The organism is Novosphingobium sp., assembly GCF_036820275.1.
Taxonomy (GTDB): domain Bacteria; phylum Pseudomonadota; class Alphaproteobacteria; order Sphingomonadales; family Sphingomonadaceae; genus Novosphingobium.
On the sequence record NZ_DAISLT010000036.1, the window covers coordinates 1 to 57,671 of the forward strand.

A 57,671-nucleotide genomic window follows, 5' to 3' on the forward strand; every position below is an offset into this window, starting at 1 on the left:
CCGTCAACGCCGATACCATCAATCCCGACCTGCTCGCCTTCGTGCAGGGTTGAGCAATGAGCGCCGGGGCCTCTGGCCGCATGTCCCGGCGCTGCATTTGGCAGTCTGACGTCGGACCCACCGATGCCGGGATACTCTCGTCGGCGATGCCGATGCCCGCTACAGTCCCGGTATGAATGATACGATGCCTATGCTGACGACGCTGGAACATCTGCGCATTTTCGTTGCCGTCGCCGAACGTGAGCACGTGACGAAGGCTGCGGAAGCTCTTCACGTCACCCAATCGGCCGCCAGCGGTGCTATCGCCATGATCGAGGCGCGTCACGACATCAAGCTGTTCAACCGCGTCGGGCGCCGGATCGAATTGACCGAAGCCGGCCGCGTGTTCCTGACGGAAGCGCGCGCCGTATTGGCACGGGCAGCCGATGCCGAACGAACCCTGGCGGAATTTCACGGCCTCCAACGCGGTTCGCTGCGCCTCGTCGCCAGCCAGACGATTGCCAGCTATTGGCTCCCGCCCACTCTGGCCCGCTTCCACACCAGATACCCGAAAGTTGAAGTATCCGTTGCGCTCGCCAACACCGAAAGCGCTGCCGACACCGTTCTTTCAGGAGCGGCCGAACTGGGCTTCATCGAGGGGGAAATGGATGATCCCGCACTCGCGCACTGGCAGGTCGCAACGGACGCGATGGTGTTGGTAAGTCGGCATGGCGAAGCTCCTCCGGTAACGCTGGCAACGCTGCGGGAAGCGCGCTGGATCATGCGCGAAAGAGGCTCGGGCACGCGGTCCACATTCGAGCATGCGATGCGCGGAATGGAAATCGATCCGGACCTGCTCGACATCGCCCTCACCTTGCCCTCCAACGAAGCCGTCCTGGCCGCAGTCCGCGAAGGCGTGGGCTGTGCGGCCTTGTCCCAGCGCGTCGTCGAGGCCGCAGTGGCAGCCCGGATGGTGCGAATTCTGCCGATTTCACTACCGGATCGCCCATTTTACGCCATTCGGCAAATCGAACGCTACCAAAGCCGCGCCGCGGATGCGTTTCTGGAAACCATCAAGCCGGCGACCGAACCGGGTGCCTGAAAATCAATCTCCTACCGAGATTGGAACCATACGAATTCACCGTTAGAACCCAATGCGCCAAGGGCTCATCTGCCTCTCCATAAAGGAGACGCTCCATGTTGCCCCTGACACTTCCCCGCCCTCAGCCTTCCGTTTCGACCGCGTTGGCCCGCGTAGCGCCAGGACTCGGCCTGTGTCTCGCCGTGACCGGGGCTGCCTATGCGCTACAGGCCGTCGAATTGCATCTTTTCGGCCGCGCATGGCTTGAAGCGCTGGTTCTGGCAATCCTGACGGGGACCCTGGTACGATCTGTCTGGACACCTTCGCACCACTGGCACCCGGGGATCGGTTTCTGTGCCAAATTCCTGCTTGAAGTGGCCGTCGTATTGCTCGGCGCCTCGGTCAGCGCAGCGACTATTCTGGCGGCGGGTCCGTGGATGCTGCTCGGCATTGCCTGCATCGTGATCCTGGCCATTGCGATCAGCTATGGCATCGGTCGCAGTCTACGGCTCCCTCAGCGAATGGCGCTGCTCATCGCCTGCGGCAATTCCATTTGCGGCAATTCCGCAATCGCGGCCGTAGCACCCGTGATCGGCGCAGATGGGGACGATGTAGCGGCCTCGATCGGATTTACCGCCGTGCTCGGCGTTGCCGTCGTACTCGGCCTGCCGCTGCTCGCCGCAGTGCTCCAACTCACGCCGCTCCAGTCGGGTGCCCTTGCCGGGTTGACGGTCTACGCCGTGCCGCAGGTCCTGGCCGCCGCGGCGCCGATGGGACATGTCGCAGTGCAGCTCGGTACGCTGGTCAAGCTGGTGCGCGTGCTGATGCTGGGGCCGGTCTGCCTGCTGCTTTCGCTGCTCGCACCGCGCCTGCGAGAAGAAACCGACGAAGCCGAACCGGGTGTCACCACCGGCGATCGCCCTGCTCTCGGCCACCTGCCTGTCCATCACCTCGTGCCGTGGTTCATTCTTGGTTTCCTCGCGCTGATCACATTGCGCTCGCTGGACCTGGTGCCCCACGGACTGGTCGTTCCGGCCGGAACTCTTGCGAGCACACTGACGGTTGTTTCCATGGCGGCGCTCGGCCTTGGTGTCGATATTCGCTCGGTCGCCGGGGCCGGTATCCGGGTTACCAGCGCGGTTGTCCTGTCTCTCGCCGGGCTGACCTGCATCAGCCTTGCGCTGATCCATTTTCTCCATCTCTCCTGAGTCAGGCGTTCGGGCGTGACGGGATCCGGTTGTTCCCTCACGCCGCGCATGTTCAGCCGATCATACGCGGGCATGATCGACAGGACGCTGCGCTTTCGCTCTTAGGTTTCCATCTGCGCTGACCGTCCGGCGCGCTCGAAATCCCACGCGGGCCGTGGCCTCGGGAAACGGAAAAAGCCATGTCCAACTCCATTGCCCCGACTGCCGAATCCTCCTCCCGTCGCTGGACCGCCGTCTGCGCCATTGCCCTTGGCACTTTCGTCATGGTGACGAGCGAGTTCCTGCCGGTAGGCCTGCTCGGATCGCTCGCCCGAGACCTTGGCGCTTCTGAAGGCCGGACCGGGCTTCTGCTATCCGTACCCGGCCTCGTAGCCGCAATCAGCGCGCCTGCCTTCGCCATCTTTGCGGGTCGCCTCGACAGGCGAATGGTGCTGTCAGGCCTGACCCTCAGCATTGCGCTCTCGGATCTGGTCGTGGCCCATGCGGTTCACTTGTGGATGGCCCTTGCCGGACGCGTGCTGCTGGGTCTGGCGCTCGGCGGAGTATGGACTTTCGCCGCAGCAATCGGGCGCAGACTGGTGTCGCAGGACGATGGCAACCGCGCCGCCGCCATCATCATGGGCGGCATATCCATCGGCACGGTGCTCGGTGTACCGCTCGGCACTCTGGCCGGCGGGCTCGTGGGCTGGCGTGCCGCTTTCGACGGCGTGGCCCTTCTCGCCCTGATCGCATTTGCGCTGCAGGCAATGATCATCCCGCCGCTCGAAGCCAGCGAGCGCCTGAATGTGAAGGCCATGACGGCGGTGCTGCGCGTCCCGGCTATCCGCATCGGCTTTCTCGCGACGGCACTCGTCGTTGCCGGGCACTTCAGTGCCTATGCCTATCTGGAACCGTTTCTGGCGGCACGAGGGGTCTCCGGCGCAGTCATGGCGTGGTTACTGGCAGGCTATGGGCTGGCCGGATTGATCGGCGTCTGGCTGGGGACATGGGCCAGCAGCCTTAGCCCCCGCCGGGCGCTTGCAGGCGCCATGCTGGTCATCGGCCTGGCGATCGGCACCACTCTGTTGACCGGATCACAACCTGCCATGGCAGCTACCACCATTCTTGCCTGGGGAGCGGCCTTTGGCGCGCTGCCGCTCTGCCTGCAGGTCTGGACGCTTCGCGCTGCACCGCGGAATTTCGAGGCAAGCTCCGCGCTGACCAATACGGTTTTCCAGTCTTCCGTGGCAATCGGCGCTCTTGTCGGAGGGTTGATCGTCGATCACGGCGGCGTCGGGAAAGCGTGGATGATCGGCAGTGCACTCGCCCTCACAGGCGCCCTTGTTGCATCACGCAAACCGGCCAGCGATCCCAACTAGGTAACCGCTTCAACAGTCCCAATCATGCCCGCAAGCGCCCCGATCATACCTGCGTATGAGTGCATGACACCTGGAGTTCGATCGGCAGACCTGCGCGTCTGATCGTCCCGGTAATACCGATATCCTAGCTGGAGGAACGATCACTTCCGCCGAAAAGGACGAACTGCATGACATCCGGTCATTCCCGCCGCCAGGCCTTTGCCGAACTCGGCAAAGGTGCAGCGCTCGCTGCCGTCGCGGCGACGACAGCCCCGGCCATTGCCGAAGCGCAAGGACTGCATCTCGCTCCGGCCTCACCCGAGATCACGCCCTTCCGCGTAGACGTGCCGCAAGTGGCGATCGACGACCTCAAGCTGCGCCTGCGCCTGACCCGCCTGCCCGAACGCGAGACTGTCGGCGCCTGGTCGCAGGGCGTACCGCTTGCCAGGGCCCAGGCGCTGGCCGCCTACTGGCGTGACCATTACGACTGGCGCCGGTTCGAACGCAGGATCAATTCCTACCCGCAATTCCGTACCGAGATCGACGGACTGGGCATCCATTTCATCCACGTCCGCTCTCGCCATCCCGGCGCCTTGCCGATCATCCTCACGCATGGCTGGCCCGGTTCCGTCGTGGAATTCCTCGACGTCATCGGCCCGCTCACCGATCCCACCGCGCATGGTGGCAAGGCGGAGGATGCCTTCGACGTAGTGATCCCCTCGCAGCCCGGTTTCGGGTTCTCGGACAAGCCTTCGACGACGGGTTGGGACGTCGTCCGCACGGCCAAGGCCTGGGGCACGCTGATGCAAAGGCTCGGCTACGATCGCTGGGTCGCACAGGGCGGGGATTGGGGCGCAGGCGTTACCCACGCGCTCGGCCATGTCCGGCCTGCCGGTCTGATCGCTGCACATGTGAACTGGCCGCTGGTCATCCCGGCCCAGCCTCCGGCCCCGCTCACGCCCGACGAACAGGCTTGCATGGCGGCCATCGCCGCGTTCCTGAACGATCAATTCGGCTACTTCAAGGAACAGGGCACGCGGCCCCAGACCGTCGGCTATGCGCTCGCGGACTCGCCCATCGGCCAGGCCAGCTGGATCTACGAGAAGTTCCAGGCCTGGACGGACAATCGCGGCAACCCCGAAGATGCCCTGAGCCTCGACCAGATGCTCGACGACATATCGCTCTACTGGTTCACGAACAGCGCCGCGTCCTCGGCCCGGATCTACTGGGAGAACACGAGGAACGGCGGCGGCTTCGATGCCGGCACGATCGAACTGCCGATGGCCGCGACGATCTTCCCGCGGGAGATCTACCGCGCGCCCAAGGCCTGGGCCGAGGCCCGCTGGCCGAACATGTTTTATTGGAACGAGGTCGATCGCGGCGGACACTTTGCCGCCTTCGAACAGCCCCAGCTTTTCTCCGAAGAGATGCGCCGCGCCTTCCGCACGATGCGCCAGGCCTGACGCTTTAACACTCCCCATCAATAGACAGGACACCTGACCATGTCCCAACGTCTTGGCGACAAAATCGCCCTCATCACCGGAGCCACCAGCGGAATCGGCCTTGCCTCGGCAACGGTCTTCGCGGCCGAAGGCGCTGCCCCGGACGCAAAGGAAACAGTGACGGGTGCCGACGGAACCGTCACGATGCTCGTGCGCAATCAGGGTCTCAATGTCATCCACGCCGTCTACGACGGACCGAGCGACAATCCAGCCAGGTACCGCAACGTGGAGCACACCGCGACGCTCAGCTTCACACCAGAACACAAGCCGGAGTTACAGCCCCGCGGCACCTCAACCAATCGACTGAAATCGAGCACCCGACAGACTGTGTCGGGTGCTCGTCAGATCAGAAGGTGTAGCGCGCTCCGATCTTCACCGTGCGCGGCTCCACTACGCGGCTGAGGCGACCACCTCATAGCCGTGCCGCTTGCTGGCACCGCTTGGCTCGACGGCGTTGGAATAGCCCACGAAGCGCAGTTCGCTGCCAACATCGAGCCACCAAGTACGTGCCGGTCAGTGAAAACTGGCCCAGTTGCAGGCGACCGCCCAGCTCCTTGCCGGTGCCGCGCGGCGGCGGCGCCTGCGTACGTCGGGTTGGTATCGCGGCGCACCCGCGCTTGACTTGGCGGCGCGGGGGCGCAAGTGGGCGCTCTGATGATGGCGGAACCCTCGCTGGCGGATATCGAGCTCAACCCGCCGGGGCGGCACGGCGCTCGCGAAGAAGCAGCAGCGCTCCGGCAGCGATCAGGGATCCCGATCCCATCAGCACCGCAACGAAGGAAAGATCGAACCCGGCGGTGAACAGGAAGCCCGCGACGATCGGGCCCAGGGCGGCGCCGCCGCGACCGATGCCGATCACGAAGCCTGTCCCGCCTGCACGCACGGAAGTCGGGAAGACCTTGGCGAACAGCGCATAGAGCCCGACCACCCCCGCATTGGTGCAGAACCCGGCGGCGCCGGCGATCAGCGTAAGGCCGCCCAGCGTCTCCTGTCCCTGCCCGAACAGGGCAACCAGAACGGTAGAGGCTGCCATGGCCACGATCACCAGCTTGCGTACCGCAACCCGGTAGGTCAGCAGGCTGAGGAAGGTAGCGCCCGCCAGGCCACCGACATTGGCCCAGACCAGCACGTCGCCCGCTTTCGAGGCGGCATGGCCCATGTCGACGACGATCTTAGGGATCCATTTCAAGATGAAATAGAAGGTCATGATGTGGCAGAAGTAGGCCAGCGTCAGCAGCACCGTGCTGCGGGCAAGGCCAGGCGCGAAAAGATCGCCGATGGACGGCTTCGCGGCGCGCTGCGGTGCAGGCGGAAGTGCGGAAACGGTTTCATGGCCAAGTCGGCGCAGGGTGGCGTTGATCTTCTCCATGGCGCCGGGACCGCGCTTCTGAACGAGGAAGCCGATCGATTCCGGCAGGAGAAACCAAGCTATCGGCAGGAACAGCGCGGTTGCCGCAGCGCCGAAAGTGAAGACGTCGCGCCAGTGGCCGCTGGCTAGCAGCCCCGTCGCAATCGAACCGCCGACGATAGCGCCCATCGGGTAGCCCGCCGCCATGATCGCCACCGCCAAATTGCGGTGCCGGTCGTTGGAATATTCCGCCACCAGCGCATTGGTGCAGGCGAGCATGCCGCCGATGCCGAGGCCGGTCACCAGCCTGATGATCGAAAGATTGACGACCGAACCGGCCGTGGTTGCCAGTGCCATGCCGCCTGCCATGATGACGAGGCAGGCCAGGACCGTGGGGCGTCGTCCGATCCGGTCGGCCAGGCCCCCCAGCACGACCGAGCCGAGCGCCATTCCGATCAGTTCCATCGAAAGCACCAGCCCCAGCGCGGCGCGGTCGATCCCCCATTCCTCGGCAATGCCCGGAGAGGCGAAGCTTATGGCCAGCACGTCGAACCCGTCGAGGGCATTGAGCAGAACGCAGAGCGTGACCGCGGCGATCTGCAAGGGGCGCATCGCGCTCTGAGAAAGGATGGATTGGGGGTCTCTGGTCATCGTGCTTCCCGGCCTTGCGACGGTGGATGGTGGACGGCGCGGTCGATCCGGCCGTAAGTTCTTTCGAGAAGGCTCGCGGCCGCCATTACGACCGGTACGGGCAGGGCCAGGCAGAGCAGCGCAGTGCCGCTTTCGATGTCGCGCATCGTCAGGTAGCCGATCAGCAGCGGGCCGCAGGCAGCGCCCAGGCGGCCCAGTCCCAGTGCCCAGCCCAGTCCGGTCGTTTGCACGGCGGGCGGATAGAACAGCGATGCGGCGGCGATCATGCCCTTCTGTCCGCCGCCGATGCCGATCCCGGCCAGCATCGCGGCGCCGTGGAGCGGCAGGCCGCCCCGTGCGGCAAAGGTGCCGAGCAGGACGATCCCGGTCAATCCGATCCCGCTCATGGCCACAAGCGCGCGAAACGGCCCCATGCGGTCGGCCAGCCAGATCATCGGCAAGGCGCCCAGAGCGGTTCCCAGCGTGAACAGGCTTGTCGCCGTGACGGCGGTGGAGAAGGGCAGGCCTTCGCGCGCGGTGAGCAGCGGGAGCCAGGATTGCAGCGCGTAGAACAACCCCAGCCCGATCGAGAACATGATCCAGAACAGAAGCGTGCCGGTCCTCAGACGAGGGGCGAAAAGCGCGGCGAGCGGGCGCTCGGCCTGTTCTTTCTCGCGCGGCTGTCTGTTGCCCGGCAGGACCGCGCCGAGCAGCACCACCGTCAGCAGGGCGAGCGGAACGGCAGCGGCCCATGGCGCGCGCCAGCCTGCCAGGGGCACAAGCCAGCCGCTCGTCAGGCCGGCCGCCAAAAATCCCAGCGAGAAGGCGACATAGATTCCCACCACTTGCGCCCCGCGCCAGCGCACCTGGCCCTGCCGACTGGCGATCGAGACGGCGCTCGGCAATGCCGCGCCGATGGCGATCCCGGTCAGCACCCGGCCGAGCGCCAGTATTTCGATCCCCGGCGAAACCATGCAGAGTAGCGTCGACAGCGCCAGGCCCAGCATGGCGCCGCGCAGTACCGGCCGCTCGCCCAATCGGTCGGCAATAGGCGCGACGACGAGATATCCCAGCAGCAGTCCGAAGATCGCCGAAGAGAGCAGCGGGCCGATCATGCCCTCCGCGAGCTTCCAGTCCCGCACCAGTCCGGGCATCGAAAAACTCAGCGACTGAAAGGCATAGCCGCTGACGAACAGCGTCATGGCGCAGCACAGGATCACCTGGACTTCGCGCTGCCTGCTCCCGACCTCCCGCACAGGTTCTCCCGCGCCCCGCCTGCCCGACGCGGGGGTTCCCCTCCAGGTTCCGGGCGAACCGGCAATCAGGAAGGGGGAGCCGTCCACGGGTCAGAACCGCAGGGTCATCATTGTCTGAACGAACAGGTTATCGCCATAACCCGCGCGGGTTAAGACCTTTCCGGCATCCACGTAGTTCGCGATGCCGGAAAGGCTGACGTGCGGGTTCAGCGTCCAGTTCGCGCGGAGACGGGCTATGTTGGCGACATGCCTCCCCGCCACGTTCTGGGTTCCGGCATAGGCCTGCGAATTGCCGCGATAGACGGCGTCGCTCTGGTCGGGCCGCCAGTAGAACCCGGCCTCCCCGATGAGCTGGAGCTTTTTCGTCACCGGCACGTGCAGTGTCGGTGCGATGCCCAGCATGTTTATCGCGCCAAGGTAATTGTCGTCGCTGTAGATGATCGTGGCGTTGTAGAGGAAGTCGAACGCACCGACCTTTCCAGCGGTGTCGAACGTGCCGCCGCCCGAGGCATAGTCGGCATGTAAACCCAGCCTTGGCGCGGTTGCCCCCTTGCCCAGCGCGATCGACTGGTTGGTGCTGACGCCCCAGGCATCGACGGGGCGGACGCCGAAGCGACCGTCCTGCTTCAGCGCTGTCCAGTCGAAAGCCACCGGCCCCAGGTGCCCCCAGACCCGCGCGCCGTAAGTCTCGCGACGATCCTTGCCGGAAAGGCGGCCCAGCGCGCGGTCGTCATCCTCGAAGTGGTAGTAGAACGGGTCGACGTATACTGCGGACTTGCTCCGGGGACTGCCGCCCGCAACGAGAAAGCTGGAGTAGACGCCGCTCAGGGTTTCGCCATTGCCGATCCCGTCGTCCAGCAGGCCGGTACCTTGCTCGGTGGGTTCGAAATGGAAAGCGGTGAAGCGGAAGCGCCGCCAGTCCATCGACAGCCGCGCGCCGTTCATCGAGACGCGGATATTGGGGTTCTCTCGCGGGCTGACGATGAAGCGCGGGCCGTCGAAGAATTCCTGTCGTCCCACGGTCACACGGGCCACGCCCGAGCCGACCGGCGCCCGCAGCTCGGCGAACAGCTGCTGGACGATCAGGTCGTTCTTCTGGATCGGGATGTGGCGGTTTTCGTTCTTGCCGAAGATCTGCCCGGAGGCGAGTTCGCCGTAGACGCGAAAGGCGCGGCCGACCCGCAGATCCGCGCCGATCGTCGTACGTGAAAGCACTTCGATGCGGTCGGTCGTGTCGGAAAGCAGCGGCCGGGTGGAAAGGCTGACGCTGCTGCGCTGGTCGCCGTTGAGGGTCAGCGAAACATTGCCGTCTTCCGTCAGCGGCATGAACTTGAGCGGCGAGGCCCAGTCCCGCTTTACCTTGGGATTGCCGAGGAAGCGCCAGTCTTCGCCGCCGCGCAGCATCATGTAATTGGGGCCGGTGCGCGGCCCCTGTCCGTCCGCTTCGGTCTGGTAAGGGGATTTCAGGGTGGGGGCGGGCTGCGGCGCCGGGGCGGCCGTCTGCGCGGAATCCGGCTGCACGTCATTGTCCGCGGCTGCGAAAGCGCAGCCCGGCATGAGCAGTCCGATCGTAACGCATCCGGCAAGGCCCCGATCGCGCAGCGGAAAGATCCGGTTGCGCATCGTTGTCCTCTCGCCACTTACCCTAGCGGGATTTCCATGAGATCGCGGCCGACCACGATCTCGCCCTTGTAGTGCTTGGCCACTTCGTCGCGCCACATGGCGTCGGTGATCCATTCCATGTCGCCGGGCACGAAATGGCTGAGCACCAGTTTTTTCACGCCTGCGCGCGCAGCGATCTGCCCGACCTGTTCGGCCGTGGTGTGGCTTTCGATCAGGTGGTTGCGGAAAGTGGGCGTGCCGTTCGCGCGCTTCACCAGTTCATCGACGCCCGGCACGTAGAGAACTTCGTGAACCAGAACGTCGGCACCGCGCGCGAAATCGGCAAGGGCGGGATTGTAGGCGGTATCGCCCGAGTAGACGACGCTGCCGTAAGGCGTCTCGAAACGGTAGGCGAGATTGTCGAGCGGCGGGTGCGGGGTGGTGAAGGCCGAGACCCTGACGTTCCCTTCCGCCATGACCGGTCCCTGCTTGGGCGCGAAATCGTGCGCGCGAAGGAGCGTGGCGGGATCGACGCGGCCTTCGTCGGCCATGCGTGTGGCGATGTCCATCCGGTTGAGCCGCCAGTAGTCGGAGGCCATGGCCTCGATCCCGACGGGGCCATAGGCATCGACTGGCTTCCTCAGCGCGCCCGCCGCCCACATGTTGTAGACGAGGTTGCCGAACTCCAGCTGATGGTCCGAATGCATGTGCGAAATGAAGATCGCGCGGATATCCGCCAGATTCAGCCCGGCTTTCACGATCTGCGCCGTCACGCCCATGCCGGTGTCGATGACATAGACTTTGCCGTCCACCACCAGCGCATTGGCGGGGTTCGAACGGGTTCCGCCCACGCGCGGGCCACCTTTGGTGCCGAGCAGCACCAGCCTGGCGCCCTTGGCAGGCGCGGTCTTCGCGCCCGGCGCCTGCGCCAGCAGCGACGATGCCGATCCGGCCAGAAGGGAGCCGGCGGCGGCGACCATTGCCGTCTGCAACAGGCCCCGGCGATTGAACTTGGCGATATGCGACCCGGAAAACATCAACCTCTCCACCTTCGAATAGTCAGCCCTGAACGGGCTTGTTGGCCATCGCCTATCATCGGCTGCAAAGGTTGGTCAATACGAATAAGAGTCGCATTCTGTTTTCATGATGAATTTGCGTCATGGACAAGCCGTTTGCGATCGGCGATGCCGCTGCGATGACCGACGCGGCACTTCCCATCGACATCGAGGATGATCTGGCCAGAGTGGGGGTGACTCCCGCCCTCCAGTCCCGCAGCCGCACCTTGCGCGACCGGCTGATCCGCGAAGCATTGGCCATTGCCCGCAAGCAGCCGTTCGACGATGTCAGCATCATCGACATCTGCGCGGCAGCGGGCTGTTCCACCGGCGCTTTCTATTCCCGGTTTCCCGACAAGATCACGCTGTTCAAGGCGGTGATGGTCTTCGCGGCCGCCGAATCCGGCCCATTGCTGGAAAGCATCGTCCGCGAGGCGCCGTTCGGAGAAATCGTGCCCAGGCTCGTCGCGGCGCAAGTGGAGCGATATTTGCGCCACGCCATGTTCTTCCGTTCCGCCTTCAAGGTCAGCCTCGATTCCGAACAGGCCTGGGAGCCGTTCCGGCGCAATGCCCATAACCTTGCCGGCGTCTATATCGAACGCGTCCTGGCAGTGCCGGGTGTCGATCCGAACGAGGTGCGGATCGACCGAATCCGCTTCGCCTTTCAGGTCATGTACGGTGTGCTCAACAATACGCTGAGCAACCGTCCGGGCCCCTTCGTCCTGGAGAGCGACGAATTCCCCGCGCTGCTGGAGGAGGCGATGATGGCCACCATGGACCTGCCGCCCCCTCGCGATATTACCTGAAAATCAGGCCTGTGTCGGCGCAGGAAGCCCGAGCCAGGAACACTAGCAGGCGTCTCGCCGTGGCGAGCAAGCTGCCCGTCATCGCGACGGCGCCGTAGCCCAGCCCGGCCTTCACGACGAACTCCACGCATTGAGCGGGCTGGCCTCCTCTTATGTCCGTCGGCCGGGAAGAACCGAGGACGCTCGATGCCCGCCAAATGCATTTGCCGCTAGTGCCGCCGATCTTCCAGGATGTGCAGACTTCCCGCCGGCGATCTCCTCATCGCTTGCCTGCGCTACTCGATCTCTGACGCAGGCTTCAGAAACGGACGGGAAAAGCGCGGCGATGGTCAGGTAGCTTTTCTTCCCGAGCGGCGATTACCGGCCAGGCCGCTACCGAGCGCAGCACTCGGCCTCATGAACGGCCCAGAGGGGGGGAAGCGGACATAAAGGAGGGATCAGTTCAGCCCTTCCGACCGCTCATAATGAACGGTCATGAACAAAGCGATCGCCGTCACGCCGAGCCAAGTCACGCCAGCGAGCAGACGTTCGCCGTGCCATGACACGTACAAAAAGAAGATTAGCAGCAGAGCCGATCCAAGAGCCAGTCGATAAAAGGAACGGCGTGGTCGCTGCAACCGTGTTTCGATCAGCCAGAACATCGCGGTAGAAACGACTAAAATTATTCCGGCAATCACAGAGCGGATCGAAAACCCAGCAATCGCAAAGAACATCGCCGTCAACCAGAGCTTTGGCGCCCATCTCCGCCAACTTGTTTGCGAACCCTTCATCGGGTTCTGATCTCACCAATTTCCGATGTCCGCAATGTCGGCGTGTCCGGAACGGCCCCTTCTGATTAAAATCGTGCAATCCTGCCATTCCAGTTTCGGGAGCGCGGCTGCGCCAGCCTATGACTGGGGGCGGCTCCAGAAAGGCCGGTTCCGGGGGGAATCGTGAAAATGCGCCATGTGTCTGGTTTTTGTTTTTGTCGTGATCTGCCGTTCCGGCAGCCTGAGGGGAACGGCGTAAGTTGGTCGGCAATCGCCCGCACGCCTAAACCTGTCAAACCTGTGGCAGATACCGCCCCATGCGGATCTTGAGCAGTTCGACGAGATCTGGGTCCATGAAGGAATAGTCGTCTGGGATATCTAGGCAGATCACTCGCTGACCACGCAGGGCGGCACGAAAGCGCTGTTGCAGCTTGGAACGATGCCGTTTTTCCATAACGACTATAATATCTGCCCATGACACCAGTTCGGCTGTAAGTGGGTTTTCGGCATGGTGATTAGTCCCGGCCGAGGAGACCTCAAGCCCCGGATAGTCGGCAAAGATGTGCTCCGCCGTCGGGCTGCGAAGCCGGTTCTGACTGCAAACGAAAAGAATGTTTTTCAAGCCTGGCCCCGTGGGAAGATGCTGCGAAACTAGGTTGGTCTTGCGCCCATCGTCAATCCGCACTAAAGGGGCAAGAGCCAATATCGGCCTGTTTTTGAACGAGGAAAGGAGAAGACCATGCGCGCAGCATTTGACCGCGACGAAAACAACTTCTCATTTCCCTGTGTTCAGGAACAGATTGCATGGGCAATTGCCACAAGGGCGACACTTCTCGCCTGATTGCTTTTCGCGGCTTTCGCACCGCTGATTTTTCCAGAGTTTCCGCCGTTTTCGCCCCTCTCTTCGGGGAGGCTTGTCATGCGTGATGACATGTTCAAGGTAATCGTCGAACGCCCCCGCTGGGGCGCGAGCCACGCCGCTTCTCCCAAATTGAAAAGGATGCCTAACGCCGACGCACGCCATATCGGGCTCAAGCGCCATGCCCGCATCGGTGCGCCCTACACCAAGTCATTGAACGAGAACCTTGCCCCCTTGGTTCGCTACCTGCGGTGCCAGCGCGGACGCCGGTGGGACGACGTCTTTAGTGAGATCTGCGCCAAGCTTGACACGGGCAGCACGGTCAAGATGCACGTGCGCGAACATATCGAGGATTTCGTGCTGACCCGCATTTCGATCGGGCGTTATGGCGAATGGATGTTCGAAGGCCAGGTTCTCGGGCGTCGGGGCCAGTGGTTCCGACGTCGTGAGCTGTTCGTCGATCCGCGTGACGGGGTTCTCAAGGACATGGCCGGGCTTGAAGCGATGCTGGCCTCAGGAATGATCAATGATCAGGGAGGCACACAATGACTCCGATCTCCTTTATCGCTAACGATCCATCGCGGTTCGATCCCCTGTCACTCGACCAACTCCAGGCAACGGCAGAGTACGAAGGCATGGCCCGCGTTGTCGGCCTACCCGATCTCCACGCCGGCAACGGTATTGCCGTAGGGGCGGCCTTCTGGTCACGGAATCGCATCTGGCCCCATCTGGTGGGTAGCGACATCGGCTGCGGCATGGCCTTGTGGGAGACCACTTCGCCATTGCGCAAGTTCCGGCTCGGCAGCGCGGAGCGCAAACTGCAAGGGCTGGACGCGCCTTGGTCGGGCGATGGCGAAGCCGCTCTGAAAGAGGCTGGATTGCCACCCGAATTGACCAGCCCCACGCTGGGCACCATTGGCGGAGGCAACCATTTCGTCGAATTCCAGCGGATCGAGGCGGTTGAAGACGAGACGCGTTTCGCGGCTCTTGGCCTTCGGCACGACAGGGTCTGGATGATGGTGCACAGCGGTTCGCGAGGCCTTGGGCAAGCCGTCCTGCAAGCCCATCGACAGCCGGAAATCAGCCATGGAATACCTGCAAACAGTCCGGAAGCCGTGGCCTATCTTGCCGAACATGATGTCGCGCTGGGCTGGGCGATTGTGAACCGTCAGATCATTGCCCGACGCTTTTGCGAAAGTCTTGGCATCGACGGCCGTCCGGTGCTGGACATTTGCCATAACAGCGTGACGCCGCATCAAGGCGGGTGGCTGCACCGCAAGGGGGCTGCGCCTGCCGATCGGGGTCTGGTCACCATCCCCGGCTCGCGAGGGGATTTCAGCTACCTGGTGGAACCCATAGTGGACGACGCCGACAAAGCCCTCCATTCGCTGGCCCATGGCGCGGGCCGCAAGTGGAGCCGCAAGGATGCCCATGCCCGCCTTTCGCGCCGCTTCAACGTTGCGGACATGCAACGCACAGCCCTTGGCAGTCATGTGATCTGCGAGGATCGCAGGTTGATCTTCGAAGAGGCTCCCGATGCCTACAAGGACATCGGCATGGTCATCGCCGATCTGGAGGGAGCCGGCCTGATCCGCGTCATCGCCAAGCTTCGCCCCCTTCTCAGTTACAAGACGAGGGCGGCATGAGCGAAGTGATCCTGCACATCACGGCGGGCAAAGGCCCGAGGGAATGCCAATGGGTAGTGGCACAACTGGCGCGCGCTTTCGCACAGGAGGCCAAGGGAGTGGGCCTTGAATGCGAAGTGCTCGATGGTTTGGAGGATTTGCCGTCCTCGATCCTCCTTCGCGTCCGGGGCGAGACAGCATCTGCCTTTGCTGCTAAGCGCATAGGTTCCAACCAGTGGATCGGGACCAGTCCCTTCCGCCCCCGCCACAAGCGGCGGAACTGGTTTGTTGGCGTAACGCTTGCGCCCGAGCCTGACGCGATCATCGACCTGAAGGATGAGGACATCGATTATCAGGCGATGCGCGCCAGCGGACCAGGCGGCCAGCATGTCAACAAGACGGACAGTGCGGTCCGGGCCACGCACCGGCCGACCGGCTTGGTAGCCACGGCTCAGGAGCAACGATCCCAACACGCCAACCGAAGGCTGGCGCGGATGAAGTTGGGGATCATGCTGGAAGAACGGCGCGGGCAAGCCAATGACGGCGCCAAAAGGTCGCAATGGCAGGCCCATCAGGATCTCGAACGCGGCAACGCGGTCAGGGTCTATTTTGGCGATCGATTTGTGTTGAAAGAATGAGAACCACTGGGGGCGGACGGCCTTTCCGTCCACCCCCAGCGATTTGTCTGACCTCGGGCGCGCGCCAAGCGCTGTCTGAAACTTGTCTCTCTAGCAAACGGAGTGTTCAGGATGGAGGACCGCTATTAGGCTCAGGCTGTCGGAATAGTGGAACGTCCGCACCTCGGGATTGGGAAGCGTCAGTTGAATGTCCGCTCTGGGGCGCCTACGGCCCGGCAGGTTTTCGGCGTGAAAGGTAGGAAGCAGATCGTCCGGAATAGGCATAAGCCGCCCATGATCTGTTGATGCGGGACCGCCGAGGTGACTGGCCGAAAGACCGCCCAGACTGGGGTGGGGCGCGATGGTACGTAAGCTCGCCTTCCTGCCGCGACGGCAATCTACCATCGCGTGTGTCCACGCGATCGCGCGCGTGTCGTCGTCCACCCCTATTTGAAAAGCGCCGCGAAGGCTTTGGCACTGAGGAAGGTCAAAGGCCTTGATTTATAACAATCACCACCTTAGGCGGCTATTGCAAATGCATCTCATTATAATTAATATTTGAAGGGGCTCTCGTGAAAAACAGATTTCTGGCAGGGGCGCTGTCCAGCGCTGCGATGGGCTTTATCCTGATCCCGAGCGTGGCAAGCGCAGAGGCGGCGGCTGCATATGATGAAGCCCCCGGCCCGGCAGCAACCGAGGATGATGGGATCATTGTAACCGCCCGCCCCTACCCCACCGAAATCGCGAACGGCTCCAAGCTCGACCTGCCGATCGTGAAGACGCCGCAGGCCATCAATACCGTCTCGGCCGAGGAGATCGCGGCTCGAGGCGTTCAGAGTATTGCACAGGCAATCCAGAACACGCCCGGCATCGTCACCCAATATGGCGATACGGACGTACGCTACGACTGGATTTCCATCCGCGGCTTCAATCCGGGGCGCTACCTTGATGGCCTGCGCCTCCCGTTCGGTGCGCGTGGCTACTCGCAGATGCGCATCGAGCCTTACGGGCTGGAACGCATCGAAGTTCTTAAAGGTCCTGCATCGGCCCTCTACGGCCAGAGTGCCCCGGGCGGTCTGCTCAACATGGTCAGCAAGCGGCCCACTGACACACCCCTCCACGAAATCCTGCTCCAGGTGGCGAGCTATGACCGGTATCAGGCAGGGCTCGATTTCGGCGGGCCGATCGATGACGGGGGCCGTCTCAGCTATCGCCTGACGGCGCTGGGACGGACCAGCAATACCTCGACGGATTACCTCGACGAAAAGCGCGTATTCGTCGCGCCTTCGCTGCGGTTCCAGCCCGATGAGGCCACATCGATCACGCTGCTGGGTGAGTATCAGAAGATTACATCGAACGGCGGTGGGGCGCCGGCTGCCCTGCCCACCGTGGGCACCCTCTATCCCAACGTGAATGGTAAAATTCCGCGCAGCGTCTTCATCGGCGATCCCGACTACGATCATTTCTCAAACGAGCAATGGTCCGTAGGCGCCGAAGTCGAGCGCAAGTTCGATGACAATTTCGGCTTCCAGCAGAACGTGCGCTACTCCAGCGTCACCACCGATTCCCAGCGGGTTCAGGCAATCGCGCTGGCAGCGGATGGCCGCACGTTGTCCCGCTATGCCTGGGCGTTCCCGGAAACCAGCCGGGTGTTCTCATCGGACACTCGCCTGACAGCCAAGTTCGGGTCAGGTGCGGTAACACACGACTTCCTGCTCGGGCTTGATTACCAGTTCGAGCGTGCTCGATACGAGGAAAGTGCCCTCAGCCTGGCGCCCTCGATCGACATCTTCAACCCTGTCTACACTGGCGGCATCGTTCGCCCCGCGACGGCCACGATCATTGCCCAGAAGCGTGATCAGTTGGGCCTCTATGGCCAGTATCTGATGACCTGGGACCGGCTCTCGCTGCTCGCCAGCGGTCGCTTTGACATGGCGGATTCGACAACCCTGACAACGGCCGTCGCAGCCAACACCCGAACCAGGGTGCGCCAGAGCGACAACAAGTTCACAGGTCGTGTCGGCCTCACCTACATGCTGACCGATCAGTTGTCCGCCTACGCCGCCTACGGCACCTCGTTCCAGCCCACATCGGGTACGGACCGCCTTGGACAGACTTTCGTGCCCACAACCGGAAAGCAATGGGAGGCCGGGGCAAAGTACCAGCTCCTTGACGGGCTCGGTCTGATCACGCTGGCACTCTACGACTTGCGTCAGACAAACGTCACGACCCCGGACCCTGTCGATTTCCGGTTCAACACCCAGACCGGCGAAGCGCGCGTTCGCGGCATCGAGCTGGAAGCAAAGCTCACGCCCGTAACAGGCCTCAACCTCATCGGCTCCTACGCCTACAGTCAATCCGAGGTTCTCAAAGCGAACCAGAACGCTGCTGGCGTCAGTCTTCTGGGCAACGAGCTTCCATTCGTGTCCAACCATCAGGCGTCCGCGCGCGCGGACTACACCGTGCAATCCGGGTCGCTGCAAGGCGTAGGCCTCGGTTTCGGGGGTACGTACTTCGGTCGCCTGTATGGCGATGCCGCGAACCTTTACCGGATTCCGGGCGCAACGATATTCGATGCCGCCCTGCGCTATGACCTCAGTATGCTTTCAACTTCGCTTCACGGCATCAATGTCGCGGTGAACGTGAGCAACCTTTTCGACAACCGATATCTCAAGACCTGCATCGCCGCGACAGGGTGCTACTTTGGTGCGCGCAGGACGATCCTTGGCAGCGTGCGTTACAACTTCTGATCGGTTTCGGCTGATCGGCCACGGCACAATCAGTTCCATCCAGATATCCGCCGCGCAGCATCGTTTCGCGGCGGATTGGGGGCAGATCATGGTCTCGGTCACAATTCTTCAAAATTTCACGCGACCGCCTATCCGAAACACACGACCCGAGCTGGAGTATTGAGTTACTACGGGTTGATCGGAGTAGGCATAACGCTCGCTGGGCTGGTTCGTCAGGTTCAGAGCTTCCGCCGAGATGGAGAAGCGCTCGGTAATCTGGAAGCTGGTGGAAGCATCGACGTTCAGGGTCGAGCGGCTCGACTGGAAGTCGTTGATCAGTGGGCTGCCGCAGTAGGACACCGAGGCATTTGGATTGGTCGGCACCGGCGAGGTGGAAATCCCTGGCGAGCACGAACCGGATGCGATCGGATAAGTCGTGCTGTAGCCCGCCCGATAGGCCGCCGAGACGCGCCCGCGAAAGCGCTTGCCCTCGTAATAGAGCGTGGCGTTAAGCGCCTTGGGGGACACTCCCAGGAACGGTGCTTTCGCGGTGGTCTGCGGTGCCGTCGCGCTGCCCGGATCGAGAATGTATTCGAGCTGGGACTTGATATAGGTGCCGTTGATGAGGATGCCGAAGTTCTTGAACAGGCCCGGCAGGAAGGTCAGATCCATCTGGAAGTTGACCTCGATCCCTCGGACATATCCGCCCGGCGCATCGCGGTACTGGCGCGCCAGGAACGGATAGTTGCTGTCGATATAGGCGATCTGGGACGGGTTGGTGTATTGCGCGCGGATCGCCGCGATCGTCTCGGCATCCGCGAACTGGGACAGCGGCGCTTCGTAAAGCACGGTCTGCGGAAAGCTCGCGATCTGCTTGTTGAACAGGGCAACGGAAATCAGGCCGCCGGGTGCGAAGTACCACTCCGCGCTGAAATCCAGGTTGGTTGCCTGGAAGGGCGATAGCTGCGGATTGCCGATCGTCAGCGAGCCGCCTGTGGTATCCCCGGTATTGGGCACGCTGATCGACGAGATCGAAGGCGAAAGATTGCCCAGCAGCGGCCTTGCAATGACTTTGGCCGCCGCGAAACGGACCAGGAAGTCGTCGACGGGCTCATAGACCAGATTGAGCGAGGGAAGGAAATCGGTGTAGCGATTGCGCCCCTTGATCGGGCGTCCCGCCTGCGTTTCGCCTACGGACGTCAGGTCCGTTCCCGCCACGCGTACCCCCGCGTTGCCGCGAAACGCCCGTCCGAACAGAAGCGTGTCGAAGTCGGCCTGGACATAGCCGGTCAGGTTCTTTTCCGTCACACCGAAACTGGTGGTGCGATTGCGCTTGTTCGAGACGCGCCAGTCGCCCCATTCGTTCACGCAGTTGCAGCGGAAGTCGTAAAGCTTTTCGAAGGCCGCGATATCCGGCACCACGAAGCTGGAGACCGACCCTTCCGGCACATTCAGTCCCTGCCCGAAGTCGATCGTCTTCGCCACATCGGCGACGTTCACACCCGCTTCCCGCAAAGTGGGGTTGAGCAGGTCGTTCACGCGCTCGTACTGGACAGTGGAGAACGTATACTTGCGCCAGGCCAGCCCCGCCTTGAGCGTGAACTCGCTGTTCATTGCCCACTCCGCATCCACTTTGCCGGTGGTGTAGGTGTTGTCGGTCTTGCGAACATAGCGACGGATCGCGGAGAAGCCCTTGACCGTGTCCCAGTTGCTGGCGTCTGCCGGATCGAATCCGAAGTCGATGGAAGGCATCGAACCGCCACCGCGTTCGTCGAACACGAACTGTCCGGGACTGTTCATGCGGTTGAATTCGACCAGCAGTCCTTCGGAGTCGTTACTGGATTCCGAACGTCCGAAAACACCGTGTACTTTCAGCGTGTCGGTAAACTCATGGTCGAGCCGGATCGACCCCTGCTTGAACGCGGTGGTATAAGTGCTCATGTCCTGAGCCGAGCGGAAGTCGACGTTTTCCAGCACGAGATAGTCTGCAACGCCGTTCGTCACGTTTGCATCCATCACCCGCACCGCCGGGCGGCCGATCAGGTTGCCGCGATAGGCCAGCCGGTTCGATGAAGGAATGTACCCCACGGAATTGGGGTTGTTGTAATAGTCGTAGGGATCGAGATTATTTGGATTGGTACTGAAGATATTGGCATTGGCCGGGCTCGTCGCTCCTGGAACGATCGCGCCCGTTCCCAGTACCGCATCGACCAAATTGCCGTTGGCATCGAGCGCGGTCGAGAACGCCGGGGTCGTGCCGTAGAGCTGCTGCCCGCAGTCCATCGGCGCAGTCAGGTCATCGCCTGCCGCCGGAGCGCAGAGACCTGGGTAAAGATTGCGCGCAGCGGTGGGCGTCAGGTTGTTGCCGGCCGTGTTGTAGGCGGCATTCGTATTGTTCCGGTTCAGACCGACCGGGCCGATCTGGTTGTAGACGCTGGTATTCTTGAAACGTGAATAGACGCCGTCGATCGTCAGCAGGGTTCGGTCGCTCATCTGCCATTGATAGGCCGCGGTCAGGCCGATACGCTGATTGCGAACATTCTGCTGCTCGATGCTCGGCAGGGCTGGAATGCGAACGCGGGAATCGTCGTAGCGGCCCGGCGTGTTGTAGGGCGCACCGGGAAACAGCTTCGCATAAGCCTCGGGATCCGATCCGGTGAGCTGCGCGATCGCATCGGGATTGGTGATGGCACTTCCCAGATCGGTGCCGACGGGCGCAGCAAAGCCGGCACGCTGCGGGCTTTCGTTGCCGGCCCAGTCCGAACCGCGATAGAGGTAGTCTGAAGAACCGGCACTGCGCCGGTACTGGTCGATCTCGTTCGAGGACTTGCTAAAGGCGCCCGAGATCAGGATACCCATCGTGTTGTCGGCAAAGCGCGTGGAAGCAAGACCGGCGATACGGGGAGAGAACTTCTTCGAGTTCTCCTGATAACTCGCCTCGCTCGACAGGGCCAGGGTCGGTTTATTGTAGTCGAAGGGCTTGCCGGTCTCGAGGTCGATCGTGGCGCCCAGCGAGCCTTCGTCAGTCTCCGCGGCCGAAGTCTTGCGCACCTTGAGCGAACTGAACAGTTCCGAAGCGAACGTGTTGTAGTCGAAAGCGCGGCTGCGGTTGGGGCTCGTGCCGGAATCGTTCGATCCGGCCGTGGCCAAGGCTTCCAGCCCGTTCAGCCGGGTGCGGTTGAAGTCCCCGCCCAGACCGCGCACCGAAATCTGCCGCCCTTCGCCATTGTCCCTGTCGATCGAGACGCCCGGCAGACGCTGCAGCGATTCTGCCAGGTTCGAATCCGGGAAGTCGGCGATGTCCTCGGCATTGATCGCATCCACCTGCACGTTCTCGGTACGCTTCTCGTCCAGCGAGTTGCGCAAGGATGCACGAAAGCCTGTAACGATGATCTCGGCGGCAGAGACACCGGTGTCATTTGCGCTCGCAGAAGAGGAAGCCTCGGCCAGCGACGTCGCCTCCGCTTGGGATTGCGCCCAGGCCGGCCCGGCCATTCCGGCCAGTGCCATGCCGCTCAAGGAAACAGTAAGACGCAGATTGGTTCTGGTGTTCGACCGATTGTCCGCCACGGTTCTCTCCCTCTGTCCTGCGGACACATCCCTGCGCCGCACCCGCACCGATGGAGGTAAGCCGTTACGCGTCAGCGCTCGCGCATTTGAATCAGCGCGTATCGCCTCGAGCTGTCGGCCTGACGACCTCCCCCGACCTGCCGATCCCATGTCGGCATAGTCAAGCTGACATTATTTCACGAGTTTTATATTTGCAAGCTACATTTGCATAGAAAAATAGCCGCAACCCGTTCGGACATGTAAAAAGATCTGCAACTGCACCAGTCGCAGATCTTGATACTGTTCGAGCATTGCCCCAGCAGTCAGGCTTCAGGCAATGGCCCCATCCAGCCCAAACCCTCGGAAATATCCTGAGCCGCCTGCCCCAGCATCTGGCGAGTCCGATCGAGGTCCGTCTTCTGGGAGCCGTCGATGGTGACCAGAAATGGGATCGTCAGCGCCGCGCTGACGTGGCCGTCGAAACCGAAGACCGGGAAGCTGATATCCGTGACGCCGGCAGTGCGGGCGCTCGGCTGCATTTCATAACCTTGCATGCGTACCACGTTGAGGCGCTTGTCGAGGGCCTTCAACGGGCCGCCGCCCACTTGCGGCAATTCAGCGAGCAACGTGGCTCGGCGCTCGGCGGCAGTGAAGGCCAGCAGCACGTGGCCGGAGCAGCTGGTGAGGATATCCACCACCGTCCCCAGCCGAATGCCGAAGCCTACCGGCCCGATATTCTCCTGCCGGTGGATCACCGTGGCATTCCCGCCGGTCCGCACGACGAGATGGCAGGACTGGTTGGTGTCGATCGAAAGCTGGTGCATGATCGGCGCGGCAACAGTGCTCAGCGTATGGGCTGGCGTTGCCCGGAAGGCGACATCGAGGACCCGATAGGAGACCGTGTAGCGGTCGTTCGCCGGGTTCTTGTGCAGCCAGCCCAAGCGTTCCATCACGATGATGATGCGGAACACTTCGCTGATCGAGCGCTTCAGGCGCTGGGCGATCTCACTGATGGTAAGACCGCTGGGATCCTTCGCGAAAAGCTCGAGAATCGCGATGCCCTTTTCGAGCGCAGGAGCGGAATAGGGGCGCTTGCCTGGGGCTTCGGCGCCTTCCTCGTTTTCATCGGATGGGCCCATCGAACGGCCATAAACCACGTCGGATACCTCTGCAACCAAGCTGCTGCCACACCACAGCGCCCAAGATAGCTTTCATATATGATACCTGCTTGCAAATAACCAGCCCCATGATAGCCTGCTTGGACAACCCCAAAGAACAGGGGTCAAAGAGAGGGGAGCAGGGGGAATGGATTCATCGTTCGCGAGCACCCGGCGCGCGCTGATCGCCTCGGCCGCCGTTGCGGCGCTGCCCTGGCGGGTTTCTGCCGAAGCCCGGCCACGCTGGGATGCCAGAGTCAGCACGAGCGGCCGCCCCGGCACCCTGCGGACCATCGGAGAAGCGATCGCGCTGCTCCGTTCCCGCGAGCGGCCGCGCATCCTGCTGGAACCGGGCATCTTCACCGAGAAAGTACTTGTCGACCTTGCCGGTGCGGAAATCGTCGGCTCCGGCCCGGAAAGTGTGGTGACGTTCGCGGCCGCGGCCGGATTGAGCGACCGGGCCGGGCGGAAATGGGGCACCTCGGGTTCGGCGACGATGACCGTGACCGCACCCGGAGTCTCGCTCTCGCGCCTAACCGTCCGCAACGGGTTCGACTACATCGAGGACCGGCGAACCGGCGCCAGCGGCGGATCGCAAGCGGTTGCGCTGTCCCTGGCACGTGGTTCCGACCGCATCCGCGTGACCGACTGCGCGATCGAGGGCTATCAGGATACGCTCTATGTGCAGGAGGGCTGCCGCGCGCTGTTCCGGGGCACGATGGTCAGCGGAAATGTCGATTTCATTTTCGGCGGCGCCCTCGCCCGCTTCGACCGCTGCGAGATCCGCTCGCGCTTCGTACCGGGCATGGACGTGCAAGGCTATGTCGCGGCGCCGAGCACCCGCATGTCGCAGCCGGCGGGACTGGTCTTCCACGCCTGCCGCCTGAGCCGCGAGGAAGGCCTTCCGGACGGAACCGTCTATCTCGGCCGTCCCTGGCGCGCGGGCAACAACATGGATCTGACCGGTGCCACCGCCTACATCGATTGCTGGATGGACAGACATATCGCTCCGGCAGGCTGGACTTCGATGGGGTTCACCGATCCCTCAGGCCAGCGCCGCCAACTGATGCCGCAGGAGGCCCGGCTCTTCGAATTCGCCAGCAAGGGACCGGGAGCAGCGGCAAGTTCCGGCACCCGCCGTTTTCTGACGGACGGACAGGCCCGCACGATGCTCTCGCCCGCCACTTTCGGCGATTGGCAACCCTGACAGACCGGAGACCGCTAAAAATGCGCCAGCTTGCATGCCGTGCTATGCCGCTCTTCCTTGCACTTGCCGCTGCTCCCCTTGCCCTCTCGCCCGCCCGCTCTGCGGAATCCGCACCCGAAGCGCCTGCCAGGATCAGGCCTGCGAAGATCATCCTCGTCGGAGATTCGACCACGGCCGTCGTCGGCGGTTGGGGGCCGAGCTTCTGCGCCTACCACGTCACCTCCTTCGCCGCCTGCCTGAACCTTGCCCGCGGCGGTCGCAGTTCCGGCAGCTACCGCGCGGAAGGCTCCTGGGACGTCGTGCAATCCGAGATGCGCACCCAAGGCTATGCCGATACCTGGGTGCTGATCCAGTTCGGACACAACGACCAGCCCGGAAAGCCCGGTCGCTCGACCGATCTTGCCACCGAGTTTCCCCGAAACATCGCCCGCTACGTCGATGAAGTCCGGGCCGCAGGCGCTCATCCGGTGCTGCTGACCCCGCTGACCCGGCGCAGCTTCGTGAAGGGACGACTGGAACACGATCTCGAACCATGGTCCGAGGCGATCCGCAAGGTCGCGCGGGAGAAGCAGGTGCCGCTGGTGGACCTCAATGCCCTGAGCAGCGCGGCAGTCCAGCAGATGGGCGAAGAGGCGGCGGATCGTTTCGCCCAACTGCCCAAGGGCGCGGCGCCGGTCGAGTCTCCACCCGCTTCGACCGAAGTGAACGATCGTCCGATGGGCCGTATCCGCCTCTCGTTCGACCGGACCCATCTCGGCCGCGAAGGCGCCGACTACTTTGCAACCATGGTCACGGCCGGACTCGCACAGTCCGTGCCGGACATGCGGTCGGTCCTGATTCCATGAAGGGGCCTTCGCTCAGCCGCCGCACGTTGCTGGGCACCGGAATGGTCGGGGCGGCGGGCCTCTCGTTCGTCCCCTCCACCCACGCGGCGCCGGTCCTGGCCGAAGTGCCGGACCATGGCTGGAAACTCTGGCCCGACCGTGCCGCCGAATGGGCAAACGACCGCATTTTCCTGCCCGACGACGTGGACCTCACGGCCCTGCCCGTCCACCCGCCCAGCGGCGGCTGGGCCGCGCTCTGGCGGGTCGATGCCCGCACGGTGACGCTGCCCACCACGGTCGAGGAGCATTTCTGGGGCGCCTTCGGCTCGCGCCCCTACAACGGCGACGAATATCGCTATGCGGCCGACGATCCGGTGCCCCGGAATGGCGCCTGCCCCGGCGTCTCCTGGTGGTATCGCGAGATCGCCATTCCTGCCGAAGCCCGCGGGAAGCGGGTATTGCTGCATATTCGCGGTGCGCGGCTGCGCGCCGAAATCTTCCTCAACGAAATGCTGGTCGGCTATTCGATCCTTTCGGAACTGCCGATTCACTGCGACCTGACCGAGGCCATGCGCCCCGGTGGCGCGAACCGGCTGGCGATCCGCATCACCAATCCCGGCGGCCGTTACGACTGGCGGGATTCCACCACGATGACCTGGGGGGCGGTGCGTCTCTTCGCCTCGCATGGATTCGGCGGTCTCGATCGCGGGATGACGCTCACCATGCATCCCAGAGACGCCCATCTGCGTGACGCCTGGGTGCTCAACACGCCCGATCCCCGCGTCGTAACCGCGCACATGGAAATCGCTTTCGCCAAGCCGCCGCCCCGCATCGAAGCCCTGCAAAGCAAGGTCCAGACCACGCTGCTGGGACCGGACGGCACCGAGATCGCCGTACGGCCCATCCTCGAACGCCTGACTTTGGATGGAAACGTCGCGACCGCCGTGCTGCGCATCGCGGTCCCCGGCGCCGCACTCTGGAGCCTGGAAGCTCCGCATCTCCACCGGATGCGGCTGACCTGGGGAGAGGACAGCCGCACGGTCGAATTCGGCTTCCGGTGGATCGGCATCGAGGGTGTCGGAACCGACGCCCTGCTGCGCCTGAATGGCCGACGCATCAGGCTCCATTCGGCGATTTCCTGGGGCTACTGGGGACATAACGGCCTTTGGCCCGATCCCGAGCTGGCCGCGCGCGAAGTCGATGCGGCCAAGGCACTCGGGCTCAATTGCCTTCACTTCCACCGAAATGTCGGCAAGGAGGAAGTCCTGGCCGCACAGGATCGTCTCGGACTGCTGCGGGTCATGGAGCCGGGCGGCGGTCGTCACGCGATCGCCCGCGACCTCAAGGCGGGCGAAAGCCTGCCCTCCGCCGAAGCCTTCAGCCGCGACTACATGGTCGCCAAATGCGTGGCCATGGCGCGTACTTTCCGGTCCCATCCCAGCCTGGTCCACTACACCTTGCAGAACGAGATCGGCGCCAACCTCGACAATCCCGATGTCCAGCGCGTCCTGTCCGCGATTCATGAGGTCGATCCTAGCCGCGCGGTTATCCTCAACGACGGCTTCGTCCAGCGCGGCGCGGCCCAGGCGATGTACCTGCCCTACGATGAGCATTACTACCGCTCCGACGTCGAGCAGTGGGGCGGCTGGTGGGTCAATCACCAGGGCGCTGGCGACCAGTGGTACGACCGGTTCTACCGCTCCCCTCAGGACTATATCCACCGCCAGACCGGCAAGCCCTTCATCGTCGAGTTCGGCGAGATGCAGGGCTGCGCCGTGGCCGACAATCACGCCGGCATGGTGCGGGAACTGGAGGCCCGCGGGAAGGGTTCCTACGACCTCGCCGACCATCGGGAAATCCTTTCCGCGACCGGTGCCTTCCTGGACCGCTGGGGATTTCGCAAGGCTTTCCCGACCGACGAGAGCCTGTTCCTTTCGATCGGGCACAAGTGCTACGAAGCCTGGGAGAATTACCTCGAAAACATCCGCATCGGCGACGAAGTGGATATCGCGGCGATCAGCGGTTGGGAAAGCACCGCCATCGAGAACCATTCCGGCATCGTCGACAACTTGCGCCGCTTCAAGGCCGATCCGGCGATCGTGCGGCGCAGCCTCCAGCCGGTGCGCCCTTGCGCGAAGCAGCGGCGCCTCGTTCACGATCTGGGCGAAGGGCCACAGCTTGATCTCTGGTTGTTCAACGACAGCGGGCAGCCCGCGCCCGGCGAACTCGTCCTCTCCCTGACCGCGCCCGATGGCACGGAACGGACTCTCGGGTGCTACCCGGCTCCGGCGCAAAGCCCCGATACCCTGCGCTATCTCATTGCCGAGAATGTCGCCGTGCCGCCCTTCGAGGTTCCCGGACGCTGGCTGATACACTTCGCCCATTCGGCCCATCCCGAGGCGACTTTCACGCGCGAGCACTGGGTGGTGGCGCCCGCTCCCGCTTTGCGCCGCCGTCCGCGCGTGGCCCTGTCGGGCGTGGCGATCTCCCTGCGGCGCACATTGACAGCCATGACCGACGTCAGCTTCGAGGATTTCCGCCCCGGACAGCGCTACGACGGGATTGTCGCATCGGGTCTTCAGGCCGAAGAGATCGCGCGCCGCCAGATCGGCGAGGAAACCGGACTGGAAGCCCAGCCGGATGGCAAGGGCAAGCCCGAGGGCGTGGTTCCCGGCGCGCTGCCGCCCGAAGTGCTGGCCGCCGTGCGCAAGGGCACACCGCTCTTCGCGCTGGTGCCGGAAGACGGTTTGGCCGAAGGCGTCGCCCGCCAGCTTTCCGCGCTGGGCCTGTTCGCTTTTGCCGGACAGGTAGGCAACCTCAGAGCGCCGTGGATGGGCAACTGGAACTACCTGCGCACGCACCCGCTGTTCGACGGCATTCCTGCCGACAGAGCCACCAGCGTGCTGCACCAGATCGAAGGCCAGCCCTCGAACGGGCTGATCGTCGATGGCGAGGGCGTGGCGATCATCGCCGGATACAGCCGCGACCATGACCGGCGCAACGGCGCCGCGTCGTTCACCGCGACGAAGGAGGGCATGCGCGTCCTCGTGCATCGCCTGCCCGACATGGTCGCTCCCTTGCAGCGCCGTCTTCTCGCCAACGCCGTGCGCTGGCTCGTTTCCGGAGAAACCGCATGAAGCCCATCGAACGTCGGATCGCGATCTTGCTTGCGGGGAGCCTGCTGGCCTCCATGGGGGCCCCCGCTCCGGTCCAGGCCAAAGTGATCGGCACGATGACACCTGCACAGCCCATTACCGCCGAGCGCATCGCCGCCCTGCCCGCGCCCGAGCAGGCGGCGTGGCGCACATATCTCGCCCGCTCCCAGGCCGCGATGGCGCAGGACAAGGCCGTGCTCGCCGCCGAGCGGCGCGGCCTGGCCGCAGTGCCGGAAGGCCCGGCAGAAGGACGAGCAAATTCCATGCCGCTCGATCGTCCATCCGAATGGTACGCCGGCAGGGAGGCCCGCGCGATTGCCGACAATATCGTCAGCTTCCAGACACCCGCCGGAGGCTGGGGCAAGAACCAGGACCGAACCGCGCCCACCCGTCTGCGCGGCCAGTCCTTCGTGCCGATCGAACACCTTCCCCCCATGGCCGAGGGCGACATCCAGTCGAGCGACAAGGCCTGGCGCTATGTCGGGACCATCGACAACGACGCCACGACCACGGAGCTGCGCTTCCTGGCAAAGGTACAGCACGGTCTACCGGGCAAGGACGGTGCCCGCTATCGCGATGCCTTCGTTCGGGGGGTGGATTATCTGCTTGAGGCCCAGTTCCCCAACGGCGGCTGGCCGCAGGTCTATCCGCTGCAGGGCGGTTATCACGATGCCCTGACCTTCAACGACAATGCGATCTCGCAAGTCGCAGTGTTTCTTCAGGAGGTAGGCGAACGGGGCGGCTCCTACGCTTTCGTCGCCCCGGCACAGGCCGCGCGCGCGCAACGCGCCGCCGGGCGGGCGACCGCCGTGATCCTGCGCAGCCAGGTCAGCGTTCAGGGGACGCCCACGATCTGGGCGCAGCAATACGATCCGCTGACCCTTGAACCGGCCGGCGCCCGAAATTTCGAACCGACCGCGCTTTCCACCGCCGAGACGGTCGACCTGCTTGTCTATCTTCAAAGCCACGTCGCCCCATCGCCCGCAGTGGACGCGGCGGTGCACGACGCGACGCGGTGGCTGACGGCTCATGCGCTGATGGACCTGGAATGGAACCGCAAGGGTACGGCGCCAAATGGCCCCCAACTCGTCTCCCGGCCCGGCGCCGGTCCGATCTGGGCCCGGTACTACGATATCGCCACCGGCAAGCCGATCTTCGGCGATCGCGACCGTTCGATCCACGACGACCCCAACGAGATCAGCCTGGAACGCCGAGCCGGCTATTCGTGGTTCAACACCGCCCCCTTGCGCTTCACGAAAGATGCCGCGCGCTGACCGGATCTTTCCCTGACAAAAAAAGTCGGTCGCGGAGGGGATCGCGCGACCGACAGTGGGAGGATTTCGAGGTCCGGAAACCCCTGACTGGAAAACGCTCTAGAATTTCACGCGAACGCCGCCGGTAAAGCGCCGGCCGAAGTCGTATTCGCTGAGAAGAACGCCCTGCAAGGTTTCGCGCTTGAGCGTTGCCCCGGTGACGTTGCTGGCATTGAACGTCAGGGAAAGCAGCGCGTTCACATCGTAGTTCGCTGAAATATCGAGCTGGCCATAGGGCTTCTGGCGGTCGCCGTCTCCGAAAGTGCCAGACAGATTGTTGATCGCGGTGCTGCGGTAGGAATAGTTCGCGCGAATGCCGAAGCCTGCCTTCTCGTAATAGGCGCCCAGATTGTAGCTGCGCTTGGAAACGCCGGGGATCGGCACTTTCGGGCCTCCCGCCGTGGTGGCGACATCACTCACATCGAGCAGCGTCAGGTTGGAGGTGACACCGAACCCGTCGAAGGGGGAAGGCAGCATGTCGAGCGGCACCTGGGCGTTCAGTTCCAGGCCCTTGATCTTGCCGCCCTCACCGTTGTCCGGGCGGAAGGTGCGGAAGTCCAGCGTGACGGTGCCGGTCAGAGTAGACCGGATCGTGCGAGTCTCGACCGAAGTGGTATCGACGATGAAGTTCTTCACGTCCTTGTAGAATACCGCCGCCGAAAGCAGGCCGGCCTTGCCGAAGTAGTATTCGAGCGAGAGATCCGCCTGGTCTGCAAGATAGGGTTTCAGGAAGGGGTTCTGCGTGGTGATCGTGCGCACGTTGGCGTTGATGGCCACCGACGGCGCCAGACGGTTGAGGTCGGGCCGTGTCATGGCACGGGCCAGGCCCGCGCGAATGACGATATTGTCGCTCGCCGCAAAGCGCAGGTTCAGGCTGGGCAGCCAGTTCGAATAGGAATTCCTGAACGCGATCGGCCCGCTGTCCGGCACGATCAGGGTGATACTGTCGCTTTGCAGCTCCGCATTGGCGATGTCCGCTCCGAAGCCGTCCGAAGTCACCCGCGTGCGCACATAGCGTAAGCCGATATTGCCCGAAAAACGCTCATCGGCCGTGGCGAAGTCGGCGCGGGCATAGCCGGCCAGCACTTTTTCACCCACCGTGAACTGGTTGGTGCGGTCGATGGTGAGCGTGCCTTTGGCCAGCACCTCGTCGAGGCTGACGTTGGCGAACAGCTTGGAATAGTCCGGCACCAGGAAGACACCCAGGCCGTCGCCGATGAAGCGCGAGTAATCGACCACCTTGAGCAGGTCCGCAGCCGAAACGGCGCCGCCCTCCACGCCCGCAAGGTAAGGCGTACCGTAGATCTCCGAGAGCACCTGCGGGCTCACGAAATAGCGCGGCCGGGCGCCGAACGCGATCTCGTCCTCGCCGTAGTAGCCGCCGATCTTGACCGCGCGAATGAAGCCGCTGTCGAAATCGTACTTCAGGTCGAGGCGGCCGCTCTTGTTCGTCTCGGTGGTCTTCTGCCCGCGAATGGCGGAGAAGCTGCGGAAGTAGAACGTACCCGGATCGAGCGGATCGTAGCCGCGGGTGTACTGGATGTCCGGCACCCCGCCGAGATCGCCGCCAATGTCATAGGACGCCGAAGCGCGCGAGATCGGCGCGAAGGAATTGCGGTCGGATACGTTGCGCACCGAGCGACCGTAAGTCGCCTCGCCCGAAACGGTCAGCCCGCCGAGTACGACGTCGCCGCCCAGCGCGAAGTTGAGCGTGCGGTCCTTGGTCACCCAGTCGAGATTGTTGGACTGGTGATCCACCCCGTCCGCGTCGAGAAACGTCAGCAGGTTGTTCTCGCCCACGGTACTGCCGCGCACGGCGCCGTTGGGACCGCCGATGTTGGTCCAGCGCAGCTGGTGCTCGAACCGGTTGAAGCCGTCGGTGAACCAGGTGGCGAGGCCGTCGGCATAGAGATTGACGTTGTCCGCCGGCTTCCACTGAAGACCGCCGACGATCGCCTTGCGCTCGAAGTCCCCCTCGTCCGAAACGAAAGTGGTCGCATGATCGAAGCCATAGGCAGTGTCGGACCTGACGCCGTCGAGGTCGTAGTCGTAGCCCCCGGTCACATTCTCCTTGCGTTGCTCGATACCATAGCCGGTGAAGCCCGCCTGGATGACCTTGCGCTTCTCGTAGTTCACGCCAAGGTTCACGCCGAAACTGCCGTCGCCGAATACACGGTTCACGAAAGCCGAGACGTGCGGTGTCACTTTCTTCGGGTTGGTCTCGTAGAGCCCTTCGGCCACTACGGTGACGATGTTCTTGCCCACGTCCGCAGGCCGGTTGATCCTGACGTTGACCGTTGCCGAAAGGCCGCCGTCGATCATATCGGCGGTGGGCGTCTTGCTCACTTCCACGGTGCTGACGAAATCGGTCGGCATCGAGGTGAAGGAGAACCCGCGCGTTCCGTTGGGAGAAGTCAGGACGCGGCCGTTGTAGAGCGTGCGGGTGAAGTTTTCCGACAGGCCGCGAACACTGACGCCGCTACCCTCGCCCTTGTTTCGGGTGATCTGCACGCCGGTTACGCGCTGCAGCGATTCCGCCAGGTTGCGATCGGGAAACTTGCCGATGTCCTCTGCCGAGATCGCCTCCACCAGATTGGGCGCGGCGCGCTTGATATTGACCGCGTCGGCCAGGCTGCGGCGGATGCCGGTAACGATGATCTCCTGCTCGGTAGCGCTATCATTTTTAGGCGCGGAAACGCTTTCGGGCGCGGCGGCGTCCTGCGCCAGGGCGGGGACGCCGGCCCCCGTCGCCAGCAGCGCAATCAGCGATGCGGACGGGTATGGATACCTCATTGGATTTTCCTCTCCTCGGCCGCCACCGATCTCTGCCGGGACCGGCCTGCTATTGAAAACTACATCGCAGCCACCACGCGCTGGCGCTGCTCGCCGAGGCCGTCGATTCCGAGGCGGACTTCATTTCCCGGATGCAGAAAGCGCGGCGGCTTGAGGCCGAGCCCCACCCCGGCGGGCGTGCCGGTCGAGATCACGTCGCCCGGCTGAAGGCTCATGAACTGCGAAAGATGCGCAATGATCTGCGGCACGGTGAAGATCATGTCGGCGGTCGTGCCGTCCTGATGCCGCTCGCCGTCGACTTCCAGCCAGAGACGGGCCGCCGCGATGCCCGGCACTTCGTCCGCGGTCACCAGCCACGGGCCGATCGGGCCGAACGTATCGCAGCCCTTGCCCTTGTCCCAGGTTCCGCCACGATCGAACTGGAAGCTGCGCTCGCTGACATCGTGGACCACGCAGTAGCCCGCGACATGATCGAGCGCATCGGCCTCATCGATATAGGAACCGGCCTTGCCGATCACCACGCCGAGTTCGACCTCCCAGTCGAGGCGGTCGGAACCGCGCGGCTGCACCACGTCGTCATTCGGGCCGCAGACCGCACTGGTCCACTTGTTGAAAACGACCGGTTCCGCCGGAATCGCCATGCCGCTCTCGGCCGCATGATCGCGGTAGTTGAGGCCGATGCACACGAATTTGCCGATCCGGCCGACGCAGGCGCCGATACGAACGCCCTCCTCGACCACCGGCAGTGCCGACAGGTCGAGTGACCGCAGGCCGGCAAGCCCTTCGGCGGTGAGCACTGCGCCCGAGACGTCGTCTATATGGCTGGAAAGGTCGCGGATGCGGCCCTCGTCATCCAACGCACCGGGGCGTTCCTGTCCTGCTTCGCCGAACCTGAGCAACTTCACGCGATATTCTCCTTCATAGAACGACCAGGGCCTTGATGACCCCCGCATCCGGCTGCATCAACCGCGCAATCGCCTCGGGCACCTCGGCGAAGGGCAGCGTGTGACTGATGACGGCATCCAGCGGAAACTCTCCTGCGCGCAGCACGTCGATGACATGCGCGAAATCCTCGTGCGTGGCATTGCGGCTGCCCAGCAGGCTCATTTCACGCTTGTGGAACTCGGGGTCGCTGAAACGGATGTCGGCATTGACGATGGAAACCAGCACGTAACGGCCGCCATGCGCGACATAGGCAAAGCCGGTCTCGATCGCGGCGGCATTGCCGGTCGCATCGAACACGCAGTCGAAGAACTCACCATCGGTCAGCACCGAGAGGCGCTTAGCCGTCTCCGCGCCCAGAACTTCGCCCTGCTCCACGCCAAGCCTGTCGACGCAAAGCGCCACACGGGTAGCGTTGCCGTCCACCACGGTCACCTGCGCTCCGGAGCGGACAGCGAAGAACGCCGCCGCCATGCCGATCGGCCCCGCGCCCACCACGAGTGCCCGTTCCCCCGCCCGTAAGGTCGCCCGGCGAACGGCGTGGCGGCCGATCGACAGGAACTCGACCATGGCGATCTCGTCGAGCGAAAGGCCATCGGCCGCGATCAGATAGCGCTCGTCGATCGCGAGGTATTCGGCAAGCCCGCCGTCCTTGTGGACCCCCAGGACACGGATGTCGGCGCAGCAATTCGCCTTGCCGGTGCGGCAGGCGATGCAGGTGCCGCAGGAATGATAGGGCATGACACAGACCTGCATTCCAGGCTGCCAGAAACTGCCTTCTGCCGACGCAACGATCTCTCCGGCCAGTTCATGTCCCGGTACGCGCGGATAGGAAAGATAGGGCTGCGTCCCCCGGACGATGTGAAAGTCCGTCCCGCAAATACCGACGCGCCGGATACGCACAAGCGCCTCGCCCACCCCGGCGACCGGCATGTCACAGGTATCAAGGACGAGCTTGCCCGGTTCCACGCACCTGATCCTTGCGATGCTTTGCAAAGCCTCTCTCCCAGGCTGCCGACTCCAGCCAGCTTACCTCTATGACATAACGACTCAATTACCATATGTGCAATTTATTTTTGCATATGGAATCACGGTCTATGTTTACCCCAGCAGGCGATCGAGATGCGTGTAGCCGCCATCCGGGAACACCCATTGTCCGGTCGTGTGGCTAGACCGATCGGACAGCAGGAACAGGACCGTGTCGGCAATCTCCCGGTCGGTCGTCATGCGGCGGCCGAGCGGTATGCGGCGGGAAATTTCCTCCAGCTTTGCCTGCGGATCCTCGAAACTCTCGATCCAGCGGGCATAGAGCGGGGTCATCACTTCTGCCGGCAGGACGGCGTTCACGCGCACACCGTCGTCCAGCAAGGCCGCCGCCCACTCGCGCGTGAGGCCGAGCTGGGCAGCCTTGGCAGCGACGTAGCCGCTCGTGCCCCCCTGCCCCGTCACCGCCGTCTTGGACGAGATGTTGACGATCGCTCCCCGGCTGGCGCGCAAATGCGGCAGGCAATGGTGCGCCATGCCGTAGTAATGCGCGAGATTGGACTGGACCGAAGCCATGAATGCCGCCGTTCCGGCTTCCAGGCCGACGCCGTCGTTGACTCCCGCATTGTTGACGAGACCGTGGATTCCGCGCCCTTCCGCAGCGATGCGCGCAACGGCATCGCGGCAGGCGTCATCGTCGGTCACGTCTGTCCGGAGAAAGATCGTCGCGGGCTGCAAGGCGCGAATTTCCGCCTCGAAAGCGTCCTGCAAGGGGCTGCGCCCCAGGATCGCCGGGATCGCGCCTTCCGCCGCCAGTCCCAGCGAGATCGCCCCGCCGATGCCCGCTCCGCCGCCGGTAACGACGACGACTTTGCCTTCCAGTCCCAGGTCCATCAGTCCACCCGATATTGCGCTATGGATTGCGGCTTCATCTCGATCGAGAAGCCGGGCCGCTGCGGCGGCATGTAGGCGGCATCGCGGATCACGCAGGGATCCAAGAAATGCTCGTGCAGGTGATCCACATACTCGATGACCCGATCCTCCATCGTGCCCGAAAAGCACAGATAGTCGATCATCGACAAGTGCTGGACATACTCGCACAGGCCAACGCCGCCGGCATGGGGGCAGACCGGCAGGTCGTACTTGGCGGCCATGAGCAGCACCGCCAGGATTTCATTGACGCCGCCGATGCGGCAACTGTCGATCTGCACCACGTCGATCGCGCCGCGCATGATGAACTGCTTGAAGAGCACCCGGTTCTGGCACATCTCCCCCGTCGCGACGCGGACCGGGTGGATGGCCTCACGGATCGTGCGATGCGCCTCCACGTCGTCGGGACTGGTCGGCTCCTCGATGAACCAGGGCTTTGCGAAGGCCAGGGCCTTGACCCAGTCGATCGCCTGCCCGGTTTCCCAGATCTGGTTGGCATCGATCATCAGGCGGCAATCCGGCCCGACCGCCTCGCGCGCGATCCTGAGGCGGCGGATGTCATCCTCCAGATCGCGGCCGACCTTGAGTTTCACATGGCGGAAACCGGCCTCTACCGCCTCTCGGGCCAATCGGCGCAGCTTTTCGTCCGGATAGCCGAGCCAACCCGCCGAAGTCGTGTAGCAGGGATAACCCGTCGCCGTCAGCCGCTCCCGACGCTGCGCCTTGCCTTCCGCCCGCACGGTCAGCAGTGCCAGCGCTTCCTCGGGCGTTATGCAGTCGGTGATGTAGCGGAAATCAATGCAGCCGACGATCTGCTCGGGGCTCATATCGGCAACGAGTTGCCAAACCGGCTTGCCTTCGGCCTTGGCCCAGAGGTCCCACACCGCATTGACGACCGCGCCGGTCGCCAGATGCATCGCGCCCTTGTCGGGGCCGATCCAGCGCAGCTGGCTGTCTCCGGTGACATGGCGCCAGAAACGCGCGGGGTTCTCCCGTACCCAGTCGAGATCAAGGCCGACGATGAGCGGCCGAAGAGCCTCGATCGCCGCGACGCAGATCTCGTTACCACGGCCGATGGTGAAGGTCAGGCCATGGCCTTCCAGTCCGTCATCGGTTTCGAGGATGACGTAGGCGGCCGAATAGTCCGGATCGGGGTTCATCGCATCCGATCCATCCAGCGCGAGACTGGTGGGGAAACGGATATCGGCCGTGCGCAGATCAGTGATGCGGGTCATTCTACCGTCCACCCCCCGTCGATCACTGCCGTGGTGCCGGTTGTGAAGGCACTTTCGTCCGAAGCAAGATGCAACGCGAGCGCGGCGATCTCCTCGGGCCGGCCCAGGCGGCCGATCGGCTGCCGTCCGGCGAAGGCAGCGCGGGTGTCCTCGAACGTCTCTCCACTCGCCCGGGCCTGCGCCTCCATGCGGGCGCGCAGGGAGGGGCTTTCGACAGTGCCGGGGCAGATCGCGTTGCACCGCACACCATCGCCGACGAAATCGGCCGCGACCGCCTTGGTGATGCCGATCACCGCCGCCTTGCTCGCGCCGTAAGCGAAACGGTTGCGCACGCCGATGATCGAGGACGCCACAGACGATATGTTGACGATCGCGCCCGCGCGCCGCGCCGCCATGCCCGGCAGATAGGCCTTGATGGTGCGAAACATCGTCGTGGCATTGAGATCGAACGAGGCCGACCACTGTTCCTCGGTGCAGTCCAGCACCGTACCGGGAAAGACGATCCCGGCACAGTTTACCAGCACATCGCATTCGCCGGTGGCACGCGCGAGCGCGGCAATCGCATCGGGGACGGTCAGGTCAACGACATGCGCCGTCGCTCCCGCCAGCGAGGCAAGTCCCCCGGCATCGCGGTCCACGGCGTGAACATCTGCGCCTTCGGCCAGGAAGCGCTCCGCTATGGCGCGACCGATCCCCGCGGCGGCCGCCGTGACCACCGCCTTCTTTCCGGCAAGTCTCATCGATACTCCTCTTGTCTCAGGCGGTACGAAGATCCGGACCGGCAAGAACGCGTGCCTTGCCCGGCGCAAAATCGATCGTGCGACGCACCTCTCCGCAACGGATTTCATGGCGCCCACCGATCATCGAAACGATCCGCGCCTGCGCCAGCGCGCCGCCCTTCCATGACAGATCCACCATGCAGGCGCCTCGCGCCCTCAGTCCCCGGATGGATCCGCTTGGCCAGGCATCCGGCAAGGCCGGCAGCAGGTGGATCCCGGTCCCGACGCTCTGCATCAACATCTCGGTAATGCCGGATGCGCCGCCGAAATTGCCGTCGATCTGGAACGGCGGGTGGGCGTCGAACATGTTGGGATAGGTCCGCTCAGACCCCAACAGAAAGCGCAGGATCGAATGGGCATGGTTGCCGTCGCGCAGCCGCGCCCAGAGGTTGATGCGCCAGGCGGTCGCCCACCCGGTTGCCTTGTCACCCCTGATTTCGAGCGACTTCCTGACGGCAGCGGCAAGGTCCGGCGTATCGTCGGGATTGATCTGGGCATCGGGAAACAGACCGAAGAGATGGGAAACGTGGCGATGGTGCAAGTCCTTCACGCCGGCGTCCCAGTCGTCCTTCCACTCCATGAGCTGGCCTTGCGCACCGATGCGATTGGGTACGAGTCTCCCGCGCATCGCTTCCAGCTCGGTCACGAACCGGGGGTCCTGCTTCAGCACCCCGGCTGCCGAAGCCGTGGCGGTGAACAGGGCGCGGATGATCTGCATGTCCATCGTCGGCCCGGCACAAAGCGAACCGGCTCCGTGGCCGTGGTTGTTTTCCGGCGAGAGCGAGGGATTGGTCACCATCCAGCCGGTTTCCGGATCCTTCACCAGGGTATCCAGGAAGAACTCGCAGGCACCTTTCAGGATCGGGTAGACGCTGGCGAGGTACTGCGCGTCCCGTCCGTAATCGTAGCGATCCCACAAGTGCAGGCAGAGCCATGCGCCACCCATCGGCCAGAGCCCGAACTGCGGACCGTCGATCGGACAGGTCGCCCGCCAGAGATCGGTGTTATGATGGCAGACCCAGCCGCGCGCGCCGTACATGTCCCGCGCCGTGCGGGCACCGGTCTGAGCGATATCGCGGACCATGGCGATCAACGGCTCGACCATTTCGGGCATCGCGGTCGGCTCTGCCGGCCAGTAATTCATCTGGGTGTTGATGTTGATCGTGTACTTCGATCCCCAGGGCGGATTGACGCTCTCGTTCCAGATGCCCTGCAGGTTGGCCGGTTGTGAGCCGGGCCGCGAAGAGGTGATGAGCAGGTAGCGCCCATACTTGAAATAGAGTGCGGCCAGGGCCGGATCGTTCGCACTCTCGGACTGGGCGATACGTTCGTCGGTGGACTTGTCCGCTTCCGCCGTACGGCCGAGGTCGATCGAGACGCGGCGAAAAATGGCGCGGTGATCCTGCGCCGCCTTTTCCGCGATAGTGCGGAAAGGCAGTTTGGCCGCAGCGGCGATCTGCGCTTTCGTCGCCGCCTCCGGATCGCCGCCGACGTCGGCATAGTTGCGATAGCTCGTGGCCATTGCGATCAGGATGGTGACTTCGTCCGCGCCGCGCACGGTCAGGGAATCGTTGGCGGCAGCGACCCTGCCGCCGCTCGCGACCACGCGGGTCCGCGTCTGGAACTTGAGCGCGCCGGGAATGCCGAAGCCTTCGTTGTTGGTGCCTGCCAGCAGGAGTTCCCCGCCGCCAAGCGCCTGCACCGAATGGTGCTTCTGCGGCGATGCCAGCTTCAGGTCGAAGCCGATGGCACCCCGCTTCGAGGCGGTGAGATGCACGGCGATCACCTGCTCCGCCGGAGAGGCCACGACCGTGCGCGTATAGTCCACGCCTCCTGCCCTGAAGCGCGTCGTCGCCCGCGCTGCATCGATATCCAGTTCGCGCCGATAGCTGCCCGCCTCGGGTTCACCCAGGCCTGGGAACGACAGCAGCATGTCGCCCATCGTCTGATAGGACATCTGGCGCAGCGGCACGGCCATGACCTTGTCCTTGGCGAGCGCCTGCGCTTCGTCATAGCGGCCTTCGAAGATCAGCTTGCGCACTTCGGGCAGCGCCGCTTTGGCCTGAGGGTTGACGGGATTGTAGGGACCACCAGCCCACAGGGTGTCTTCGTTGAGTTGCAGCCGCTCTTCGGAAACGCCGCCGAACACCATCGCGCCGATGCGACCGTTGCCGACGGGCAGCGCCTCGGTCCACAGCTTGGCCGGCTGGCGATACCACAAGAGGTCATCGGTCGTCGCGGACCCTGCCGCTGCCCCCGCTGCCTCGGCATCCGGTGCGCCGATCAGCGAGAGTGCAGCGATGGTCGAACCGCCCGCGACCAGCGCGCGACGGGAAACGGAGAAATCGTCCAGGCTCACGGTATTGCCTCCCCCTGTACGGGCGCCTCGACGCGCGCGTAGACCCGCCGCGCATTGCCGCCCATGATGGCTTCCCGCTCACACGCAGCGAGCGGTTCAAGAAATTGCTGCACCAGCGCATGGACGCGTTCATACGTCCCGGCGAGCAGGCAGACGGGCCAGTCCGAGCCGAAGATCAGCCGTTCCGGACCGAAGCAATCGAGGAGATGCCGCATGTAGCGCATCACCTCGTCATCCTTCCATGCGCCGTGGTCCGCTTCGGTCACCAGGCCGGAAAGCTTGCAAACGACCGGATAGCGCCGCGCGATCGCGGCGAGGCGGCCCGCCCATGGCTCCCACTCGCCCAGCGCGATGACTGGCTTGGCGCCATGATCGATGACGATTCTTGCTGCCTCCGGACCATCCACCACTGCGTCCAGAAACGCCGGGACATGGTTCAGCTGCGGTGCCCTGACCAGCAGTTCATAGGCCAGCCCCGCCCGCAGCACCTCGCTCACGGCGCGCTGGAAGGCCGCGTCTAGCAGAAAATCGGGATCGGGTTCGTCCTGCACCACATGGCGAACTCCCAGCAGCTTCCCGTGCCGGATCAAATTCCCGATCCGCGCGTCGAGATCGCCAGCGCGCAAGTCGATCCAGCCGACAACCCCCATGATCCAGGGATTTTCATCAGCAAGCTCCAAAAGCCAGCGGGTCTCCGCGTCGGTCTGCCGTGCCTGCACGACAATGCTCTCAGCAATGCCCGCCGCCGCCAGTAGCGGCTTCAGGTCCCTGGGCAGATAGGTTTCCGCCAGCACGGATTCGGAGGCGATCCATGCATATTCTTCCGGCGAATAGCGCCAGAAGTGCTGATGCGCGTCGACCCGACGGTTCATCTCTCGCCCCTCTTGCTGTCGTATTTGACAGTTCGTTTGATATGTGAAAGCTATCAAGTCATCGGAAGGGGTGCAACCGATAATGTCGAAGGCATTGTCTTTGCCGCCCTGCTGCAACAGAATACGCATGGGAGAGAGGTGCGTATGGCCATGACGATGCCGCCTGCAACGCAGGCCGAAGCCGGTTCGGCCGGTAATAGCGCGACTATGCACCGCAGTAACGGACGTTTTGTGACCCCCGGTTTTCGTGCCGGTTTCGTGCTCGTCACCAGCGTCTTCTTTGCCTGGGCGCTGGCAAACAATCTCAATGACATTTTGATTCGGCAGTTTCAGAAGGCGCTTGCGCTTTCTCGCGCAGAAGCCGGGTTCATCCAGTTCGTCTTCTACCTGGCGTATTTCCTCTGGGCCCTGCCCGCCGGACTGCTGCTGCGCCGGTTCGGATATCGCATGGGCCTCTTGCTCGGCCTGGCGCTCTATGCGACCGGTGCCCTGCTGTTCTATCCGGCCGCCGAACTGCACCGCTACGGCGCATTCCTTTTCGCCCTCTTCGTTCTGGCCTCCGGCGCGGCCTTCCTCGAAACCGCAGCCAACCCGTTCATCGCCCGCTTCGGCGACCCTGCGCGCGCATCCCAAAGACTGACCCTGGCCCAGGCGTTCAATGGACTCGGTGCGGTCGTCGCGCCGATCGTGGGCGGCCTGTTCATCTTCTCCGGAGTGGAGCACAGCGCGCAGGACATCGCCGGCATGTCCACCACACAGCTGCAGAGCTATCGGCTATCCGAGGCGGCCATGGTGCAGGTCCCCTACCTTTGCCTGGCCCTGTTCGTGGTCCTTCTGGGCCTGTGCCTCGCCTGGGTGCGCCTGCCGACCATTTCGCGCAGAAACGATGCCGCTTCGGGATCGCTCGGCAGCGTTCTTCGCCACCGCCAGCTTCGCGGTGCCGTGCTCGCCCAGTTCTTCTACGTCGGCGCGCAAGTCGGCATCTGGAGCTATTTCGTCGATTTCGTGAAGCACCTCGCCCCGCAGACTCCGGAGAAGACAGCAGCCTTCCTCCTTTCGGCCAGCCTGCTGCTCTTCATGGTCGGGCGTTTCGCGGGCGCCGCGCTGATGCAGCGGATCAGACCGACGCGGCTGCTGGGCACTTTCGCGGCAGCCAACGTCGTGCTCGTCCTGCTCGCCATGACCCTGCCGGGAAGCGCGGCCATCGGCGCGCTAGCGTTGACCAGCTTTTTCATGTCGATCATGTTCCCCACCATCTTCGCACTGGGCATACGCGATTTGGGCGAAGGCACGGCGCTGGGATCCTCACTCATCATCATGGCCATCATCGGCGGCGCCGTGTTCCCGCCGCTCATGGGTCTGCTAAGCGAACTGTTCGAACTTCAGGCGGCGATGGCTCTGCCCCTCCTGTGCTTCACTGCGGTGGGCCTTTACGCTTTGAATGCAGAAGATTAGTTTTGATGGGCCCCCACTGAGTGGTCCGTAGCGATTACTAGTGCATTGTTGCCTTGACCTGCTCCCCGTAAACTGGTCCGAATTTGGTGAGAAATTCTCGGTTAGGTTTGGCGAACGCCGAACAAGGGATACCGTGGATGAAAACGTCGAGATTCAGCGAACAACAGATCGCGTTCATTCTCAAGCAGGCTGAGGACGGAACGACCGTTGAGGAGGTTTGCCGAAAGGCGGGCATCTCAGTTCAGACTTATTACCGATGGCGGAGCAAATATGGCGGCTTGATGCCGTCGGAGATGAAGCGGCTGAAGCAACTGGAGGAGGAAAATGTCCGCCTCAAGCGCCTCGTGGCGAATCTGAGCCTGGACAAGGAGATGCTGCAGGATGTCATCCGCCGAAAAATGTAAGGCCTGATCGAGCTCGGGAAATCGTCAGCTATCTGCGGGCGAGTTACCAGGTGAGCGAACGGCGGGCCTGCAGCGCGTTTCCGATCAATCGATCGACCCAGCGCTACCAGTCACGTCGCCTCGATCAGGCCGGCCTCAAGATGAAGATCAGGGAGCTGGCCGCGACCCGTGTTCGCTACGGGTATCGGCGGATCCATGTGCTGTTGCGGAGAGAAGGATGGGAGATCAACCACAAGCGCACGCATCGCCTATACCGCGAGATGGGCCTGCAACTGCGCAACAAGACGCCCAAGCGCAAGGTGAAGGCGAAGCTGCGGGATGACCGTACGGCGGCTTCAGCACCCAACGAATGCTGGTCGATGGACTTCCTGTCGGACCAGCTCTTCGACGGTCGTAGAATCCGTGTGCTGTCGATCATCGACAACTTCAGCCGGGTGTCGCCGGCACTCGATGTAAAGATGAGTTACCGCGGTGCCGATGTCGTCGAAACCCTTGAGCGGGTTGCGGTCACGCATGGGCGGCCGAAGCGCATTCGTCTGGACAATGGGCCGGAGTTTATCTCGAAAGACCTCGACCTATGGGCTTGGAGCCATGGCGTAGTCCTCGACTTCAGCCGCCCAGACAAGCCGACGGACAACGCGTTTGCCGAGTCCTTTAACGGCCGCGTCCGGGCCGAATGTCTCAACGCATTCTGGTTCTTGAGCTTGGACGATGCTCGGGTAAAATGTGAGGCGTGGCGGGTCGACTACAACGAGGTCCGTCCGCACAGCTCCCTCGGCAACCAGACCCCGATGGAGCACGCTTTTGCATCAGGGCAGGCATGCCTGCCCTGATGCAAAAGCAGCCGGCTTTTCTCACAAAGGCCGGACCAGTGTTGGGGTGAGGGTCAACGCCATTCGGCGCCTCCTTTGAACCTATCGAAATCGGCCAGTCGTTCGCCAAACCGCTAGCGATGGTGAATGGACAACCTTGGGGCTTAATCGAATGTCGGCTTCAGAACCACGGACACAACAAAGCTGTCGTTGGCACTCTCCCCGTCCAATTTTTGAACTCGCCGCTAGACTTCGCTTGCTCTCCGACAGGTGAAAACACCTTGTTTCCGTATCTACCAAATCGATAGCAGGCCAGAGCGTATAGCTGGTCGGCTCAGCATTTGAAACAAAGCCCCAAACCCTGAGGTAAACCCAATTACCAAGCCGTTGCCCCCGCATCGATGGAAATATCGGCCCCTGTGACGTATCTAGCCTCGGCGCTGGCGAGCCAGCACGCGGCCCATGCGATATCCTCGGGCTCACCAAGGTACTTGAGCATACTCTTGGCCAGGACCTGCTCCTCGAAAGCCGGATCAGCGGCGAGATGGCGGGCAGTGGCAGCCGTCCTGATGAATCCCGGCGCGATCGTGTTGGCGCGAATGCCGTGCGGGGCGCCCTCCATCGCCAGTTGCCGCGTCATCGCCAGAACCCCGCCCTTGCCCGCGCAGTGCGCCAGCGCCGGTGAGCCTTCCAGCGCATGGTGCGCATTGGCCGAGGCGAAGTTGATGACGCTGGCCGAGCCGCTCGCGCTGAGCCAGGGCCAGGCCGCGCGGGTGGCGAGGAAGACGATGTCGAGCTCGCCGGTCAGCGTCTTCTTCCAGTCGGCGTAGGACAGTTCCTCGATCCAGCCGAACATGGCGAAAGCAGCGGCGTTGACCAGCACGTCGATGCGGCCATGCTCCGCGCCGATGCCGACGAACAGCGCCTGCGTCTGCGCTTCGTCGGTGAGGTCGCAGGCCTCGTCGGCGCCGGACAGGTCGACGCCGATCACCGTCGCGCCCTCCTGCCGGAAGATCCTGGCGACGCCCTCGCCAATGCCGTTGCCCGCTCCGGTGACGACCGCCACGCGGCCCTTAAGGCGCTCAGCCATGGACCATCTCCAGCTTGTGCTTTCCATGCATGCGCGAGGCGATCAGGGCGATGACCACCCCGCCCAGCGCCGCGACCGAAAGCGTCATGAACGCGCCCAGCAACCCGCCGGTACGCTGTCCGGTGAACGTCACCACCAGCGGCGAGAGGAACTGGCCCAAAGCAAAGGCCGATTGCCAGAACCCGGTGCCGCGTCCGCGGTTCTCGAACGAGAGGGTCGACATCGACCACACCAGCAGCGTCGGCAGCAGCAGGCCCGCGCCGATCTGGTTGACGAAGCACCCGACCAGGAAGCCCGGCACATTGCCCGCCCTGCCCATCAGCGCGAAGCCCAGCGAGAGCAGCGCGAACTCGACCAGCAACAGCCGCCCGACGGGCCACTTCGGCCCGATCCGTGAATAGAGGAACGTGCCCAGCGGCACCCCGATCGAGGCGATCGACGTCAGGAACCCGCGTTCCGCCGGGCTGGCCAGCCCCAGCGCGGCAAGCCCGCTCGGCGCCTGGATCTGCACGGTATAGAAAAACACCGAACCATAGATCGTAATGAGCACGATCATCGCCATCTTTGCCCAGGGAAAGCCCGCCCACGAAAGATTGCGCGGCGGCGCATCGGCTTTGTCATCGGGTTGGGCGGCACTTGCCGGTTCCCCCGACTGCTCCCACGTGTATTTGGAAACCAGCGCGAACATGACCAGTGCCGAGGCATAGGCCCAGAACGGCGTGCGCCAGCCGCTCTCGCCCATTGCGCCGCCAAGGTTGAAGAACAGCAGCGCCGACATCGAGGCGAAGGCGGTCTGTGCCGCCAGCCAGCGATCGCGCGCAGCGCCCTTGTAGTAGTCGCCGATCATCGTGGTCGAGAGCACGTAGATCAGCGCCTCGGCAATACCCACCCCCACCCGTGAGATCAGGATAGAGGTAAGGTCGTGCAGAAACACCGGCAGGACCCCGACCGCGGCATAGAGCAGGAACGAGAACAGCAGCAGACGGCGGCGCCCGAAGTAGTCGCCCATGATCCCGGCCACCGGGCACAGCAGGGCCACGCAGAGCGAGGGCAGCGTCAGGATCATCGGCACCCAGTATTCGTGGTTCGGCACCGCGGAAAACTCGGCCATCAGGTCCGGCACGATCGGCGTCAACAGCACGATGGCCATCGTCGTCAACGTGATCGGTAACAGCAGCGACAGGCCGGTCATGAACCGGGCTTGGTGGTGGCGGGTCATTCTCTCCCTTTCGTCGGTCGTTTTCGACCTGATACAAAGCGCTCTTCAACTGCCGTCGGTAATCAGCGTACCTCCATCGACCACCAGGTTGTGCCCGGTGACGAAAGCACCGGCATCCGATGCGAGGAACACGGCTGCGCCTGCCACCTCCTGCGGTGTGCCGGGACGGCGCAGCGGCGTCATTGCCATGCGGCGCTCCATGAAGGCTTCATCCGCCAACAGCGGACCGGACAACTCGGTAGCGATGAAGCCGGGCGAGATCGCATTGACGCGCACCCCGTGCGGGCCCCACTCCACCGCCAGATTGCGCGCCAGTTGCGCGACACCCGCCTTGGCGAGCGCATAGGCGTTGATTCGCCCATTGCCCCTCAGGCCCGACAGGCTGGAGACCAGGACAACAGCCCCGCCCCCGCGCTCCGCGATTTTCGGCAGGGCGAGGTTGCAGAGCGCGACCTGGCTGGTGAGGTTGATCGCCATGACACGGGCATAGTCAGCCATGTCGAAATCGGCGAATGGCCCCGCCTTGCCCGTAATCCCGGCATTGCAGACCAGCACGTCCAGCCCGCCGAATTCCGCCACCGCGCGATCCGCCAAGGCTGCCAGCGCCGCGCCATCGGTCACATCGCAAGGCTGGCCCGGCATCCCGAGTTCGGCGGCGACGCGTGCGGTGTCCTCCGCATCCTCGCTGGAGATCACCACGCGCGCGCCTTGGGCGATCAGCCCCTCGGCAATCGCACGTCCGATCCCGCGCGTGGAGCCGGTGACGATGGTGCTTTTGCCGGAGAGGCCGAACATCAGGCCTTCCCTGCGGCCGCGTTGTAGACGGGATCGACCTGCTCGGGCTTGGCCTCGTCCAGTGGCACGCCGTTGTGGAGATAGGCCGGCGCCTCGATCAGGATGAAGGCGATCCGGCAGACCGCATCGCTGGTGTTGCGCCAGAGGTGGTTGGTGCCGCGCTGGACGATGATCCCGCCTTCGCGCACGATGGTCTTGCGACCGTCTTCCAGCTCCAACTCGATCTCGCCCTTCATCACCACGCCGTAGTCGATCGAGTTGGTGCGATGCATCGGGCTCTGCTTGGCCGGCAGCATATCCACCACGCGGATCACCGATCCGCCTTCGAGCGTGGTACCGGTGGGGCGTTCGCGCCCTTCGGTCTCGTCGTTATTGTCGGCAGGGACAGTGGCCGTGGTCCAGATCGTCAGGAACGAGGCATCGCCCGAGGGGATCATTTTCGTGGGCGTCACGTCTTCTGAGCGGAACACCGCGCGCCCATCCGCATCGTGCCCAGTGACGACGCGCTGGATCGGCGGGAGGCCGGAATCGGAAAGAACTTCACTCATGCCTTTACGACCTTCTGTTCGATGACGCCAAACGGCGCATGGCCATCGGCAAGAGTTCCCTGCATCCGCACCGTGTCGCCGAACCGCATGAATTCGGTGCGGGGCTCTCCGAAATCGACCAGTTCGATACCGCGCCGCTCGGCGATGCAGGAGGAGCCGATCTCGCGGTAGTTTGCGTTGGAGACGGTGCCCGATCCGATCACCGTGCCCGCCACCAGATCGCGCGTGGCGCAGGCGTGGGCGACCAGTTCGTGGAAGCCATGGCCCATCGGTTCGCCATTGGCGGCGCCGAAGCGCTGGCCGTTCCAATCGACCAGCAGATCCATGCAGACGCGGCCACCCCGCCACTGCTCGCCCAGTTCTTCCGGCGTGACCGCGAAGGGCGCCATCGAACACGGCGGCTTGGCCTGAACCCAGCCGAACCCGGTCTTCATCTCCGGCCCGGCCAACTTGCGCAGCGACCAGTCGTTGATCTGCACGATCAGGCGGATGTGCTTCATGCAGTCCTGCGCCGAAGTCCCCATCGGCACGGCATCGACGATCACGCCGAACTCGCCCTCGAAATCGATGCCGTTCTCTTCGGTGAGGAAGCGCACATCCTCGGCCGGACCGTAGAACTTGTCGGAAGTACCCTGATACATCAGCGGCTTACCGGTCTTTACCGGCACCACGCCCAGCGCCTTGTCCATCAGTTCGCCGTGGCAGGCGAAAGCGGAGCCATCGAGCCACTGCCACGCACGCGGCAGCGGAGCGCGCAGCAGCGCGGCATCCAGCGCTTCGGGAAATTCCGAAACCTCGGCCAGCACGGGCGCGACGAAGGCCCAGCTTTCCATCGCCTGTTGCAGTGTATCCACCGGCGCGAGCGCGTAACGATCGCCCTCGGGCGAAACGACGACGAGGCGCCCGTCGGGGGTGCCGTCATCGAGAGTGGCGAGGCGCATTGTTGCTTGTTCTCCCAAGAATGCTTTGTCCTTGAGAACCGGGCTAGCGAAGCCCCCCTGCGGCAACAACGGCATAGGATCGATAGCAAGCCATCGATAACATGCGATGGTCCCCGCTCGCTCCCCGGCGCTAGGTCCGATGAAAATCACGTCACACCGGATCGGGAGAATATCATGGCCACCTGGCTGAAGCGCGGCGCCACTGCCGAGGCGAAGGCAGACGCAGACCGCAAGGTTCGCGACATCGTCGAGGCGGCGCTCGCCGATATCGAGAAGCGCGGCGACGACGCGGTGCGCGACATGTCCATCAAGTTCGACGGCTGGGACCGTGACGACTATCGCCTTAGCCAAGCCGAAATCGACGCCTGCGTCGACAGCCTGACCCCGCAGGAACGCAAGGACATCGAGTTCGCGCAGGCGCAAGTGAAGAACTTCGCGCAAATCCAGCGCGATTCGATGAAGGACGTAGAGGTTGAGACGCTGCCCGGCGTCGTGCTTGGCCACAAGAACATCCCGCTGAGTTCAGCCGGTTGCTATGTGCCCGGCGGCAAGTATCCGCTGCTCGCTTCCGCGCACATGTCGGTGATCACCGCCAAGGTCGCGGGCGTGAAGCGCGTCGTGACTTGCGCCCCGCCGTTTCAGGGCCAACCGGCACGCGCCATCGTCGCCGCGCAGGCCATGGCCGGGGCCGATGCGATCTATGCGCTGGGCGGCATTCAGGCCGTCGGCGCCATGGCGATCGGCACGCAAAGCATCGATCCGGTCGATATCCTCGTCGGCCCCGGCAATGCTTTCGTCACCGAAGCCAAGCGCCAGCTTTTCGGCCGTGTCGGCATCGACCTGTTCGCCGGCCCGACCGAAACCCTGATCATTGCCGATGAGATCGGCTGCGACCCTGAAATCGCCGCCACCGACATCCTCGGGCAAGTCGAGCACGGCCCGGACAGCCCCGGCGTGCTGCTGACCAATTCCGAGAAGTTCGCCCGCGCCACGATGGCCGAGATCGAGCGCCTGCTCCAGATCCTCCCAACCGCCGACCATGCCCGCAAGGCCTGGGAAAACTTCGGCGAAGTGATCGTGGCCGACAGCTACGAGGAGATGGTCAAGGTCGCCGACGAGATCGCCAGCGAGCACGTGCAGGTGATGACCGCCGATCCGGACTATTTCCTGAGCAACATGACCAACTACGGCGCGCTGTTCCTCGGCAATCGTACCAATGTCAGCTTCGGTGACAAGGTGATCGGCACCAACCACACGCTGCCCACGAAGAAGTCCGCGCGCTACACGGGCGGCCTGTGGGTCGGAAAGTTCCTGAAGACCTGCACTTACCAGCGCGTCACCACCGATGAGGCTTCGGCTTTGATCGGCGAATATTGCTCGCGCCTCTGTGCGCTGGAGGGCTTCGCAGGCCACGGCGAGCAGGCGAATATCCGCGTACGCCGCTTCGGCGGGCGCAACGTGCCCTATGCCGGGCAGGCCGAACCGACGCCCGAAACGGCGGCCTGACCATGGCGATCCCGCAGACGCCGAGCCTGCGTCTTGACGGGCGGCGGGCTCTGGTGACCGGTGCGGGCCGGGGCATCGGCCTCGCCGCCGCCGCCGCGCTGGCGGCAGCGGGCGCGGAGGTCACGCTCGTCGCCCGTACCTCCGCGGAGATCGACGCGGCTGCCGCGGAAATCGGTAACGGTGCTCGCGCCGCAACGCTCGATGTTTCGGACCTCGGTGCCGTTACCACATTCTTCGCGGACCGCGCACCGTTCCACGTCCTCGTCAACAATGCCGGAACCAACCGCCCCAAGCCGATGTGGGAGGTGAGCGAGGACGATTACGACGCCGTGCTCGACCTCAATCTCAAGTCCGCCTTCTTCGTGGCGCAGGCTTGCGTGAAGCGGATGATCGATACCGGCACGCAGGGCAGCCTGATCCACATGGGCAGCCAGATGGGGCACGTGGGCGGGCCGAACCGCTCGCTCTACTGCGCCAGCAAGTGGGCGCTGGAGGGCATGAACAAAGCCATGGCGCTGGACCTTGCCCCCCATGGCATCCGATCCAACACCATCGCGCCCACCTTCATCGAAACCCCGCTGACCAAACCGTTCTTCGAAGACAATGCCTTCAAGGCCAGCGTGCTTTCGAAGATCAAGCTCGGCCGGATCGGTCAGGTGGAGGATCTGATGGGCGCGGTGCTGTTCCTCGCCTCCGACGCTTCCGCGCTGATGACCGGCACCAGCCTTGTCGTCGATGGCGGCTGGACCGCCGAATAATCATCTGAAAATCGCAGGATAGAACATGTTCGAACCGTTCCCCGGAAACTACGTCTGGAACCTCGCCACCAATCTCGCGCTCGCCTGCGGCGGCAATTATGGCGAGATCGACGAGGCCAACCGCCCGATCATGGAAGCCAGCAAGGCCGGCGCCGATGCCGGTTCCGCGCAGATGTTCGACAGCTGGATCGCCGTAGCCGATCAGGTCACGGCCAACGCGGAAGGCGACGAGGCTGCGGGCTACCTGCTCTCCGCCGGGACCAAGTACTTGCGCGCTTCCGGCTACTACCTCGCTGCCGAACGGATGCAGAGCCGCGACTATGCCCCGCGCTGGGCGGCCTACGACAATGGACTGGAACTGTTCCACAAGGGCGCGAAGCTGCGTGGGCTGCATGTCGACAAAGTGGAGATTCCCTACGAGGACGGGGCGTATACCGCCATTTTCGTCCACGACGGTTCGGGCACGCCGCGCCCCACGCTGGTCTCGGTCAACGGGCTCGATTCGATGAAGGAGCAGGTCTGCATGGCGGGCCATGGCCTGTCGAATCTGGAGCGCGGGATGAACACCCTCTTCGTCGATCAGCCCGGCACCGGCGAGGCGATCCGCAAGCGCGGCCTTCCGGCCGTATTCGACGGTGAGCGCTGGGGCACGCCAGCGCTGGAATACCTGCTGACACGCAGCGACGTGATCCATGACCGGATCGGTATTTTCGGCCTCTCCTTCGGCGGCTACCACGCGCCGCGCATCGCCGCCAACGAGCCGCGCTTTGCACTCTGCGCGGTGATGGGCGCGAACCACGTATGGGGCCGTCGCCAGCGCGAGCGCCTGGCCAACGAGGGCGAGAACCCGGTGCCGCACTATTGGGACCACGTCATGTGGGTCTTCGGGATCGAAGACCGTGACGCTTTCCTGGCTTACGCCGATCAGATCACGCTCGACGGGCAAGTCGAGAAGATCCGCGTGCCCTTCCTGATCACCCATGGCGAGAACGACCGCCAGATCCCCGCCTTCAACGCGCAGCTCAGCTACGATCAAGCCGTGAACAGCCCCAAGCGCACGCTCCGCGTCTTCACCAAGAAGGATTTCGAAGTAGAGCATTGCGGCGCCGACAACGGCACCGGAATGCGCGACTATATCGCCGACTGGTGCGCCGAAACTTTCGCGGAAATGGGCTGAGCGAGATGGCCGAATTCACCTTCCACCACGGCGGTGTTTCCGTCCCCAGCCTTGACGAGGCAATCGACTGGTACGGCCGTGTGCTGGGGTTCGAGGTCGAGAAGAAGTTCTATATTGAGGCGGCGAAGTCCCACACGGCGATGCTCCGCAAGGGCCCACTGCGGTTCGAGATCTTCGAGGTGGAGGGCGCCGCCGCCCTCCCCGAAGACCGCCGCTTCCCCCCGCGCGACCTCAAGACCCACGGCAACAAGCACGTCGCCTTCCGGGTGGAAGACCTCGAAGTCTTCCTGACGGAGATGGAGGAGAAGCAAGCGGACGTGGCCTTCGTGGTCCGCGAAGCCTTCGGCAAGGGCTGCTTTATACGAGACTGTGCGGGCAACCTGATCGAATTCGTCGAGGAGCCGAACCTGTGATCCACGAAGTGGCCACCCTCACCATCGACCCGGCCCGCGCTCTCGATTTCGAAGCTGCGGTTGCCGAGGCTCGCCCGCATTTCGAGGCGGCAGGGGGCTTCATCTCCTTCGCGCTGCATCGTTCGGTCGAAAACCCGGCGCGCTATCACCTGATCGTCGGCTGGGAGAGCGTGGAGGCTCACATGGTCGACTTTCGCGAGGCCGAAGGTTTTCAGAAATGGCGCGCGCTGGCGGGGCCGTTCTTCATCGAAACGCCTTCGGTGGAGCACTTCACCCAGACCATCTGACAGGAACCGGACTGTATAAATGGAAAAGGAGGCATCCTGACGACGCCTCCTTCTTTGATTCAGATCGCGTGTTCGTCGTCCTCGGTCAGTTCGCTCAGCTTGCCCTCGGCGGGTTGCTTGCCCGGTTTCTGCTTGCGGTACGGTTCGAAGCTGGCGCGATCGGCATCGAAAGTCATGTCCCACGGGATGTCGTCGCCCCGGAAGATCGGCGGAGCATTGTTCGACCACAGCAGCGAGCCGAAGCGGAAGTCCCAGGCGCGTGGCACCCAGTTCTCGTCGAGATAGTCGGTATCGGCGTGATACTCGGCCTCGCCCGCCTTGCCCGGCATGTCGCAGTAGTAATAGATCGCGCTGGAAATGCGGTGACGCGAGATACCGCCGGAGCTGTTCATGCTCTCGTTCTTCCAGCCCTTCGCCTCCATGATGTTGGCGCCGAGCATGACTTCGTCGATATCGTCCATGCCGAAGGCGATATGCATGAACTTGAAATGGTCGGGCGCGATGGGAAGGTCGCAGTTCACCCAGAAGATCGAGTGATGCTCGTAGGTGCCGCCCGCACGTGAGAAGATGCCCACGCCCTTAGAATGATCGACATAGTGGAAGCCGAAGTGGCGTTCGTAGAACTCGAAGCTGCCGACGTAATCGTGCGAGAAGAACACCACGTGGTTGATCGTCTTGGGCACTGCCTTGCGGCGCCAGATGCGATGCTGGTTGAAGCGCGGATGGCTCGCGGGCGTGTTGACCTGGCTCGCTTCGGAACGGAACGCCCGCTTGGCCCAGACGCGCAGGGCGATCGGCTGGCCATCCGGGCAGACCGCGTGGACGGTGCCGTCGGCATCCCGCGTCACTACCACTTCAGATGCGAGGCTGGCGGCGATTGTCTCAAGGTTCTCGGCAGTATCGACACCCCAGACGGTTTCCTTGAGGCCGTCTCCGGGAAACGGGTCGGGGTTCGGCAGGCGGGCATCGCCGTGGCGCAGCACGATCAGCCGACTGCCCGAGGCTAGGCGGAATACGGCCTCGTCCTCGCCCACGCTTTCCACCGGCAGGCCGAAATCGCTCCAGAACCTTGTGTGCTCGGCCACATCGGCCACGCCGAACAGGACGCTCTCAACTCCCAGAATGCTCATGCTTATCTCTATCCTGACTGCTTGAGCTTTCCTTATGAAGCGCCGCGCCGTCTCCGAAAAACGCATGGAATCGGATCGCAGCTATCGAGTGCGCCGATTGACCTTCCCTGTCCTGCTCCGCTTCACTTGCTCTTGCGGAACAGAAGACTGATCAGAAACAGGATCGTCTTGGCGTCCAGCAGTTTGAGCGCCGCGCGCGCCTCCTCCGGCGTCACTTTGGCGACCATCGGCATCGCGCCGAATATCTTGCCGCGAATGACCAGATTGTCGCCATCCCGCTCGATCCGGCGCACCGCCATCAGTTCCTTGTCCTGCGCGTCGAGGATGCGCATCACGGGGGTCTTCTTCTTGTCCGCCATCACACACGCTTCCCGCAAACCTTGTCGAATTCGATATCGAGGTCGTCCATCATCTGGATCGCCGTCGCCCGGCCCGCGCCGAACACGCCGCCGCCGGGGTGCATGAACGGCCCGACGAGGTAGAGCCCGTCGATCTGCGGCACCCGATACGATCCAAGGTCCGGCGTCGGCCGGTGCCCGACGGACTGGTAGAAGAACGGCGCGCAGCCGTGGATGTCCCCTTTCAGGAAGCTGGCCGGGCTGTCCCGCTCGTGATCGACGGGGGAGCGGATCAGGCGCCCGGTGATGTTGTCGTCATCGAGGTTCGCGTAGAACTTGCGGTACTGCGCCAGCGCCTTGTCGGCGATCTCCTCCTTGCGTTCATCCCAGGACGCCGGACCGCCGGGCCATAGGTCGTAAGGCGCGAAGTTCACGCCGTAGAACACGCCCGCGCCTTCCGGAGCGCGGCTGGGATCGAAGATCGTGTTGTCCCCGCCCGCGATCAGCCGTTCGGACACTTCGCCGCGCCGCAGCTTGTCGTACTCCAGCAGCATGTCGCGCATGGTGTAGAAGTCCATCAGCTCGGTCATCATGGCATTGGTTTCGTTGCCGACCTTCAAGCGCAGCCGCTCCTTCAGGGTGAGGTGCGTGAGGTTGATCGAGAAGGTGGACTGGGTGACCCGCTCCGCCCGCTGAAGCACCGGCTCGGGCGTTTCAGCCACGAACTTGCGCAGGACATGCGGGTGGATCGCGCCGATCACGCCGTCTTTCGCGGTGAAGGTCTCGCCATCCACCAGTTCGAGGCCCGTCGCTTTCCCACCCGAAACGATCACCCGGCGCACTTCGGCATTGCAGCGCACTTCGCCGCCAAAGTGCTCGATGGCGCGGACCAGCGCGTGGGAAAGCTGGCCGGAGCCGCCCTTGGGCATCGAGCAGCCATAGGCATGGATGATCCCCGGCATCAGGAAAGCGCCCATGCCGGTGCCCAGCTCGTCGGGCATCTGCAGGTTTTCGGTGACCATGCGCACGATGTGGATGCGCAAGAGGTCGCTTTCGAAATACTGGTTCACCACGTCCAGCGCCGAGCGCTGCATTACGTCGAGCAGGAAGCGCCCTTCGTCGGACTGGTCCATCATCGCCACGAAGCCGCCCATCGGGAACGGCGGCGCATAGAGACCGGACATGAACATCGGCAGCGCCGCCATCGATGCGCTGGCGAACTTGCGATAGGCCTCTGCGTCCTTGGGCGAGAAGGCAGCGATTTCCTTGCAAGTGCGGTCCAGATCGCGCCAGGAGCGCACCATCGTCCCGTCTTCCCAGATCGAGGCGTGGGGCAATTCGGGATAGATGTATTCCAGCCCAAACTTGCCGAACAGGCCCAGCTCGTCCTCGCGCAGCATCGGGTTGCCCTGAATCATGATGTGCACGTTGGAATGCTCATCATGCCAGAAGCCGGGCTGGATCAGTTCGCGCGTGGAAACGCCGCCGCCGTAATGGGGCTTGCGCTCCAGCACGATCACCTTCTTGCCCGCCTTGGCCATGTAGGCGGCGGCGACGAGGCCGTTGTGGCCCCCGCCCATGACGACGACGTCGTACTGGCTCATGCATGCTCTCCCGAAAAGAAGGCCCGGAACCGTGCGATTCCGGGAACGTGGCTGGCGCAGCCGCCATCGGCGACAAGCACTTGCCCGGTAATGTTGCGTGCCGCGTCGGAGGCGAGGAAGGCCACTGCCTCGGCAATGTCCTCCGGCGCGCCGAGGCGGTCGCGCAGGGTTTCGTCCTCTACCGCCTGTCGCAGCGCGGCCGGGAAAGCCTCGCGCAGCGCCGGGGTCATCGTCATGCCGGGGGCGACGGCGTTGCAGCGCACGCCGTGAATGCCGTGGCTGGCGGCGATGGCGCGGGTCATCTGGATCACCGCCGCCTTGGACGAGGAATAGGCGACCTGAATCATGTGGCCCTGCAGCGCCAGATTGCTGACGGTGTTGACGATATTGCCGCCGCTTGTCCGCAAGTGCGGCAGGGCGGCGCGGCAGGCGATCATCGTGCCGCGCACGTTCACCGCGTAAGTCCGGTCCCAAAGCGCGGTGGCCATATGCTCCACATCGCCGTCGGCCTGCGCGATATCGGGGCCGAGAAGTGCCGCGTTGTTGTGCAGAACATCGATCCGCCCGTAGTGCGCGAGGGTACGCGCGATCATCGCCTCTATCGATCCTTCCTGCTCCAGATCGAGGGGAACCGCGATGGCATCGGGCAATGTCGCGACCAGTTCCTCGGCGGCGGAAAGGGCAATGTCGGCGATCACCACCTTCGCCCCGCGTGCGGTGAGCAGCCGGGCCGTGGCGCCGCCGATCCCACCGGCACCGCCGGTGATAATGGCAACTTTGCCATCCATTCTCGTCGCATCTGCGACCATCTCTCTCTCCCGGAATTGACCTTGTTTGATCCGGGCATAAAGTGGCCGCAGATGGATGGAAGACGGCACTTTTTTGTGCCCTTTGCGGGGTAGTTCGTGGATCCGCTGGACCTGCCGGGGCTCCGCGCCCTGGCCAATGAGATGACCCGTTACGGCCATGAGCGCGAGGCACCCGCGCGCGCGGTCATGGCCATGCTGGGCGACCGCTGGACCACGCTGATCCTGCTGGTGCTGGGCGAGGGCGAAATGCGCCATGCCGACCTCAAGCGCGTGGTCGCGCAGCTATCGTCCGAGCAGGCGATTTCGCAGCGAGTGCTGACGCTGAAACTGCGCGCGCTGGAGCGCTACGGCTTCGTGCTGCGCAGCGTCAGCGCGGATGTTCCACCGAAGGTCGCCTACCGGTTGTCAGGGTTGGGCGAGGATCTGTTTGCCAAAGCGCGCGGGATGATCGACTGGATCAACGCGCGCTCGGACTCGATTCACGAGGCGCGCGAGCGTTACGACCGCGAACATGGGCACGACGGCGAGTTCGGCTGACTCGCCATCCGCTGTACTTTAGGCCAGCCCTACCCAATCCACCTTTGCCAAAATCACTCCGTCGCCCTCGCGAAAGCGAGGGCCTCGCTTGCTTCTGCAACCTCTCGTGTGCCGCAAGATAAGCGGGATCCCCGCCTTCGCGGGGATGACGAATGAAGTTTGGCGGGAGGTTGTGCGATGCTGAAGCGAGGAACGCCCCTCGTCAAAGCGGCTTGTTGTTCATCCGAAAAGCATATTCGATCCGCTCGCGCTCGTTGTCCTCGCGTTGGGTCGGATCGATAGGCACGACATTACCTGCGCTGCCGCTACGCCGGGCGACCGCTTCCAGCTTCTCCACCACCCAGCGCAGCCCAGCGTCGTTGGTGTTGGAGATGTGCCACTGGATCGCCTCGCGGATCGGCGGGAAGCTGAAGGGCATCTCGCGCATGACCAGCGGCAGGTCACGCACGAAGATCTCGGCCATGCGGCGGTGGACGGTGGCGATGCGGTTGCTGTGCGTCACCAGGCCGACGATCGAGAGGAAGCTGGGCGCCACCACTTCCACCCGGCGCTGCTGCTTTTGTCGCCGCATAAACCAGTCGTCGAACGCGGGCACGCGGGCCTTGCCGAAGCGCGCGGTGACGTGGCCGAGTTCGAAGTACAGTTCGCGCGTCATCGGCCCGGCCAGCGCCGGATTCCCCTCCCAGCCAAGCACCACGTAGTCGTCCTCGAACAGGATCTGGCTGGGGTGGTCGGTGGAGATGGCGTAGTCGATGGTCAGGAGCAGATCGATATACCCGCGTTCGAGGGATTCGACCGGGGTTTCGTGCATCGGCTGGATTTCGAAGCGGATGCCGGGGGCCTCGCGCGAAATCTCGGCAATGGCTTCGGCCAGCAGGACCTGCGTCGAATAGTCGGAAGCCATGATGCGGATCTGGCGTTCGGCCGTGGCCGGATCGAACGGCGGCGCGACAGTGATGGTGGAGCGGATCTGCTCCAGCACCGCGCGCACCGGTTCGATCAGTTCCTCAGCCCGGGCGGTGAGGATCATGTGGCGCCCCTTCACCACCAGCAGCTCGTCCCCGAAGTATTCGCGCAGGCGCCCCAGCGCGCTGGATGTGGCCGATTGCGAGAGGCACAGCTTGTCCGCCGCCAGCGACACGCTGCGCTCGGTCAGCAGCGCATCGAGTGCCACCAGAAGATTGAGATCGAGTCGACCGAACCGCATTGCCATCTCCCTTGCGCTCCTTACGAAAGGGTTCGCAGGGCGCTTCGGGCGAGCATAGCAAGATCGCCGTCATGCGCAAAACCCGCCTTTTCCGCCGCCGGAGTCGAGAGCGGCGGCTGCGCGGCAAAGGCCGCCTCCAGCGCGGCATTGGGCTCGTAG

At 63.7% G+C, this 57,671-nt stretch carries 49 protein-coding genes (1 of these 49 running past the window's edge); 22 read left to right on the top strand and 27 right to left on the bottom strand.

Annotated features, from left to right (window positions below):
• Positions 1-190 precede the first annotated feature (190 nt).
• The 5 genes from V7066_RS21925 to V7066_RS21945 all read left to right on the top strand — a co-directional run bounded on the left by V7066_RS21925 (position 191) and on the right by V7066_RS21945 (position 5,509).
• Complete coding sequence (locus V7066_RS21925) at positions 191-1,081, top strand: LysR substrate-binding domain-containing protein (RefSeq protein WP_334185114.1); 891 nt, start codon at positions 191-193, stop codon at positions 1,079-1,081.
• 95 nt (positions 1,082-1,176) lie between these two features.
• Entirely contained in the window at positions 1,177-2,268 is a 1,092-nt protein-coding gene (locus V7066_RS21930) for a YeiH family protein (RefSeq protein ID WP_334185115.1), read from the top strand.
• Between the two features lie 179 nt (positions 2,269-2,447).
• Positions 2,448-3,626 carry an MFS transporter gene (locus tag V7066_RS21935; RefSeq protein WP_334185116.1) on the top strand — a complete coding sequence of 393 codons (1,179 nt, stop codon included), beginning with the start codon at positions 2,448-2,450 and terminating at the stop codon, positions 3,624-3,626.
• 167 nt (positions 3,627-3,793) lie between these two features.
• Positions 3,794-5,068 carry an epoxide hydrolase family protein gene (locus tag V7066_RS21940; protein ID WP_334185117.1) on the top strand — a complete coding sequence of 425 codons (1,275 nt, stop codon included), beginning with the start codon at positions 3,794-3,796 and terminating at the stop codon, positions 5,066-5,068.
• A gap of 39 nt (positions 5,069-5,107) precedes the next feature.
• Positions 5,108-5,509 carry a hypothetical protein gene (locus tag V7066_RS21945; protein ID WP_334185118.1) on the top strand — a complete coding sequence of 134 codons (402 nt, stop codon included), beginning with the start codon at positions 5,108-5,110 and terminating at the stop codon, positions 5,507-5,509.
• Positions 5,510-5,795: 286 nt separating this feature from the next.
• Here the strand turns inward: V7066_RS21945 and V7066_RS21950 are convergent, their stop codons facing one another.
• The 4 genes from V7066_RS21950 to V7066_RS21965 form a co-directional block, all read right to left on the bottom strand.
• Positions 5,796-7,106 (bottom strand): MFS transporter, encoded by a 1,311-nt coding sequence (locus V7066_RS21950; RefSeq protein ID WP_334185119.1) that lies wholly within the window; start codon positions 7,104-7,106, stop codon positions 5,796-5,798.
• Positions 7,103-8,341 (bottom strand): MFS transporter, encoded by a 1,239-nt coding sequence (locus V7066_RS21955; RefSeq protein ID WP_334185120.1) that lies wholly within the window; start codon positions 8,339-8,341, stop codon positions 7,103-7,105. Before V7066_RS21955 ends, V7066_RS21950 begins: the two co-directional genes overlap by 4 nt.
• A 90-nt stretch (positions 8,342-8,431) precedes the next feature.
• A complete protein-coding gene (locus tag V7066_RS21960; RefSeq protein WP_334185121.1) occupies positions 8,432-9,964 on the bottom strand; it encodes an alginate export family protein in 1,533 nt (510 codons plus the stop codon).
• A gap of 17 nt (positions 9,965-9,981) precedes the next feature.
• A complete protein-coding gene (locus V7066_RS21965) occupies positions 9,982-10,980 on the bottom strand; it encodes an MBL fold metallo-hydrolase (RefSeq protein WP_334185122.1) in 999 nt (332 codons plus the stop codon).
• Between the two features lie 122 nt (positions 10,981-11,102).
• On the opposite strand from V7066_RS21965, the gene V7066_RS21970 reads away from it, so the two are divergent.
• Entirely contained in the window at positions 11,103-11,804 is a 702-nt protein-coding gene (locus V7066_RS21970) for a TetR/AcrR family transcriptional regulator (protein ID WP_334185123.1), read from the top strand.
• Between the two features lie 437 nt (positions 11,805-12,241).
• Here the strand turns inward: V7066_RS21970 and V7066_RS21975 are convergent, their stop codons facing one another.
• Both V7066_RS21975 and V7066_RS21980 read right to left on the bottom strand, forming a co-directional pair.
• Complete coding sequence (locus V7066_RS21975) at positions 12,242-12,526, bottom strand: hypothetical protein (protein ID WP_334185124.1); 285 nt, start codon at positions 12,524-12,526, stop codon at positions 12,242-12,244.
• Between the two features lie 319 nt (positions 12,527-12,845).
• A complete protein-coding gene (locus V7066_RS21980; RefSeq protein WP_334185125.1) occupies positions 12,846-13,175 on the bottom strand; it encodes a low molecular weight protein tyrosine phosphatase family protein in 330 nt (109 codons plus the stop codon).
• 297 nt (positions 13,176-13,472) lie between these two features.
• On the opposite strand from V7066_RS21980, the gene V7066_RS21985 reads away from it, so the two are divergent.
• The 4 genes from V7066_RS21985 (at position 13,473) to V7066_RS22000 (ending at position 18,404) form a co-directional block, all read left to right on the top strand.
• On the top strand, positions 13,473-13,961 hold the full coding sequence (locus V7066_RS21985; protein ID WP_334185126.1) for a hypothetical protein: 489 nt from the start codon (positions 13,473-13,475) through the stop codon (positions 13,959-13,961).
• Entirely contained in the window at positions 13,958-15,058 is a 1,101-nt protein-coding gene (locus tag V7066_RS21990) for an RNA ligase RtcB family protein (RefSeq protein WP_334185127.1), read from the top strand. Before V7066_RS21985 ends, V7066_RS21990 begins: the two co-directional genes overlap by 4 nt.
• The gene (gene prfH, locus V7066_RS21995; RefSeq protein ID WP_334185128.1) at positions 15,055-15,675 is read left to right on the top strand and encodes a peptide chain release factor H; all 621 of its coding nucleotides are present in this window, start codon (positions 15,055-15,057) and stop codon (positions 15,673-15,675) included. Before V7066_RS21990 ends, prfH begins: the two co-directional genes overlap by 4 nt.
• Before the next feature lie 551 nt (positions 15,676-16,226).
• A complete protein-coding gene (locus V7066_RS22000) occupies positions 16,227-18,404 on the top strand; it encodes a TonB-dependent siderophore receptor (RefSeq protein WP_334185129.1) in 2,178 nt (725 codons plus the stop codon).
• Positions 18,405-18,512: 108 nt separating this feature from the next.
• On the opposite strand, the gene V7066_RS22005 is transcribed toward V7066_RS22000, so the two are convergent.
• Positions 18,513-21,953 carry a TonB-dependent receptor gene (locus tag V7066_RS22005; protein WP_334185130.1) on the bottom strand — a complete coding sequence of 1,147 codons (3,441 nt, stop codon included), beginning with the start codon at positions 21,951-21,953 and terminating at the stop codon, positions 18,513-18,515.
• 302 nt (positions 21,954-22,255) lie between these two features.
• Positions 22,256-23,071 (bottom strand): IclR family transcriptional regulator, encoded by an 816-nt coding sequence (locus V7066_RS22010; protein ID WP_334185131.1) that lies wholly within the window; start codon positions 23,069-23,071, stop codon positions 22,256-22,258.
• Positions 23,072-23,237: 166 nt separating this feature from the next.
• On the opposite strand from V7066_RS22010, the gene V7066_RS22015 reads away from it, so the two are divergent.
• The 4 genes from V7066_RS22015 to pelA are packed head-to-tail and all read left to right on the top strand — an operon-like array spanning position 23,238 to position 29,549.
• The gene (locus V7066_RS22015; protein ID WP_334185132.1) at positions 23,238-24,296 is read left to right on the top strand and encodes a pectinesterase family protein; all 1,059 of its coding nucleotides are present in this window, start codon (positions 23,238-23,240) and stop codon (positions 24,294-24,296) included.
• Positions 24,297-24,316: 20 nt separating this feature from the next.
• A complete protein-coding gene (locus V7066_RS22020; protein WP_334185133.1) occupies positions 24,317-25,141 on the top strand; it encodes a rhamnogalacturonan acetylesterase in 825 nt (274 codons plus the stop codon).
• The gene (locus tag V7066_RS22025) at positions 25,138-28,257 is read left to right on the top strand and encodes a sugar-binding domain-containing protein (RefSeq protein ID WP_334185134.1); all 3,120 of its coding nucleotides are present in this window, start codon (positions 25,138-25,140) and stop codon (positions 28,255-28,257) included. Before V7066_RS22020 ends, V7066_RS22025 begins: the two co-directional genes overlap by 4 nt.
• Positions 28,254-29,549: a pectate lyase gene (gene pelA / locus V7066_RS22030; protein ID WP_334185135.1), complete on the top strand. Its 1,296-nt coding sequence runs from the start codon at positions 28,254-28,256 to the stop codon at positions 29,547-29,549. The genes V7066_RS22025 and pelA overlap by 4 nt, the downstream gene beginning before the upstream one ends.
• A gap of 99 nt (positions 29,550-29,648) precedes the next feature.
• Here the strand turns inward: pelA and V7066_RS22035 are convergent, their stop codons facing one another.
• The 8 genes from V7066_RS22035 to V7066_RS22070 all read right to left on the bottom strand — a co-directional run bounded on the left by V7066_RS22035 (position 29,649) and on the right by V7066_RS22070 (position 40,482).
• A complete protein-coding gene (locus V7066_RS22035; RefSeq protein ID WP_334185136.1) occupies positions 29,649-32,381 on the bottom strand; it encodes a TonB-dependent receptor in 2,733 nt (910 codons plus the stop codon).
• 59 nt (positions 32,382-32,440) lie between these two features.
• Positions 32,441-33,286 (bottom strand): fumarylacetoacetate hydrolase family protein, encoded by an 846-nt coding sequence (locus tag V7066_RS22040; protein ID WP_334185137.1) that lies wholly within the window; start codon positions 33,284-33,286, stop codon positions 32,441-32,443.
• 13 nt (positions 33,287-33,299) lie between these two features.
• Positions 33,300-34,292, bottom strand: coding sequence for a zinc-binding alcohol dehydrogenase family protein (locus V7066_RS22045; RefSeq protein WP_334185138.1), 993 nt, complete (start codon positions 34,290-34,292; stop codon positions 33,300-33,302).
• Positions 34,293-34,424: 132 nt separating this feature from the next.
• Positions 34,425-35,201 (bottom strand): SDR family oxidoreductase, encoded by a 777-nt coding sequence (locus tag V7066_RS22050; RefSeq protein ID WP_334185139.1) that lies wholly within the window; start codon positions 35,199-35,201, stop codon positions 34,425-34,427.
• Complete coding sequence (locus V7066_RS22055; protein WP_334185140.1) at positions 35,201-36,472, bottom strand: L-fuconate dehydratase; 1,272 nt, start codon at positions 36,470-36,472, stop codon at positions 35,201-35,203. The genes V7066_RS22050 and V7066_RS22055 overlap by 1 nt, the downstream gene beginning before the upstream one ends.
• Positions 36,469-37,212 (bottom strand): SDR family oxidoreductase, encoded by a 744-nt coding sequence (locus tag V7066_RS22060; protein WP_334185141.1) that lies wholly within the window; start codon positions 37,210-37,212, stop codon positions 36,469-36,471. The genes V7066_RS22055 and V7066_RS22060 overlap by 4 nt, the downstream gene beginning before the upstream one ends.
• A gap of 16 nt (positions 37,213-37,228) precedes the next feature.
• Positions 37,229-39,610, bottom strand: coding sequence for a glycoside hydrolase family 95 protein (locus V7066_RS22065; RefSeq protein WP_334185142.1), 2,382 nt, complete (start codon positions 39,608-39,610; stop codon positions 37,229-37,231).
• Positions 39,607-40,482 carry an amidohydrolase family protein gene (locus V7066_RS22070; RefSeq protein ID WP_334185143.1) on the bottom strand — a complete coding sequence of 292 codons (876 nt, stop codon included), beginning with the start codon at positions 40,480-40,482 and terminating at the stop codon, positions 39,607-39,609. Before V7066_RS22070 ends, V7066_RS22065 begins: the two co-directional genes overlap by 4 nt.
• On the opposite strand from V7066_RS22070, the gene fucP reads away from it, so the two are divergent.
• Positions 40,459-41,937, top strand: a complete 1,479-nt coding sequence (gene fucP / locus V7066_RS22075) for an L-fucose:H+ symporter permease (protein WP_334185144.1) — start codon at positions 40,459-40,461, stop codon at positions 41,935-41,937. The genes V7066_RS22070 and fucP overlap by 24 nt on opposite strands.
• Positions 41,938-42,074: 137 nt before the next feature.
• Positions 42,075-43,174 (top strand): IS3 family transposase gene (locus V7066_RS22080; protein ID WP_442947361.1). Its coding sequence is split into 2 segments (ribosomal slippage): positions 42,075-42,330 and positions 42,330-43,174, totalling 1,101 coding nucleotides; the frame shifts between segments, so codons are not numbered across the junction.
• A gap of 355 nt (positions 43,175-43,529) precedes the next feature.
• On the opposite strand, the gene V7066_RS22085 is transcribed toward V7066_RS22080, so the two are convergent.
• From V7066_RS22085 to V7066_RS22105, 5 genes are read right to left on the bottom strand one after another with little or no spacing between them, the layout of a single operon-like run.
• Positions 43,530-44,243 (bottom strand): SDR family NAD(P)-dependent oxidoreductase, encoded by a 714-nt coding sequence (locus V7066_RS22085; protein ID WP_334185146.1) that lies wholly within the window; start codon positions 44,241-44,243, stop codon positions 43,530-43,532.
• Positions 44,236-45,462 (bottom strand): MFS transporter, encoded by a 1,227-nt coding sequence (locus V7066_RS22090; protein WP_334185147.1) that lies wholly within the window; start codon positions 45,460-45,462, stop codon positions 44,236-44,238. Before V7066_RS22090 ends, V7066_RS22085 begins: the two co-directional genes overlap by 8 nt.
• Before the next feature lie 45 nt (positions 45,463-45,507).
• On the bottom strand, positions 45,508-46,257 hold the full coding sequence (locus V7066_RS22095; protein ID WP_334185148.1) for an SDR family NAD(P)-dependent oxidoreductase: 750 nt from the start codon (positions 46,255-46,257) through the stop codon (positions 45,508-45,510).
• Positions 46,257-46,805 carry a cupin domain-containing protein gene (locus tag V7066_RS22100; protein ID WP_334185149.1) on the bottom strand — a complete coding sequence of 183 codons (549 nt, stop codon included), beginning with the start codon at positions 46,803-46,805 and terminating at the stop codon, positions 46,257-46,259. The genes V7066_RS22095 and V7066_RS22100 overlap by 1 nt, the downstream gene beginning before the upstream one ends.
• The gene (locus tag V7066_RS22105) at positions 46,802-47,746 is read right to left on the bottom strand and encodes a fumarylacetoacetate hydrolase family protein (RefSeq protein ID WP_334185150.1); all 945 of its coding nucleotides are present in this window, start codon (positions 47,744-47,746) and stop codon (positions 46,802-46,804) included. Before V7066_RS22105 ends, V7066_RS22100 begins: the two co-directional genes overlap by 4 nt.
• Before the next feature lie 174 nt (positions 47,747-47,920).
• Between V7066_RS22105 and hisD the strand changes: the two genes are divergently transcribed.
• From hisD to V7066_RS22130, 5 genes are read left to right on the top strand one after another with little or no spacing between them, the layout of a single operon-like run.
• The gene (gene hisD / locus V7066_RS22110; RefSeq protein WP_334185151.1) at positions 47,921-49,252 is read left to right on the top strand and encodes a histidinol dehydrogenase; all 1,332 of its coding nucleotides are present in this window, start codon (positions 47,921-47,923) and stop codon (positions 49,250-49,252) included.
• Between the two features lie 2 nt (positions 49,253-49,254).
• Positions 49,255-50,010 (top strand): SDR family NAD(P)-dependent oxidoreductase, encoded by a 756-nt coding sequence (locus V7066_RS22115; protein WP_334185152.1) that lies wholly within the window; start codon positions 49,255-49,257, stop codon positions 50,008-50,010.
• A 25-nt stretch (positions 50,011-50,035) separates the two neighbouring features.
• Positions 50,036-51,187, top strand: a complete 1,152-nt coding sequence (locus V7066_RS22120) for an alpha/beta hydrolase (RefSeq protein ID WP_334185153.1) — start codon at positions 50,036-50,038, stop codon at positions 51,185-51,187.
• Positions 51,188-51,192: 5 nt separating this feature from the next.
• Positions 51,193-51,600 carry a VOC family protein gene (locus tag V7066_RS22125; protein ID WP_334185154.1) on the top strand — a complete coding sequence of 136 codons (408 nt, stop codon included), beginning with the start codon at positions 51,193-51,195 and terminating at the stop codon, positions 51,598-51,600.
• Complete coding sequence (locus V7066_RS22130) at positions 51,597-51,887, top strand: antibiotic biosynthesis monooxygenase family protein (protein WP_334185155.1); 291 nt, start codon at positions 51,597-51,599, stop codon at positions 51,885-51,887. The genes V7066_RS22125 and V7066_RS22130 overlap by 4 nt, the downstream gene beginning before the upstream one ends.
• A 59-nt stretch (positions 51,888-51,946) precedes the next feature.
• Here V7066_RS22130 and V7066_RS22135 read toward each other — a convergent pair whose 3' ends face one another.
• The 4 genes from V7066_RS22135 to V7066_RS22150 form a co-directional block, all read right to left on the bottom strand.
• A complete protein-coding gene (locus V7066_RS22135) occupies positions 51,947-53,017 on the bottom strand; it encodes a VOC family protein (protein ID WP_334185156.1) in 1,071 nt (356 codons plus the stop codon).
• A 122-nt stretch (positions 53,018-53,139) separates the two neighbouring features.
• Positions 53,140-53,376 (bottom strand): hypothetical protein, encoded by a 237-nt coding sequence (locus tag V7066_RS22140; RefSeq protein WP_334185157.1) that lies wholly within the window; start codon positions 53,374-53,376, stop codon positions 53,140-53,142.
• Positions 53,376-54,959: a phytoene desaturase family protein gene (locus V7066_RS22145; protein WP_334185158.1), complete on the bottom strand. Its 1,584-nt coding sequence runs from the start codon at positions 54,957-54,959 to the stop codon at positions 53,376-53,378. Before V7066_RS22145 ends, V7066_RS22140 begins: the two co-directional genes overlap by 1 nt.
• On the bottom strand, positions 54,956-55,747 hold the full coding sequence (locus V7066_RS22150; RefSeq protein WP_334185159.1) for an SDR family NAD(P)-dependent oxidoreductase: 792 nt from the start codon (positions 55,745-55,747) through the stop codon (positions 54,956-54,958). The genes V7066_RS22145 and V7066_RS22150 overlap by 4 nt, the downstream gene beginning before the upstream one ends.
• A gap of 117 nt (positions 55,748-55,864) precedes the next feature.
• Here V7066_RS22150 and V7066_RS22155 point away from each other — a divergent pair, with 117 nt between their 5' ends.
• Complete coding sequence (locus tag V7066_RS22155; protein WP_334185160.1) at positions 55,865-56,305, top strand: winged helix-turn-helix transcriptional regulator; 441 nt, start codon at positions 55,865-55,867, stop codon at positions 56,303-56,305.
• Positions 56,306-56,507: 202 nt separating this feature from the next.
• Here the strand turns inward: V7066_RS22155 and V7066_RS22160 are convergent, their stop codons facing one another.
• Entirely contained in the window at positions 56,508-57,512 is a 1,005-nt protein-coding gene (locus tag V7066_RS22160; RefSeq protein WP_334185161.1) for a LysR family transcriptional regulator, read from the bottom strand.
• A 20-nt stretch (positions 57,513-57,532) separates the two neighbouring features.
• On the bottom strand, positions 57,533-57,671 hold the 3' portion of the coding sequence (locus V7066_RS22165; RefSeq protein ID WP_334185162.1) for an NAD-dependent epimerase/dehydratase family protein. The gene runs 782 nt beyond the window's last position; 139 of the gene's 921 nt are visible here — the last part of the coding sequence; its start codon lies beyond the right edge, outside the window; the stop codon is at positions 57,533-57,535.

Excerpts from the sequence above, each read along its gene's own strand:
- V7066_RS21925 (WP_334185114.1), top strand. The coding sequence starts at position 191 with ATGCTGACGACGCTGGAACATCTGCGCATTTTCGTTGCCGTCGCCGAA.
- V7066_RS21930 (WP_334185115.1), top strand. The coding sequence starts at position 1,177 with ATGTTGCCCCTGACACTTCCCCGCCCTCAGCCTTCCGTTTCGACCGCG.
- V7066_RS21935 (WP_334185116.1), top strand. The coding sequence starts at position 2,448 with ATGTCCAACTCCATTGCCCCGACTGCCGAATCCTCCTCCCGTCGCTGG.
- V7066_RS21940 (WP_334185117.1), top strand. The coding sequence starts at position 3,794 with ATGACATCCGGTCATTCCCGCCGCCAGGCCTTTGCCGAACTCGGCAAA.
- V7066_RS21945 (WP_334185118.1), top strand. The coding sequence starts at position 5,108 with ATGTCCCAACGTCTTGGCGACAAAATCGCCCTCATCACCGGAGCCACC.
- V7066_RS21950 (WP_334185119.1), bottom strand. The coding sequence starts at position 7,106 with ATGACCAGAGACCCCCAATCCATCCTTTCTCAGAGCGCGATGCGCCCC.
- V7066_RS21960 (WP_334185121.1), bottom strand. The coding sequence starts at position 9,964 with ATGCGCAACCGGATCTTTCCGCTGCGCGATCGGGGCCTTGCCGGATGC.
- V7066_RS21965 (WP_334185122.1), bottom strand. The coding sequence starts at position 10,980 with ATGTTTTCCGGGTCGCATATCGCCAAGTTCAATCGCCGGGGCCTGTTG.
- V7066_RS21970 (WP_334185123.1), top strand. The coding sequence starts at position 11,103 with ATGGACAAGCCGTTTGCGATCGGCGATGCCGCTGCGATGACCGACGCG.
- V7066_RS21985 (WP_334185126.1), top strand. The coding sequence starts at position 13,473 with ATGCGTGATGACATGTTCAAGGTAATCGTCGAACGCCCCCGCTGGGGC.
- V7066_RS21990 (WP_334185127.1), top strand. The coding sequence starts at position 13,958 with ATGACTCCGATCTCCTTTATCGCTAACGATCCATCGCGGTTCGATCCC.
- prfH (WP_334185128.1), top strand. The coding sequence starts at position 15,055 with ATGAGCGAAGTGATCCTGCACATCACGGCGGGCAAAGGCCCGAGGGAA.
- V7066_RS22010 (WP_334185131.1), bottom strand. The coding sequence starts at position 23,071 with ATGGGCCCATCCGATGAAAACGAGGAAGGCGCCGAAGCCCCAGGCAAG.
- V7066_RS22015 (WP_334185132.1), top strand. The coding sequence starts at position 23,238 with ATGGATTCATCGTTCGCGAGCACCCGGCGCGCGCTGATCGCCTCGGCC.
- V7066_RS22020 (WP_334185133.1), top strand. The coding sequence starts at position 24,317 with ATGCGCCAGCTTGCATGCCGTGCTATGCCGCTCTTCCTTGCACTTGCC.
- V7066_RS22025 (WP_334185134.1), top strand. The coding sequence starts at position 25,138 with ATGAAGGGGCCTTCGCTCAGCCGCCGCACGTTGCTGGGCACCGGAATG.
- pelA (WP_334185135.1), top strand. The coding sequence starts at position 28,254 with ATGAAGCCCATCGAACGTCGGATCGCGATCTTGCTTGCGGGGAGCCTG.
- V7066_RS22035 (WP_334185136.1), bottom strand. The coding sequence starts at position 32,381 with ATGAGGTATCCATACCCGTCCGCATCGCTGATTGCGCTGCTGGCGACG.
- V7066_RS22050 (WP_334185139.1), bottom strand. The coding sequence starts at position 35,201 with ATGGACCTGGGACTGGAAGGCAAAGTCGTCGTCGTTACCGGCGGCGGA.
- V7066_RS22055 (WP_334185140.1), bottom strand. The coding sequence starts at position 36,472 with ATGACCCGCATCACTGATCTGCGCACGGCCGATATCCGTTTCCCCACC.
- V7066_RS22060 (WP_334185141.1), bottom strand. The coding sequence starts at position 37,212 with ATGAGACTTGCCGGAAAGAAGGCGGTGGTCACGGCGGCCGCCGCGGGG.
- fucP (WP_334185144.1), top strand. The coding sequence starts at position 40,459 with ATGCGCGTCGACCCGACGGTTCATCTCTCGCCCCTCTTGCTGTCGTAT.
- V7066_RS22070 (WP_334185143.1), bottom strand. The coding sequence starts at position 40,482 with ATGAACCGTCGGGTCGACGCGCATCAGCACTTCTGGCGCTATTCGCCG.
- V7066_RS22085 (WP_334185146.1), bottom strand. The coding sequence starts at position 44,243 with ATGGCTGAGCGCCTTAAGGGCCGCGTGGCGGTCGTCACCGGAGCGGGC.
- V7066_RS22090 (WP_334185147.1), bottom strand. The coding sequence starts at position 45,462 with ATGACCCGCCACCACCAAGCCCGGTTCATGACCGGCCTGTCGCTGCTG.
- V7066_RS22095 (WP_334185148.1), bottom strand. The coding sequence starts at position 46,257 with ATGTTCGGCCTCTCCGGCAAAAGCACCATCGTCACCGGCTCCACGCGC.
- V7066_RS22100 (WP_334185149.1), bottom strand. The coding sequence starts at position 46,805 with ATGAGTGAAGTTCTTTCCGATTCCGGCCTCCCGCCGATCCAGCGCGTC.
- V7066_RS22105 (WP_334185150.1), bottom strand. The coding sequence starts at position 47,746 with ATGCGCCTCGCCACTCTCGATGACGGCACCCCCGACGGGCGCCTCGTC.
- hisD (WP_334185151.1), top strand. The coding sequence starts at position 47,921 with ATGGCCACCTGGCTGAAGCGCGGCGCCACTGCCGAGGCGAAGGCAGAC.
- V7066_RS22115 (WP_334185152.1), top strand. The coding sequence starts at position 49,255 with ATGGCGATCCCGCAGACGCCGAGCCTGCGTCTTGACGGGCGGCGGGCT.
- V7066_RS22120 (WP_334185153.1), top strand. The coding sequence starts at position 50,036 with ATGTTCGAACCGTTCCCCGGAAACTACGTCTGGAACCTCGCCACCAAT.
- V7066_RS22125 (WP_334185154.1), top strand. The coding sequence starts at position 51,193 with ATGGCCGAATTCACCTTCCACCACGGCGGTGTTTCCGTCCCCAGCCTT.
- V7066_RS22135 (WP_334185156.1), bottom strand. The coding sequence starts at position 53,017 with ATGAGCATTCTGGGAGTTGAGAGCGTCCTGTTCGGCGTGGCCGATGTG.
- V7066_RS22140 (WP_334185157.1), bottom strand. The coding sequence starts at position 53,376 with ATGGCGGACAAGAAGAAGACCCCCGTGATGCGCATCCTCGACGCGCAG.
- V7066_RS22145 (WP_334185158.1), bottom strand. The coding sequence starts at position 54,959 with ATGAGCCAGTACGACGTCGTCGTCATGGGCGGGGGCCACAACGGCCTC.
- V7066_RS22150 (WP_334185159.1), bottom strand. The coding sequence starts at position 55,747 with ATGGATGGCAAAGTTGCCATTATCACCGGCGGTGCCGGTGGGATCGGC.
- V7066_RS22160 (WP_334185161.1), bottom strand. The coding sequence starts at position 57,512 with ATGCGGTTCGGTCGACTCGATCTCAATCTTCTGGTGGCACTCGATGCG.